Here is a 57,671-nt window from a genome sequence, read left to right as displayed (position 1 = left end):
CGCAGCCCGCTTCTCGCTCAGCTTCATGTTCCAGGCGGCTTTGCCCTGGCTGTCGGTATGGCCGCCGACTTCGACCACCATGCCGGGGCAGCGGCGGATGATGTCCGAGAGGCTCTCCAGAAAATCGCGGGAGTTGGCATCAAGTCGTGCGGTGGACGGGGCAAAGTTCACGCTGCGGCCTTGCGACAGGATTTCGAACCGGCCGGCGCAGGCCTCGCGGCTGAAATCGCCGCTGGCTTCCAGCGCGGTGGCGGCGCCCGCGGTGACTGTCCCCGCGGGGACAGACGTGCTGCCGGGCGAGGTGCGGTCAAACATCAGGTCCATGCTGACCAGGCCAACGGGTGTGATGGTGACGCCTGCTGCTTCCTCAAGTTTTTCCCGGCCGGGGTTGAGGTTGAATGCCTCCAGCTTGAGAATGACAGGCTGCACGGTGGCAACAGATACGCGGTCGTTGCCCAGTGCTGTTACCGCTACCGGAACAGTCAGGTCCGCTTTGACCCCGTGCAGCGAGAGGGTGACCGGAAGGTCAATCCGCTTGCGCTGCACGGCAGCAAGATCTGAGATCATGGCCGGGTCGATCCGGGCGGTAACCACGGCTTCGGGGTAGGTGAAGGTTTCAAAGAACAGAAACCGCATCCGCACGTTGCGAAGGTCAATGGAGGTATCCACGGAATCGAGCGCAATCTGGATTCTGGCGTCGCCCTGATCGGAAATACTGCCGGAAAATGCAGCAAAACGGCTGGATTCCGCAATGCTGCCCTTTTTGATCGATATAAAGCGGATGGCGGAGGATTCGGGATTGAGCTGCCAGCCGTGCTCAAACGGGCCGGCAGCCAGTGCCGGGCGGATGAGGAGGAATAAAACTGTTAAAATTGAAAGGGTTATACGGAACATGCGCGATCCATTTGGGTTGCCAGCGTGAAATCCCTGCCAGCTGGCAGGGACGAAAGAGATGTGCCCAGACTAAAAGCACACTTGCTGCCAGGCGCAAGGGCACGATAGTTTCGTAACCAAATACCCTTAACAATTGGGAAGCTGCCCCGCAGGACAGAAACCGGGGGCGAGAATTGGAGCAGGCGCGTGCGTGGTTTGATGATTTGGGTCCGGCTGATGGTGCTGGCTGTTGCGGCGGCCTGCTGGGGTGCCACAGTTCTGGCAGAAGAGCGGCTGGCGCTGGTGATCGGCAACTCGGCATACGGTTCGGTCTCGCCGCTGGACAATCCGGTGCGCGATGCCCGGCTGATTGCACAGACGCTGGAAGGGCTGGGATTTGATGTCACCCTGGCGGCGGATACCCGGCAAATTGAAATGAAGCGGGCCATCGGCCAGTTCGGGCGCAAGCTGCGCGGGGCAGGGGAAGACGCGACGGGCCTGTTCTACTATGCCGGCCACGGGGTGCAGAGCTTTGGCAGCAACTATCTGCTGCCAGTGGATGTAGCGCTGGCGGATGCGGCGGATCTGGACCTGATGGCGGTGGAGGCGCAGTCGGTCTTGCGGCAGATGGCCTCGGCCCGCAACCGCACCAATATCGTGATCCTGGATGCCTGCCGCAACAACCCGTTTGAGGCGGTGGCGGATCTGAATGAAAGCGGCCTGGCGGAAATGAAGGCGCCGACCGGCACCTTTCTGGCCTATGCCACCGCACCGGGCGATGTGGCGCTGGACGGGGCCGGGGAAAACAGCCCGTTCACCGAGGCGCTGGCGCGCGAGATCGTGGTGCCGGGCGCACCGGTGGAGCAGGTGTTCAAACAGGTACGCCGGGCAGTGCTGGAGCAAAGCGGCGGCGGCCAGACGCCTTGGGACACGTCCTCGCTGGTCAGTGATTTTGTCTTTGCCGAAGCCGCGCCGGAAGCGGTGATGAGCGCGGCAGAAGTGCAGGAAGCGCAGATATGGCGATCGGTAAAGGCGTCGCGGGACGCGATGCAGATCATGCTGTATCTGCGGGGCTACGGCGACGGGAAGCATGCGGATGAGGCACGGGGGCTGCTGTCCGAGCTGATGGCGGAAGAACTGCAGGGCAGTGCGCCAGTTGCCGCAGCTCCGGCGGCGGCTTCGGCTCCGGTTGTTGCGGATGCTGAAACGGCGATGTTCGAAGCCGCACAGGGCGATGGCAGCAAGGCAGCATTTGAGGCCTATCTGATGGCCTATCCCGAAGGCCAATTTGCCGAGATAGCAACGGTGGAACTGGCGGCGATGCGCGCCGGGGCAAGCCAGGATCCGGAGGCCGGCGGCGCGGCGGTTGCTGCGGTACCAAAGGCCGAACCTGCGCCGGTGCCGCTGCCCGAAGCTGGGCCGGTCACCTACGCCAGTCCGCTGCATTCGGAAATGCCGCAGATTGCCGGGCTGACCCTGGCCGAGGCAGTGACCCGTTCCCCCGCATTTCCGCCCATTGAGGGCCTGCCGGAGAGTTATTGGAAAGGTCAGGCCTGCAGTTCCTGCCACCAATGGACGCGCGAGCGGCTTTGCACCCAAGGGAATACTTATCTCAGCCTCAACATGCAGCGTTCGCTGGGCAAGCAGCATCCCTTTGGCGGGGCATTGAAGCAGGCGCTGAAGAGCTGGGCGGCGGGCGGCTGCCAGTAACGGACCGGAGAACCGCTGGAGCAGGGCAGGGGAGGGCTCCCGCCTGCTCCGGTGCATTTGAAAATGCACCTTTGCCGTTGGGCGTGGCGCTGTGCTACGCACAGCGCGGGGGTCTGCTGAGAGGTGCCTAAGGGCAGGTTTGCCTTTAAGGCACCATCTCCAATGGTGTTTCCCTTTTTCCGCCTCAAGGGTGAACCGCGCCTGGGGCGCGGCTGCTCGCGCAGCCTTTGACCCGGAAGAAGGGAAAGGGGCGGCACGCGGCTACGGGGCGTGGGTGGTGATCAAAAAATAGACCCATTCGCCCTTGAAATCCGCATGTTCAGCGCGGGCTGCTGCGACCTGGCTGCGAAGAAATTCCAGGTAGGGTTCCGCCGGTTCGCTAAGCGGGCGGGTCCCCTCATACAGCGGGTGGGAGGCGGCGAAGGCCACTGCGATTTCCTGGCCGTAGGGCGGGCCGACATTGATTTGCAGACCGGGATCTCCGGCCTCTTTGGCACCGACCCGCAGGGCGCTTTTGGGGGCGGTTTCTGCCAGCGGCACCAGCTCGTTCGGGGACAGGTGCAGCACTGCGCCGCCGGCGTCGAAATAATCCACATAGACATAGGCCGGGTAGTCCGGCGCGGTGAGGTCGAAGAACAATCGCTCGCCGCCGGAATAATCAAGCACCCGGGCATGGGCATCGGTGCCGACCAGCAGCGGATTGGTGATCTGGTCGGTGCTTTGCGGCAGCCCGACGTCTGAAATTCCCGCCAGCGCGCCGCATTGCGGGCGGGGCAGCAGACGCATCTGATCGGACACGGTGATATCGGCGCCCATCCGGGCCTGAAGCGCAGCCAGAACGGGCAAGCGCAGTCCGTCTTCGGGCAGGTGGCCGCGGACCTGGAGCGTGGCAGTTTCGGGCACAAAGGCGACTTGCAGCCGGGAGCAGGGCACGGCGGAGAGGATGCCGGCGACCCCGTCGCGCAGCGGATTGCCTTCAGCCACGGCATCGCCGGGCTGCATGAAGGATTGAAATGCCGCGAGGGAAGCCGGGTCGATGTCGCCGGTGCCGCCCTGAAAGGCCAGTGCCGCCTTGATGCGGGGCGCGTCGGGGATGACGGCGGGGGTTTGCAGAGGGTTGAGCGCGGCGTCGGCCAGTGCTGCGCTTTCGGGCTGTGCTTGGAGGCTGGGCTGGCTGGCAGGAGCGGCCTGCGGCAAGGCGGCCAGATCCGGCTGCATTGATGCGGCGGCGGTCAGCGCAGGGGCTGCAAGTGACAGTGGTGTTGCAGGGTCCTGTGCAGCAGCCAGCAGCACGGGCGCGGGCATACTGGATGCCGCGGCTTGTGATTCTACCTGCGCAGGAAGAGCCTTTCCGGCTGCGGGTTCAACAGTTTTTGCTTGCTGGCGGGCCGGGCGGGCGACAGCCAGGCTTGCCGCCTGAGCCGGGGCGCCGGCAAGTTTTTGCCCGGTGTTTGATGCGGGATTTGCTGCAGGCGAGGGGGCAGCAGCTGGTGGCAGGCTGGCAGCTGCCGGAGCCGCAGAGGCAAGACGGTTCGCAGGCAGGGCCTGAGGTCTGGCGCTTGATTGCGGGACCGCGCCTGCGTCCAGGCCCTGGCTTTGTGCTTCACTTTCAGCCGCTTGCTGACCTTCTGCCACCTGCGGCACGGCTTCGGAACGCGGGATGCGGTGGGCCTGCAGGTTAAGGCTGCTTTCCGGGCTGGGCTGTTGCGGCAGGGGCTGCGGCACCAGCGAGATCAGCAGCGCGCCGGCGCCTGCCGCGTGGACCAGGGCAGAGGCCGCAAGCCCCAGCGCCCATATGGCCGCAGCGCGGCTCATCCGTCCGTTTCCGGGGTGACCACCAGCACCACGTCCTTGAACCCCAGCGCCTCGCCCTCGGCCACCAGTGGCAGCACCCGGCGCAGCTCGGCCGAGCGATGGGCATTGATGCGCAGCCGCAGGTCCGGGTCGTCTGCCAGCAGGGCCGAGAGGGCAGGGGAGAGGGCGCCGCGGGCGATGGCATCGCCGTCCAGCGCCAGATCCCCGGTGGCGGAGATCGCTAGTGTGATACCGCCGGCGGGCATGTCGCGGCCGGTGACGGCGGTGGCGGGGCGCACATCAAACGGGGCGGTGGCATCCATCCGGCCGATCAGCATGAAGAACACCAGCAGGAAAAACACCACGTCGATAAGCGCGATGATGGTTTCAGAATGGGGGCTGCGGGCAGGCCGGTTGAGCTTCATTGCGCCGCCTCCAGCCGCAGCACGCGCAGGCGGGTGACGCCAGCCAGAGCAGCTGTGTCCATCACCGTGATCAGCGCCTGGGTCCGGGCGGCGCCGGAGGGGAGAATCACCACTTGGGTAAGGGGTTCCTTGGCGACGGCGGCGGAGAGGGTGGCCTGTAGAGTTTCGGCGTCCAGCGCGGTCCCGCGCAGCACTGGCACGCCATCGGCGCCGAGGCGGATCATCAGGGTGCCGGCCGGGGCCTGAGTGCTGGCGGCAGAGACTTGGGAGGGTTTCACCGCCGGGATCATGTCAAGGTTCAGATAGGTGGAGGTCACCATGAAGAACACCAGCAGGATCAGCATGACATCGATCATCGGCACCAGCGAAATCAGGGCGCGGGGGCGGGCAGGCCGGTTGATCATCATGGCAGCTTCCCCCGTGTCAGCGCAACCCGTCGATCAGCAGCAGGCGGCCGGCGGCGCTTTCGATGGCTTGCGCGGCGGTGTCGATGCGGGCGGCAAACAGCCCTGCGGCGACAGCGGCGGGGATGGCGACCAAGAGGCCCGCGGCGGTGGTCAGCAGCGCCTGCCAGATGCCGCCGGCCAGCACCGAGGCATTGGCGGCACCCTGCGCCAGTTCCAGCTCCTGAAAGGACTGGATCATGCCCAGGACGGTGCCCAGCAGCCCCAAAAGCGGCGAGACCATGGCGATGAGTTCCAGCAGGCGGATGAGGGAGTTCATCCGGCTCACTTCCTCATTGCCGCGGCGCTGCAGTTCATCTTGCAAAAGCGGGCCGCTCAGGCCTTCCTGCAGCGCTTGCATGGCATAGGCCATCACCCGGTCGGCGGGGGATTTTCCGGCGGCGATACTGTTCTGCGCCTGTTTGCGGTCGCCGTCCTTCCACAGGGTCAGGGCCTGTTCGCGGCCCGCCTGGCCGGAGCGTACTGGCCAAAGCTGGATCAGCTTCACCGCGATTACAGTCAATGACATCAGCGACATCAGCGCCAGCAGCGCAATCACCGGGCCGCCGGTGCCGAGGATTTCCCAGGTGCCGCTCATGGCTTATTTCACCAGTGGCGCGGCAGCGCGGGAGCCAAGTTCGAGGATCGGGAAACAGTCCATCTGGTCCTCGTTCTGGGGCTGGCAGGTGGTGATGTCATGCAGCAGGATTTCAGAGATGTTGCCGCAGTTGATTTCCGGAATCTCGAACAGTTTCAGGGTGGTGCGCTGGACGGGCAGGGGGGCGGCGTCGATTGACAGCAGCCGGTCGATCACGCCCTGGCCGTCGAGGATGGCCAAAGACATCTCGAAGCCTTCAAAGCTTTTGCCGGTCTGGTTGCGGAACAGGAAGAAGGCGCGGCAGCCGCCGCCGTCGATCTCCTCGGTCTTGTTCAACTCGACCCGCAAGGGGCCGGTTTCGGCAGCCGCCGCCAACGGCAGGGCAGCGAGTGCGAGGGCAGATAGCAGGCGTTTCAAAGGCATTACTGTCTCCGGGTTCCGGGTATCGTTGACCAGCCCGCGGCGCGCGGATTGGGGTGTTGGGTCAAACCAGCGCGGTCAGCGCCTTTTCGATCTTGTCCATGGCGTCGCGAGCGGAATCGAGGTCGCGGCGTTTCAGGTGGCGCGCTGCCACATGCAGGGCGCGGCCAAGGCGGTCGCGGACCTTGCCCGGCGCGCGGGCGACATTGGCCTGCAAGGATTGTGCGCGTTTGACCTGGGCGCCCAAGCTGCGCTGATCCATTTCGCGCTGGCCGCGTTTCATCGACTTGGCCTCATCCTCGCGGTCCTGGCCGATGCGGGCAACGGCGCGTTCGATCACCACCACCATCGTCTCGGCCTCCTGCAGGCGGCCGTCGTTGATCAGGCTGACGGACTTGGCGAGGGCGCGTTTGAGTTTCAGTTCCAGCGGGCCGGGGGCGAGGGAGATTCGGGGCTGGATGCGCTTCAGGCGGCGTTTCAGCGGCGCGATGGCGCTGGCGTCGATGCCGGAGGCGGAAATATCGGCGGCGTCTTCCTCTGTCACCTGGCCTTCCGGCGCTTCCGGTTTGAGGCTGTCCAGCAGGTTGCCGCCGTCGTCGTAGAACAGCACGTTGACCTTGGCCGGGTTGCGTTTGAGGAATTTCTTCAGCTCGGTGACCATCCGCTGCGGCGCGCTTTCGCAGATCACTTCCATCTCGCCGGAGCGCACCACATAGGTGCCCCAGGCCATCGGCGGGCCGCCGCCTTCCTTTTTCATCGGGGCCTTCAGGGCTTCCGGTTTCTTGCCTGGCTGGATCATCAGCAGCGGATCTTTGCCCTGGTCCAGGCAGAAGGCGAAACTCATCCGCTTCCTGGCTCCTTCGCGAACCATCGCTTTGACTTCCTTGCCGGAAATGCGCTCAATACTCATTATTCGTCCGCCGCAAAATGTTGTGAAACCATTTGACTTTAGGATGCCGATAAGGCTCTCTTGGGGTCAAGTTTTAGTTTGAGATTAGGGCAACCTTAACCACCGGACCTGAAAAAGGTGGGGGTTTGCTTGACGTTACGTCAATAAAGCCGCAAACCGGAAAAAAAAGCGGGGGCAAGCAAGACAATGGATCCAGCAGCATTACTGCAATCCAAAGGGGACGACGCGCCCAGCGGCGAGAACCTCGAATACGATCCAGCCTTCACGGAGATGGAGCTGGCGGCCCAGCCGGGGGAAGAATCGGTGGTGGGCAACGAGACGATCGAGGCCACGGATCCGGATTACCGCGAAGTTCAGAAGAAAGCGCTGGAAGTGCTGGAGCGCAGCCATGATCTGCGTGCTGCAGTGTTCCTGGGCGATGCGCTGCTGCATTCCGAAGGGCTGGCGGGCTTTGCCGATGCGACCGCCTATATCCGCGGCTGCCTGGCGGAGTTCTGGGAGAGCTGCCATCCGGAGCTGGATGAGGACGACGGCGACCCGACCATGCGGATCAATGCGATCCAGGATTTATGCGGCCAGCCGGACGGGATGGCGGGGCCATCGCCGCTCTACCGCTCCTTGCGCCGGGCGCCGTTGAGCGAAAGCCGCGGCTTTGGCCGGTTCTGCCTGCGCGACATTGAGATTGCCGAAGGGGTGGTGACCGCCCCCGAAAACATGGAGCATATTCCGGACACGGCTACTATTGGCGCGGCCTTTCAGGACAGCGACGAAGAAATCGTGTCTGCAAGGCTTGCGGCAATCGTGGCGGCGGAAGAGAATGTCCGGGCAATCTCAGCGGTGTTCGATGAGCAGACACCGGGGCAGGGCCCGGATCTGAGTGCGCTGATCAAGTTGCTGCAGCAGATCGCCAAACGCATTCGTGAGTATGCTAACATGAGTGCTGAGGAAGGCGCCGGCGATGACAGCGCTGCAGAGGATGCAGCGGCTGACGAGGGCGGCGCGGCCGCGCCGGCTGCTGGCGGCAGCGCTGCGGCGGCAGCGCCGGGGGTGATCAATTCGCCCATGGATGTGTCCAATGCGCTGGACCGTATCATTGCCTATTACCGGCGGCGGGAGCCGTCGAGCCCGCTGCCGATCCTGCTGGAGCGGGCGAAGAAACTGGTGGGGGCCGACTTCCTCACCATTATGAATGACATGGCCCCGCAGGGGGTGGAGAATGTCCACCTTATCGGCGGGATCGACGAAAATGACGACGACTGACGGACGCGGAATATGCAGCGGCGGAACGGGCCGCGGCAACCGTGAAAGCAAGACGAGTAAGGAGACCTAGATGGCCGGAAGTTCACAGAAATTCATCGCCCGCAACCGGGCACCAAGGGTCCAGATCGAATATGACGTCGAGCTGTATGGAGCCGAGAAGAAGGTGCAGCTGCCGTTTGTGATGGGCGTGATGAGCGACCTGGCGGGCAAATCCGAAGTGGAGCAGCCCGCAGTTGCGGACCGCAAGTTCCTCGAAATCGACGTGGACAACTTCGATGACCGGATGAAGTCGATGGCGCCGCGCGCCGCCTTCACGGTGCCCAACACGCTGACCGGCGAGGGCAACCTGGCGGTCGACATCACGTTTGAGAGCATGGACGATTTCAAGCCTGCCGCGATTGCCGCCAAGGTGGAGCCGCTGCGCGAGCTCTTGGAAGCGCGCACCCAGCTCAGCAACCTGATGACCTATATGGACGGCAAGACCGGCGCCGAGGATCTGATCTCGAAGATCATTCAGGACCCGAGCCTGCTGAAGACGCTGGCAGCGCAGCCGAAACCCGGCGGCGACGCCGAGAGCGAAGAATAAGAGAGGAGGACAGAGATGGCTGAAGAAGAACTCCAGGCGGAAGCCGCTGCTGGTGAAGCCGCCTTTGGCTCTGCCGAATTTGCAAGCCTGCTGCAAAAGGAATTCCGCCCCAAGTCGGACCAGGCCAAGACGGCCGTTGAAAGCGCGGTCAAAACCCTGGCCGAGCAGGCGCTGGCAAACACCGCGCTGGTGTCCGATGACGCGTTGCGCTCGATCGAGAGCATTGTGTCGGCAATTGACGCGAAGCTGACCGAGCAGGTCAATCTGATCCTGCACAACGCGGACTTCCAGCAGCTGGAAAGCGCCTGGCGCGGGCTGCACTATCTGGTCAACAACACCGAGACCGATGAACAGCTGAAAATCCGGGTGATGCCGATCACCAAAAAGGAAATGTCGAAGACCCTGAAGAAATTCAAGGGCACGGCATGGGACCAGTCGCCGCTGTTCAAGAAAATCTACACCGAGGAATTCAGCCAGCTGGGCGGCGAGCCTTACGGCTCCCTCGTGGCGGATTACCATTTCGACCACTCGCCGCCGGACATCGAACTGCTGGGTGAAATGTCCAAGATCGCCGCGGCCGCCCATGCGCCGCTGATCACCGGCGCCAAGCCGACTCTGTTCCAGATGGACAGCTGGTCGGAACTGTCGAACCCGCGCGATCTGACCAAGATTTTCCAGACCCCGGAATATGCCGCCTGGCGCTCCTTGCGCGACAGCGAGGATGCGAAATACGTCGGTCTGGCCATGCCGCGGTTCCTGGGCCGTCTGCCCTATGGCTCGAAAACCGATCCGGTGGACGAGTTTGCCTTTGAGGAAGACACCGCAGGCGCCACCAGCGAGAAATACGGCTGGGTCAACGCGGCCTATGGCATGGCGGTGAACATCACCCGCTCGTTCAAGATGTACGGCTGGTGCTCGCGGATCCGCGGCGTGGAAAGCGGCGGCACGCTGGAAAACCTGCCCTCGCATACTTTCCCGACCACCGATGGCGGCGTCGATCAGAAATGCCCGACCGAGATTGCCATTGACGACCGGCGCGAGGCGGAATTGGCGAAGAACGGTATGATGCCGCTTATTCACCGTAAAAACACCGATGTGGCCACCTTTATGGGCGCGCAATCACTGCACAAACCGGCGGAATATGACGACCCGGATGCCTCTGCCAACGCCAATCTGGGCGCGCGGCTGCCATATCTGTTCGCCACATGCCGGTTTGCGCACTATCTGAAGTGCATGGTGCGGGACAAAGTCGGCTCGTTCAAAAGCCGTCAGGACATGGAATCCTGGCTGCAGGACTGGATCAACAACTATGTTGATTTCAACGCGGATATCTCTTCGGAGAACGAGAAGGCGCGCAAACCTCTGGCCGCAGCCGAAGTGGTTGTGGAAGAGGTCGAGGGCAACCCGGGGTATTACACCTCAAAATTCTTCCTGCGCCCGCATTACCAGCTTGAGGGGCTTTCTGTCTCGCTGCGGCTGGTATCCAAACTGCCCTCGGAAAAGGGAGGCTGATTTTCCACTCCCCAGCCTCAAACGATCATAGCGCAGTAGAGATCTTAGTTATTGAAAGGATAGAAAAATGGCTGCTAATATGTTTGTGCAAATCTCGGATGTCGATGGTGACGCCACAGAAGAACAGCACAAGAAATGGATCGTCATCCAGTCCGCAAGCTGGAATGTCGAGCGTGCCGTTGAAATGACCGATCTGGGTTCGACCCAGCGGATGCATGCAAATTCGAACTTCGGCAAAATCGAACTGACCTCGCAGATGGGCAAAGCGTCCAACGGTCTGGCGCTGTCGGTGGCAAATGGCACCGTGCGCCCGGAAATCATCATGCATTGGTGCCGGTCGGGTGACAGCGCCAGCGCAGGCCTGCTGGTCTATTCGGTCTGGAAGCTGAAAGACGTGGTGATCGACAGCTACTCGATCTCGGGCAGCGAAGACGGCATCCCGGAAGAGACCTGGTCGCTGGCTTATGCCTCGATCGAGCATGAGTACAAATCGACCAACCAGAAAACCGGTAAACTGACCACTGAAGGCACCTTTAAGTGGAACGTTCAGACCGGCAAGGTCGAGTAAAACCAATGGCTGGCCCCGGGCGTATTTCATGCCCGGGGTCTGTTTTTCTGACGTATTTGCAGCATCCACCCCAGTTGCGGAGTAGACCCCATGACACCCGAAGAGCATCTGAAAGCTGGTGATCCCAGGGCGGCGCTGGAGGCGCTGCAGCAAAAAATCCGGGGTGATGCGAGCAACGCCAAGCTGCGGGTGTTCCTGTTTCAGCTGCTGTGCGTTCTGGGCGACTGGAACCGGGCGATTGCCCAGCTGAAGGCGGCGGCGGGGCTGGATGAAGGTGCCACGGTGATGGCGCAGGCCTACCGTGAGGCGATCATCTGCGAGGTCTACCGCGAGAAGGTTTTTGCCGGTGAAAAATCGCCGCTGATCCTGGGCGAGCCTGAGGAATGGCTGGCGCATCTGATCGAAGCCCAGAAACTGCTGGCAACCGGCAATCCCACAGAAGCGGCAGAGCTGCGCGCCAAGGCCTTTGATGCGGCCCCGGCCAGTTCCGGCGAAGTCAACGGCAAAAAGTTCGACTGGATTGCGGACGCCGACATGCGGCTGGGTCCGGTGCTGGAGGCGGTGATCAACGGCAAATACTACTGGCTGCCGTTTGCGCAGATCGTCTCATTCGAGGCCGAGGAGCCGAGCGATTTGCGCGATGCGGTCTGGACCGCCGGCACGCTGACCCTGGCGGGCGGCGGTTCGGTGGCAGCGATGATCCCGACGCGCTACCCCGGATCCGAGAAGGCGGACGGATTGTCGATGCTGGCGCGTGCCACAGTGTGGCAGGATGCCGGCGCGGAAACCTACACCGGTCTTGGCCAGCGGCTGCTGGCGATCGGCGATGAAGATATTGCCATCATGGATGTGCGCACACTCCGGATGGATGGGCATGACATAGAGAATGGCTGACAAAACTCTGGCCGAGCGCCTGCAGCCGTCGCTGCTGGACCGGCTGACCGACAATGCACCTGGCGATCAGAAGGAAACCCGCGAGAGCCGGGTTATCGATCTGTCGCGGCTGCGGGAAATCATCCAGCGCGATCTGTCCTGGCTGCTGAACACCCAGAATGTCGAAAGCCATTTTGATGCGCAGAAATATCCGTCGGTGTCGGCTTCGGTGCTGAACTACGGGCTGATCGAAGTGGCCGGCGAAGCCTCGACCAGTGAAAAGGCCGAAGCGATCCGCCAATCGATCAAACAGGCGATTGCAACCTATGAGCCGCGGATCATCGAAGGCTCGGTGGATGTGCGGCTGCAGGATGGGACCGATGCGACCGAGATGACCGTGGGGCTGGAAATCCGCGCCGACATGTGGGCGCAACCGATGCCGCTGGAGCTGTATTTGCGCAGCAAGGTCGATCTGACCACCGGCGAAGTGGAAATGGAAAGGGCCCTGTAAGATGGATACACGGCTGCTGACCCATTACGAGAACGAGCTGAACTACCTGCGCGACATGGGCGGAGAGTTTGCGGCTGCCTATCCCAAGATCGCGGCGCGGCTGGGGATGGAAGGGGTTGAGGTTCTGGACCCCTATGTGGAACGGCTGCTGGAGGGGGCGGCGTTTCTGACTGCCCGCGTCCAGCTGGAGCTGGAGCTGCAATACCCAAATTTCACCTCGAACCTTTTGGAAATCATCTATCCGCATTACCTGGCGCCGACGCCGTCGATGATGATTGCGTCGTTTGAGCCGGATGTGGCGAATTCAGCGGTCAAAAGCGGCTATGTGCTGAAGCGCGGATCGACCCTGCGGTCGCGGCTGACCGAGGGCGAGCAGACGCCTTGCGAGTTCCGCACCTCTGCCGATCTGACCATGTGGCCGATCCAGATCACCGAGGCGCAGTATATCGACGGGCGCGGCGAGCTGGTCGCGGCGGGCGTTGCCGCAGGATATGACGCCCGCGCGGGCATCCGGTTGCGGGTCAAGCGGATTGACGGCGATCCGATCAGCAAGCTGGGGTTGGATGATCTGTCGCTGTATCTGACCAGCGAGGCGGGTAACAGCTGGCCGCTGCTGGAACTGCTGTGCACCCAGGTGCAGGGAATTGTTGCGCGCTCCACCGACCGGCGGGCGGATTGGCAGCTGCCATTGCGCGGCGCCAAAGTGGTGCAAAAAGGCTTTGGCCCGGAGGAGGCGCTGCTGCCGCTGCCGCGCCGGGTCTATGACGGCTATCGGCTGCTGCAGGAGTATTTTGCAATGCCGGAGCGGTTCCGTTTTGTGGAACTGCAGGGGCTGCAGGAGGGGTTGAAGAAATCCGCCGGCGACGAAGTGGATCTGTATATCCTGCTGCGCGAGGGAATGCCGGAGATTGCCCCGATCGTGGTGCCTGATGTGTTCAAGCTGAACACGGTGCCGGCCGTGAACCTGTTTGAAAAACGCTGCGACCGGGTGCGGATTGCGCCGATCGATACCGAGCACCACGTGATCCCGAACCGGACTGCGGGCCTGGATTTTGAGATTTACGGGCTGAACAGCGTGGTCGGGATCAGCGGCGAGGGCGAGGACGACGTGATCTTCCGCCCGTTCTATTCGGCGAATGATTTCACCGCCGCGGGCGAAAGCCACCCGGCTTATTACACCGTCAAACGGCGGATGCGGCAGCGCTCGGAAAAGGAACGTCTGCGCGGGGTGCGCAGTTCCTACCTGGGGTCGGAAGTCTATCTGACGCTGGTGGACCGGTCGCAGGTGCCCTATTCCTCGGGGCTGGAGCAGCTGGCGGTCAACGCGCTATGCACCAACCGCGACCTGCCGATGCTGCTGGCCACCGGCAATGACGATGTGTTCCATCTGCCCGAAGGCGGGCCGGTGCGCAAAGTGACGCTGCCGGTGTCGCCAACCCGCCCGCATCCCACCCTGGCGCAGGGCGATACCGCCTGGCGGCTGATCTCGCACCTCAGCCTCAACTACGTATCGATTGCCGAGACCGGCAAGGGCCAGTCGGCGGAAGCGCTGCGCGAGCTGGTCGGGCTTTATGCGCCCTTGGGCGACCGGGTGACGGAAAAGCAGCTGGAGGGGATCCTATCGGTGGGCGCACGCCCCATTGTGCGGCGGATGAGCGACGAGATCCTGTCAACCGCTGTGCGCGGGCTGGAGATCACCCTGGGCTTTGACGAGAGTTATTTCGAGGGCAGCAACATCTATGTGCTGGGGGCCGTGCTGGAGCGGTTCATGCGCGGCTATGCCAGCATCAACTCATTCACGGAGACAGTCCTGAAGACTGAAAAACGCGGGGAAATTGCCAGATGGCGACCGGAAAAGGGCCTCGGCCGGACGATCTGAGCCTGTATGGCCGATTGGCCATGGCGCCTGAAAAGCACCATGTTTTTCAAGCCCTGCGGGTGTTGGAGGCGCATTTCAATGATGCCCCGCGCCTGGGCGAAAGCCGCCGCCCGCGCGAGGACAAGCTGCGTTTGGGGCAAGAGGCGGAACTGGCGTTCCCGCCCTCGACCATTGCGGATTTCAAACCGGCCGAGGGGGGCAAACCGGCGGTTCTGACCAACCGGTTTTTCGGTCTGTTCGGACCGCAGGGGCCGCTGCCGCTGCATCTGACCGAATACGCCCGCGACCGCAAAAGGAACCACCGCGACCCGACGATGGTGGCCTTTGCCGACATGCTGACGCACCGGCTGATGAGCCTGCTGTACCGGGCCTGGACCCAAGGGTCTCCGGCGGTCAGTTTTGACCGGGCCGATGATCCGATGGCGCGCAAGGTGTCGTCGCTGATCGGCTATAACGGATTTAAATTCGGCGACCGGGACGACATGCCGGATCTCGCCAAGCTGCATTTTGCCGGCCATCTGGCCAAGGGTGCAAAGAATGCCGAGGGGCTGGTGTCGATCCTGTCGGCGTTTTTTGAGGTGCCTGTGCAGCTGGAGGAATTTGTCGGCAGCTGGCTGGAACTGGAGCCGGACGACCGCTGGCAGCTGGGTTATGGCGGATTGGGGCACAGCACCAGCATCGGCAACAAGGTCTGGAGCCGCTCCGCCAAGTTCCGCATCCGGATCGGGCCGTTGAAACTGGACGATTACGAGCGGCTGCTGCCGGGCGGCGAGGCTTTGAAACGGCTGCGCGCGATTGTGCGCTCATATGCCGGGGATTTTCTGGATTGGGACGTGAACCTGATCCTGGCAGGCGACGAGGTGCCGCGCGCGTCTTTGGGCGGCACCACCCGGCTGGGGCATACCAGCTGGATCCGGTCGCGCCCCGACCCGGACGCGGACCAGCCGGACGTGAATGATTTATACCTGTACCCGGGATTTGGCGCCGGGGCTGACGAGCGAATAGAGGGAGGGATTTAAGATGACCGAGATCAGCCGCGTGGCGCTGTTTGGCAAGCTGAACAAGCTGGGATACCAGGCCGTGGAAAGCGCAACCGTGTTCTGCAAGATGCGGGGCAACCCCTATGTCGAACTGGTGCATTGGCTGCATCAGCTTTTGGCGCAGCAGGACAGCGACATTCACCGGATCATTCAGCATTATGATTTGGATGCCGGCAAGATTGCCACCGAACTGACCCGTGCTTTGGACATGCTGCCGCGCGGCGCGTCGACGATCTCGGATCTGTCGGACCATCTGATGGATGCGATGGAACGCGGCTGGGTCTGGGGATCTTTGCTGTATTCGGCAGGCCAGGTGCGCAGCGGTCATTTGCTGCTGGGCATGCTGAAGACACCGGCCCTGCGCAACATTCTGTCAAATATGTCGCCGGAGCTGGCCGGGATCGGCGCTGATGATCTGGCGGATAACTTCAACGATGCCACTGATGGTTCGCCCGAGGAACGGATGGGCGCGCAGGATGGATCGAATGTCACCGGCGGCGGTGCGGAACCGGGCGAGGCTTCCGGGTCGATGGCGCCGGGCGCAATGGGCAAGGGCGAGGCGTTGGAGCAATTCTGCACCGACCTGACCGAGCAGGCGCGCAACGGCGAGATTGACCCGATTGTCGGCCGGGATGAGGAAATCCGCCAGATCGTCGATATCCTGATGCGCCGCAGGCAGAACAACCCGATCCTGACCGGCGAGGCGGGGGTCGGCAAAACCGCGGTGGTCGAGGGATTTGCGTTGCGGATTGCCCGCGGTGACGTGCCGCCTGCGCTGCAGGATGTGCGGCTTTTGGTGCTGGATGTGGGTTTGTTGCAGGCTGGCGCCAGCATGAAGGGCGAGTTTGAAAACCGCCTGCGCCAGGTGATTGACGAGGTGCAGGCCAGCCCGGTGCCGATTGTGATGTTTGTCGATGAGACCCACACGCTGGTGGGCGCCGGCGGCGCGGCAGGCACCGGCGATGCGGCCAACCTTCTGAAACCGGCGCTGGCGCGCGGCACCCTGCGCACCATCGGCGCCACCACCTGGGCCGAGTACAAGAAATACATCGAAAAGGATCCGGCGCTGACCCGCCGCTTCCAGGTGGTGAAGGTGGATGAGCCGGGCATCCAGAAGGCAATCCTGATGATGCGCGGCATCGCCTCGATGCTGGAAAATCACCACCGGGTGCAGGTGCTGGACGAGGGGATCGAGGCTGCGGTCAGCCTTTCGGCGCGCTACATCCCGGCACGCCAGCTGCCCGATAAATCCGTCAGCCTTCTGGATACCGCCTGTGCCCGCGTGGCGGTCAGCCAACACGCGGTTCCGGCTGAAGTGGACGACAGCCAGCGCCGGATCGAGGCGCTGACCACCGAACTGGAGATCATCGGCCGGGATGAGACCGCAGGCTATGAGGTCGCAGACCGGCGCGCGGCGGCGGAGGCTGCCAAAGCGGCTGAGGAGGAACGGCTGGCCGGGCTGACCGAACGCTGGGACAAGGAAAAGGCGGTTGTCGAGGGCATTCTGGACCTGCGCGCCAAGCTCCGGGAGGGGGCCGCGCCCGTGGACACAGCCCCGGATACTGGGGAAGACGGCGCGGAGGGCGCTGCCGATAGCCCGCTGTCCGATGAAGACCGCGCAGAACTGATGCAGCAGCTGAAGGACAAGAACGCTGAGCTGGAGACGCTGCAGGGCGACAGCGCGCTGATCCTGCCGATTGTCGACCATCAGGCGGTGGCGAGCGTGGTGGGCGACTGGACCGGTATTCCAGTAGGCCGCATGGTCAAGGACGAGATCGAAACCATTCTGAACCTGGAAGAACATCTGGCGAAACGGGTGATCGGCCAGGATCACGCGATGAAGATGATCGCCAAACGGATCCAGACCAGCCGCGCCGGGCTGGACAATCCGAACAAGCCGATCGGGGTGTTCATGCTGGCTGGCACCTCGGGCGTGGGCAAGACCGAAACCGCGCTGGCGCTGGCCGAGGTGCTGTACGGCGGTGAACAGAACGTTATCACCATCAACATGTCGGAATATCAGGAAGCCCATACCGTCAGCAGCCTGAAAGGCGCGCCTCCGGGCTATGTCGGTTACGGCGAGGGCGGGGTGCTGACCGAAGCGGTGCGGCGCAAGCCCTATTCCGTGGTGCTGCTGGACGAGGTTGAAAAGGCGCACCCGGATGTGCATGAGATCTTTTTCCAGGTCTTTGATAAGGGTGTGATGGAGGACGGCGAGGGCCGTATCATCGATTTCAAGAACACGCTGATCCTGCTGACGTCGAATGTGGGCACCGAAACGATCATGGATCTGTGTTCGGACCCGGACTTGATGCCGGAGCCGGAGGGCATGGCAAAAGCACTGCGCGATCCGCTGGTCAAAGTGTTCCCGCCGGCGCTGCTGGGGCGTCTGGTGGCGATCCCCTATTATCCGCTCAGCCCGGAGATGATCGGCGAGATCACCAAGCTGCAGCTGGGCCGGATCCAGAAACGGGTGCAGGAGTCGCATGGGGTGCCGTTTGAGTATTCGGACGCCGTGGTGGAAGAGATCGTCAACCGCTGCCAGGAGCTGGACAGCGGCGGCCGGATGATCGACGCGATCGTCACCAACACCATGCTGCCGGATATCTCAAACGAATTTCTGCGCCGCCTGATGGAGGGCAAGGACGTCGAGAAAGTTGCTATCGGCGTCACCGACGGGGAATTTTCATACGCGTTTGACTGATCGCGTCCGAGAGTAATCAGTGGGAAGGAAATCCTATGGTTAAACATGTTGTTATGGACCTGAAAAACCTGGACATCAAAGTGTCCGGGCTGGAGATGGTGGAGCCGCCGAAACTATCGTTCAAGGTGGTGGTCGAACTGGATAAGAAAATGGAGAAGGGGGTCGAGAAGGACCCGCTTCTGCAGCAGGAATTCCATGCCGGTGCCGACGAGGTGCTGGAGCAGACCAAGGACACCATCGAGAAAAAGTGCAAGGTGTTTGACAAGCTGTTTGTCCAGATGGTGGCCAAGGGTGCCTCGGATAAGGACATGGAAAAACAGTTGAAAGGGCTGAATGACGCCATCAAAAATGACGTCAAAGTGGCCGAAAAGGGCGCCGAGCTGGCGGCGCAAAAGGCCTGGACCAGCCTGCAGAAGAAGAAAAAGGAATGGTCCAAGTTCAAGATCAAGATCGGCGTGTCCATTGCCGGCACCCTCGCCGGGCTGGCGGTGAGCATCGCCGCGATGGCGACCTCGCCGTTTTCCGGCGGCGCGGGCGCGGCCTTTGGCATCATCGGCCTGATCAAGTCCGGCGTCACGCTGGCCAAGGACATTGGCAAGCTGGCGATCAATATCGACCAGTCCAAGACCATCCTGGTGAAAAACCTGGCGGTGGTGGAAAAGGCGGCCTCAAACAAGGCGCTGAATGCAGCGAATGAGGTGTCGGCGGCCGTGTTCCAGGAGTTCCTTGGGATCTCGCAGCCGTCGGTCAAGACGGTGGAGGATTCGGCAGATACGCTGAAGGCGAAATACGCCCAGATGGTCGTCAAAATGCATGACCTGTCCAAGAACCTGAACAAGATTCTGAAACAGCAGGAAAAACTGAAGAAGGAATTCCTGGCCGAGGTCGGCAAGAAGCTGAAAAAGCATCCGATCAAGGACAAGAAGACCCAGCTGGTGATGATCAGCAAGGCGCTGGATACAGCCTTGGCGAAAAACTATGCCGAGGTTCAGAAAGCCATCGACAAAATCCAGATCATGTACGGCGATGCGCGCGGCTGGGCCAGCAATATCAAGGAGCTGATGAAGCGGGTGAAGGCACTGACGATCAAGGACCCCAAAGCGCTGAAGGTGTTCCGCGAGGGGTTGAAGTTCGCTGCCCTGGCGCTGTCGCCGATTGACGGCAACTCGATTGCTACCGGCGCCAAGGATCTGGCCCTGGGCGTGGGCGGTGCGGTCGGCGGCTATGCCTACGACAAAATCACCAGCAAGGCGCTGGACGGGACCGTGTTCGACGCGGCCTGACAAATGATGCAAGACCGCCGGGCGCAGAACGTGCCCGGCAAGAATTGAAAGACCGGGTGGAGAAACAAATTGGACAGCAGCGCGCAAACCGAAGGGACGCTCCGGGACCGGGCCCGGGAATTTGTTGAGCGCCAATGGGTAACCAATACCATTCTGGGCATCATCATCTTCAATGCGATCACTCTGGGACTTGGTACCTCTGCTGCGGTGCGGGCGCATGCGGGCGGTCTGCTGGATGTCATCGACACTGTTGTTCTGGGCATTTTTGTTCTGGAACTGGCGCTGAAGCTGTTTGCCCATGGCCTGCGCTTCTTTGCTTCGGCCTGGAATATCTTTGACTTGATTGTGGTCTCGTTCGGCTTGTTCCCGGACAGCCAGGGCCTGTCGGCGCTACGCGGACTGCGGGTGGTGCGGGCGCTGCGGCTGCTGTCGGTCATCCCGCAGATGCGGGCGGTGGTGCAGGCGCTGCTGGATGCCTTGCCGGGCATGGGCGCGGTGATCGTGATGATCTCTATCGTGTTTTATGTGTTCGGCGTGATGGCCACGATGATGTACGGGCAGGCCTTTGATGAATGGTTCGGCACCCTGGGCCGGTCACTGTATTCGCTGTTCCAGATCATGACGCTGGAAAGCTGGTCAATGGGTATCGTGCGGCCGGTGATGGAGGAGTTCCCCTTTGCCTGGTCCTTCTTTGTGCCGTTCATCGTGATCACTGCGTTTTCGGTACTGAACCTGTTCATCGGCCTTCTGGTCAATACCATGCAGACCGCGGTGGAGGCGGACGCCGAGGCCGAATTCGAGAAACTGCGCAATCTGGTGAAATCCGAGACCGATGTGGTGGACGCGCATGTGAGGGAGCTGCACGAGGAGATCAAGGCGTTGCGGTCGGAAATTGCGCAGTTGAAAGGGCAGGGAAATGGCTGACAGCTCGCAAAAGTTTATTGCCCGCAACCGGGCGCCGCGCGTCCAGATTGAATATGACGTGGAGCTGTATGGCGCCGAAAAGAAGGTGCAGCTGCCCTTTGTGATGGGCGTGATGAGCGACCTTGCGGGCAAGTCCACGGTTGAGCAGCCGGCAGTTGCGGACCGCAAATTCCTGGAAATCGATGTCGACAATTTTGACGAACGGATGAAATCTATGGCGCCGCGCGCCGCCTTTACCGTGCCCAACACGCTGACCGGTGAAGGCAACCTGGCGGTCGATCTGACGTTTGAAAGCATGGCGGATTTCTCGCCCGGCGCCATTGCCGCCAAGGTGGATGCGCTGCGCCCGCTGCTGGAGGCGCGCACCCAGTTGCAGAACCTGATGGCTTATATGGACGGCAAGACCGGCGCCGAAACGCTGATTGAGACGATCCTGAACGACCCGTCGCTGCTGGCGGCTGTGTCGGCGCCGGCGGGGGATGCCGGCAGCGCTGCGGCCTTGGACAGTCTGCGCAATCTGGAACTGCCTGAAGAAGAGGCAGATACCAGCGGCGATGTGCTGGCCGGGCTGGCGGCGGCGGCTCCGGAGGCAGCAGCGCCTGCGGATGCATCCGGCGGGATTCTTGACGCATTGCGCGACGCGGTGCCGGAAGATCAGGCGGCAGAGGATGCCTCGTCGGGGATTCTGGAAGGTTTGCGGGATACGGCCCCGCAGGATGCTGCACCCAAAGACACATCCGCTGACGTGCTGGCGGGTCTAAGCGCCGCCGCACCGGCAGACCCCGAACCGGGGGATGATGCGGCGGATGCTTTGGCGGCTTTGGCTGCAACCGGCGTGCCGGAACCCGAAGAAGAGGACGGCGCGGCATCTGTTCTGGAGGGGCTGGCGCAGGCGGACGTGCCTGAAAGGGAAGAAGCGGATACCTCTGGCGAAGTGCTGGCCGGGCTGGCGGCGCAGGAACCCGGGGACGCCGGCACGGAGGATGTGTCCGGGATGGTGCTGGACAGCCTGGCAGCCGCGGACGTGCCGGAAGCTGAAATGGAAGATCATTCCGGTGTCCTGGATGCGCTCGCGGACGTTGATGTGCCGGAGCAGGCAGACACGGCGGCTGATGATGCGCTGGAAAGCCTCGCTGCGGTTGAAACTGCAGAGCAGCCCGCGGAGGATCACACTGGCATTCTGGACGGGCTGGCAGATCAGGCGCCGGAGGATGAAGCGGAAGATGATACCGCGGGTGCCGCCTTGGAAAGTCTGGCGGCGGCAGATGTGCCGGACGCGGATGTCTCTGATGCCTCCGCAGCGGTTCTGGATGAGCTGGCCGGCTTACAGCCGGAAGAGGCAGACGCCGATGATCCGGCGGAGGCAGCTCTGGAAAGTCTGACCCAGGTAGAGATCGCAGAAGACCAGGGCGAAGATATAACCGGTGTTCTAAGTGGACTTCCAGATGTTGAGCCGGTTGCAGAGGATGACGGCAGCGAAGCCGCTGCGGCGCTGGACAGCCTGGCTGATGCCGCCGTCGAAGGCGGCATTGAAGACGGCGGCCCGGAGGATGGCCTGGACGATGTTCTGGAAGGTCTGCTGGAAGACGCTGCAGAGGAGGAAGACAGCGGCAACGCGGCGGAGGATGCCCTGGACAGTCTGGCCTCGGTTGAGACTTCAGAAGCGCCGGAAGACGAGACCGTTGACGTATTGGAAGGGTTGCTGGCGGGCGGCCCGGAGCAAGATGAGGATCCAGGTGAAGATCTGAACGCGGTGCTGGGCAGTCTTGAGACGCCTGAGGAAACGGACGGCCAGGACAGCGCCGCAGACGTGCTGGCCGGTCTGGCAGAGGATCATGCGGAGGACGCGCCCGAGGAGGAGGATGTCCTGGACGGTATCCTTGGCGGGCTGGAAGAACCAGAGGACGATGCCGGGGACAACGATCTGGGTGCTGCGCTGGACACGCTGGAGGCGCCTGCAGAAGATGACGCTGGGGATGGCGGTCTGGATGACTTGCTCGCGGACCTTGGCAGCGATGCGCCCGAGGAGGGCGCCGCGGAAGACATACTGGCGGACCTTGCCGAAGGCGAGGGCGGGCCAGACAGCGCAGATTTGGAAACGAACGCCTTGCTGGATGGCGGAAGTGATGCGGAAGAGCCTGCCGGCGATGACGGTCTGGACAGTCTTCTAGGAGACCTGACGGACGATGATGAGCCTGCATCCGAGGATGATGACCTTGATGCGCTATTGAGTGATACGGACGAAGAGCCGTCAATGGGCGCAGAGGATAGCGGCGATGATTTGGACAGCTTGCTGGGCGGTCTGGACGCGCCGGACGACAGCGCCGCAGAAGAGGGAGAAGACAGCAGCCTGGATGATCTGCTTGGCGGTTTGGACGATGATGGCGCCGCCGGTGATGAAGCGGCGGACGATGATGATCTGGACGCGCTGCTGGGCGGGCTTGATGAGGACAGCGCGGAGGAGGCGGAAGACGCCAGCCTCGATGATCTTCTAGGCGATCTCGGCAGCGAGGAAGAGGAGGGCGATCTGGACGGTCTGCTGGCCGGCCTCGGCGAGGAGGCCTCGGCGGAGGAGGCGGCAGAAGACGCGGGTGCCGAGGATGACCTGGATGCGCTGCTGGGCGGGCTGGGAGATGCGGATTCCGATCTGGACAGCCTGATGGGTGATGATGGCGATATGGATCTGGACGATCTGCTGGGGGATCTTGGCGGTGAGGAAGAGGATGCCGGGGACACGGGGGGCGACGATCTGGATGCGCTGCTGGGGGACCTGGACACCGACGATGACGACCCCGGGGCAGAGGCTGCGGCGGTTGAAGTACCCGATGATCCCGAGTTCGCTTATGGCACCATGAGCGCGGACCGCCCTGATCCGCAGAAGCTGCAGCGCAAGCGGTTCCGGCTGGCCATTCTGGGTGATTTCTCAGGCCGCGCGGCCAAGGGGCAGCTGGAGACCGGCGACGGTCTGGCAGCCCGCAAGGCGATCCTGCTGGACCCGGATACGGTCGAAGATGTGATCGAGAGCTTTGCGGCTGAACTGGTGCTGCCGATCGGCAAGGACGGCGCCGGGATTGCGGTCAAGCTGGAGGATCTGGATGGTCTGCACCCGGATGAGCTGTATGAAAACGTTGAACTGTTTTCCGAACTGGTGGGGCTGCGCAAACAGCTGCAAAGCGGCGCGACAGCGGATCATGCGGCGGGCACGCTGAAGGCCTGGGCGGAGAAACACGGCACCAAGGCGCGGGCGCCAAAGCGGACCTCGGCGGGTAATTCAGTGCCGGCCGACAAACGGCTGAGCGCCTTTCAGCAGCTGATCGGGGCAACCGGCATCACCCCGCGCCCGGCCTCGCCGGTGGAGGAGCTGCTGGCGCGGGTCGTCGGCCCGCATATCCGGGCGCTGCCGGACCCCGATGTGGCGGCAATGCAAAAGGCGGTGGATGAGTCGCTGTCGGATGCGATGCGGCTGGTGCTGCACCATCCGGAGTTCCAGTCGGTGGAGGCGCAGTGGCGCTCGCTTGATCTGATGGCGCGCTCGATCGAGGATGACGATACGCTGGATGTGATGCTGTATGACATCTCGGCCGAGGAATTGGCGGTGGATCTGGCGGCGGAAGAAGACCTGTCGAAAACCGGTTTTGTGCGGCTGTTGACCGAAGAGCCGCTGGACGAGGAGAACGGGCGCGGCGGTTATTCGGCGCTGATCGGCATGTATCAGTTTGAGGAAACCCCGCCGCATGCGGAACTCTTGGGCCGGATTGCGCGGGTGGCGGCGCATGTGGATGCACCGTTCTTTGCCGCGATTTCGCCGGAGTTCCTGAAGACCCCGAAGGCGGAGCGGCCCAAGCTGGTGGCCGATGCCTGGGATACGTTGCAGGGCATGGCGGAGGCCGGGCATCTGGGGCTTGTCAGCCCGCGGTTCCTGCTGCGGCGCCCATATGGTGAGAAGACTGAGCCTTGCTATGAATTTGATTTTGAGGAATTTACTGAAACCGAGGGTCTGAAGGGCATGCTGTGGGCCAACCCGGTGGTGCTGGTGGCGATCCTGCTGGGGCGGTCGTTCCGGCAGAACGGGCCGTCGCTTCAACTGGGTAAAATCATGACTTTGGGGGAGATGCCCTATCATTATGTGAACGATAAGTTCGGCGATCAGGTGGCGCTGCCTTGCACCGAGCGCAATATTGATCTGGACAAGATTACGCTGGCGCAGGAGCGCGGGTTCATGGCGGTGAGTGCGGTCAAGGGGCGGGACGAGGTGCGGCTGACCTCCTTCAATTCTCTGAAGGGCAGCGAGATCCTGGGCCCCTGGACCGGATTGCCGGCGCCGGAACCCTCGCCGCCGGATCCGCGCGGGCAGCCAAAGCCGGCCGAACCAGCGGACGGCGGCAATGATGAAGATGATTTGGATCTTGATCTGGATTTGGGCGGAGATGATGGGGATGATCTCGGCCTGGACGATCTGGACCTTGGAGACGACGGCGGGGATGACGATGGTCTCGGGGATCTGGACGACCTGTTGGCGTCGTTCGGGGACGACGACGATGATGATGACGGGGATGATGATGAAATGGATGCGGACCTCGCCGCGCTTTTGGATGATTTATGATGCGAATGTTTGAGAACACTGCCGGCGATTTCCGGCCCGGTTCCCGTCGCGGAAAGGAGGAGACATGGTTGTAAGCAAGGGCCATGAAAACGACCTCGCCTGGATGTCGGGGACATATTCCACCGACGGCCTGATGATGAGCCGTGCGATTGTGCGCGAGGGGCTGAGCAAGCTGACCGAGACCACAATTGAGTTTGCCGCGACCAAGAGCCAGCCCAAGCTTCAGGATCTGGTCGGCAAGCAGATGAATGTGCATGTGATGCGCCAGCAGACCGAGCATCAGTTCAACGGGCTGTGCATTTCGGTCGAGTATCTGGGCTTTCGCAACGGCTACGAGATGTATGTGGCGGAGGTGCGCCCCTGGTTCTGGCTGCTGACGCGGACCAGCGACTTGCGGGTGTTTCAGGAAAAGACGTCTGTCGATATCATCAAGCAGCTGTTCAGCGAGTACGGTTTCAGCGATTTCACCGACAAGCTGAGCGATTCTTACGAGGCGCGCGAATACTGCCTGCAATACCGCGAGAGCGATTATGCCTTCCTGTGCCGTCTGATGGAGGAAGAGGGGATATACTTCTACTTCGACAGTCCCATTGGCGATACCGCGATTGAAAAGCTGGTGCTGTGCGATGGTGTCAGCGGGCACGCGCCGATCAAGGGCGGCGCGGGTATTGAGTTCCACGCCCGCGATGACAGCGACCGGCGGCGCGAGGAGCATATCTCGGAATGGACCAAGGAAGAGATCCTGACCCGCGGCAAGGTCACGCTGAATGATTTCAATTTTGAAACGCCCTCGGCGGATCTGAAGGCGGCCACTGAAATACTTAAGGGCAGCCATTCCTACAAGAATTACGAAGTTTATGACTATCAGGGCCGGTATCCGTCCAAGACCCCATTGGGTGACAAACGCTCAAGGGTGCGGATGGAAGCGGAGGCGATCCGGCACATCCGCTGGCGCGGCGCCTCCAGTGTGGCGACCCTGGGCACCGGCAGCACCTTCACCATGGAAAAACATCCGGTGAAGGAGAACAACAAAGAATATCTCGTCATTGAGGCGGAGCATCATGTCAAGGTGGCCTGGGATTACGGCGAGCGGGAAAGCCAGAAAAAGAAAGAGATTGCGACCAAGGGGGCGATGCGGCGCGACCTGAAGGCGCGCAATATGGATGTGCCCGAGGAAATGGAGCATGACGTCTATGCATCGACTTTCAGCGCCATTTTGAAGGCCGATCAGTTCCGGGCGCCCTTGGTGACCCCCTGGCCGGAGGTGCAGGGACTGCAGACTGCAACCGTGGTCGGCCAGAGCGGCGAAGAGATCTGGACCGACAAGCATGGCCGGATCAAGATCCAGTTCCATTGGGACCGGGAAGGCAAGATGAGTGAGACCTCTTCTTGCTTTGTACGGGTAGTGACACCCTGGTCCGGCAAGAACTGGGGCATGGTGGCGATCCCGCGGATCGGCCAGGAGGTTGTGATCCAGTTCGAGGACGGCAATCCCGACCGGCCGATCTGCACCGGAATGCTTTACAATGCTGAAACCATGCCGCCCTATAGCTACCCCGATGATCAGACCCAGCTGGGGATCAAAACCAATTCCTCCAAGGGCGGCGGCGGCTATAACGAGCTGATGTTCGATGACAAGAAAGACAGCGAGCTGATGCGGGTGCAGGCGCAGAAGGATCACCAGATGCTGGTCAAGGACCGCTCGACGGTGACTGTTGGCATGGATGCGCCCGATCCGGAAGTGACCGGGGCGGATGAAAAGAGCTACCTGTTCACGGTTCAGCAGCACATGACGGAAACCGTGCATGAAGGCGACCGGACCGAGGTGGTGGAAACCGGCGACAAGTCCGAGACCATCCAGACCGGCAATATGACCCTGGATGTGGATACCGGCAACCTGACCGAAACCATTGCCAAGGGGGACCATTCGGAAACCGTGTCGCTGGGCAATCTGACGGTTGATGTGACCGCGGGCAAGATCGCCATGAGCGCAGGTCAGGAGATCAAGCTGACAGTGGGGGCATCTGAGGTAAAAATCGACAATTCCGGTGTTACGATCAAGGGGCCGATGATCAAGATCGAAGGCTCTGGAATGGTTGAGGCCAAGGCGCCGATGACCACCGTGAAAGGCGAGGCCATGCTGACCCTGAAGGGCGGCCTCACGATGATCAACTAGGTGGTGCAGATGTCGGCAAGATTTGAAAAGCTGGTGAAAATGCCCGCTGACCCGGTGGCCAAGCTGTTGTCACGGGCAAATGTTATATTGAAAACACCGCTGGAGGCGCCGCCCACGGCGCTGGCGGGAACTGTGCTGGAGGAGCTGGACCGCAAAGGCGCGCTGGTCGATCTGCTGCGGCTTTTGGCAGTGCTGCTGCCCCCGCGGGAGCGGGTCTGGTGGGCCTGTCTGGCGGCGCGCGATTACATCGGGCCGCGCTCGGACCAGGATCCGGCCTCGCTGACGGCGTCGGAGGCCTGGGTGTTTGAGCCATCCGAGGAAAACCGCGACAAGGCGCGTATCACCCTGGATCATGCCTATGTGGATGATGACACGGTGAATTGCGCGCTGGCGGTGCTCTATGCGGCCGGCACCCTGGGACCGGGAGAATTGAATCAATATCCCGCCCCCGCAGGCGCGTCCGAGGCGGCGGCCTTTGCCATGAATATGGTGGCCTTGGGTCAATTGTCTGATAAGTTTGAAGAACACGGCGGCGTTCTGATAGAGCGGGCGCTGGATATTGCGCGTGGCGGCAAGGGGCAGGTTGTCCAGGTGCCGGAAGCGGCAACGCAAAGCTGAGGGAGGATGTAAGTTATGGGAATGCCACAGGCCCGGATGACGGATCTGCATGCCTGCATGCTGCCCTCCACCCCGCCGCCGCCGGTGCTGCCGGTGCCGACGCCGATCCTGCCGCCCTGCGCGGTGACCGTGCTGGTGGGCGGTCTGCCTGCGGCGCGGGTCTCTGATATGTGTACCGCGGCGCCGCCGCACCCGATCGTCAAAGGGTCCGGCACGGTATTGATCAACAGCCTGCCTGCGGCGCGTATCATGGATACGGCAGCGTGCGGCGGCATGATCACCCTGGGGCAGGTCACCGTATTGGTGGGAGGATAAGCCCAGGCATGGGAGTGACGTTGAAATTCCAAAGCTCGGGCGCAATGCCCGGCGATGCGGCCCCTGTTCCGATGCGGGGGCCAAGCCTGACTGTGGGACGCGGCGCCAGCTGCGACCTGGTGCTGCCGGATCCGGACCAGCTGCTGTCGCGCAATCACTGCGTGATCGAGGATCACAATGGCAATGTGGTGGTGGTGGACCTTAGCTCCAACGGCACCTTTCTGAACTATTCCAAAATCCCGCTGGGCCGCACGCCGACGCCGCTTAACAATGGGGATGTGCTGTGCGTCGGCAACTATGAGCTGGTGGTGGAAATCCGCGATGATCTGGCGGATGTCGGCGGCATGATTGCTGCCCCCGCCGCGCAGGGGCCGGCCTCGCACGGCAATGCCGCCAATGCGCCGGATCCGCTGCAGCTGCTGGAAGACGCGGGACCGGGCGGTGATTTCCTGGATGATCTGCTGGGCGAGGGGCTGAAGGGGCCTGCTCAGCTGAACCCGGTGGATCCGATCGATGAGCTGCTGCCGCCCCTGGGCGAGGAAGAAGATCCGTTCTTTCAAAAAGCCAGCGATGGACGCGAAGGTGAGGGGGCCAGTCTGGCCAACCACAACCCGACCGCTTCGGACGGGTTTGCGGTGCCTGCAGCGCAGTCGAACATGATCCCGGACGATTGGGACGATGATTTCCTGTCCGGTATAGGCGAGCCGGAAACCCCGGTGCCTGCCCCCGATCCGCAACCTGCACCGCCGCCGCGGGAGGTTCCGCCCCCGGTGCCGGAAACCCCGCCCGCAGCACCGCCGCCGGAAGTGCCGTCCGCACCGCCGACCGAGATACCGCCGGTGCAGGATACGGCTGCGGGGGAAGAGAAGACCATCGCGCCAGCGGCCCCGCCGTCAGCGGAGGCGCAGGACGCGGTGGCCGCGTTCCTGAAGGGTGCCGGCGCCGAAGTCAGCCTTGATCCGGCGGAACACGCCAGCACCATGGCGCGCATGGGCCGGGTGATGCGGACACTGGTTACCGGCCTGCGCGAAATCCTGATGACGCGGACCTCGATCAAGTCTGAATTCCGGATTGAACAGACGATGATCTCGGCGGGTGGAAACAATCCGCTGAAATTCTCGATCACGCCTGAACAGGCGGTTGAGGCGATGGTGCGCCCGGCGACCAAGGGTTACTTGTCGCCTGAAACCGCCGCCGAAGAGGCGCTGCGCGATATCAAGGCGCATGAGGTGGCGATGGTCACCGGCATGGAGGCGGCGCTGAAAGGCGTCTTGAAACGGCTCGACCCCAAGGCACTGGAAAGCCAGATTGAAACCAAAGGCGGCCTTAAGGGTCTTTTGCGCGGTAAAAAGGCGCAATACTGGGACGTCTATGAACAGCTTTATGCGGAGATTTCCGATCAGGCTGAGAATGATTTTCACGACTTGTTCAGCCGCGAGTTCGCGCGTGCCTACAAGGATCAGCTGGACAGGCTGAAGGACTGATGCGCACCGCGCCGCTGGCGCGTGCCCGCAACTGAGAGGAGATCCCGGTGTCCTGGGACAGTAAAGTACTTTGGACGGAGGGGCTGTTTCTGCAGCCGCATCACTTCCAGCAGTCCGACCGCTATAACGAGGCGCTGGTTGCCGGGCTGGCGCGGCGGCTCGGCTCCTATGCCTGGGGTGTAAACGGGCTGGAAATCGACCATGAGGCGCTGAAGATCGGCCAGTTCGCGGTGAAGTCCTGCGAAGGGCTGACCCATGACGGCACGGTGTTCCGGGTGCCGATGGCGGATCCGCACCCGCCGGCGATGGAAGTGCCCTCGACGGTCAAGGATTGCATCGTCTATATCACCGTGCCCCAGCGCCGCCAGGGCGCCACCGAGGTAGACCTGAGCGGCGCCGAACGCTCCGCCAGCCGGTTGCGTCCGGACAAGCAGGAAGTGACCGATGTCACCTCGACCGAGCGCAAGCCGGTGGAGTTGGATGTGGGCAAGATGCGGCTGCAGTTTGCCCTGGAGGTGGACGATCTGGCCGATCTGCTGGCGATCCCCGTCGCGCGTATCATCGAGGTGCGCCCGGACAAGGAGATCGTGCTGGATCAGGCCTTTGTCCCGGCTTGCCTGGATGTGCGGGCGGCGCCTGCGCTCAGCGGTTTCCTGCGCGAGCTGGAGGGGCTGCTGGCGCACCGGATGGAGGCGCTGGCGGGCCGTCTGTCAGAGGCGGGCGGTGCCCGCGGGGTGGCGGATGTGTCGGACTTCATGCTGCTGGCGGTGGTCAACCGGATGCTGCCGCAGGTGCGCCATCTGCGTAACATTGAAAATCTGCATCCCGAACGCCTGTTCACCGCCTGTGCCGGGCTGGCCGGGGAGCTGTCGGTATTCATGTCGACCGAAAAACAGGCGCCGGAGTTTCCGCCCTATACCCATGACAATCTGGTCGAATGCTTTGCGCCGGTGATCCGGGTGCTGCGCCAATACCTCAGCTCGGTTCTGGAGCAGACGGCGATCCCGATCAAGCTGGAGGCGCGCAAATACGGTATCTCGGTGGGGGTCATCGCCGACCGCAAACTGCTGGGCAATGCTGGTTTTGTACTGGCAGTCAGCGCCGACATTCCGGCCGAGGACGTGCGCAAGCATTTTTCCGGCCAGGCTAAGATAGGACCCGTCGAGGAGATCCGCCAGCTGGTGAATTCGGCGCTGCCGGGGATCACCTTGCGGCCCTTGCCGGTGGCACCGCGGCAGATCCCCTATCACTCCGGCGTGGTCTATTTCGAGATGGACGCGGATAGCCCCTATTGGCGCAAGATGACCACTTCGGGCGGCATCGCAGTGCATGTGTCTGGGCAGTATCCGGGGCTCAAGATGGAGCTTTGGGCGATCCGTAATGCATAAGGGAAGATGCTGAGATGGCTGATTATGACGATCCCTTTGCCGAACCGGGGGATACCGACAAGACGGTGATCAAGCCGAACCCTGGCGGACGGCGGACGGCCACGCCGGTACAGCAGCCGGAGACACCGCAGGTCCAGCCCGGAGCGGAACAGCCGGCTGAGCCGGGGCTGGATGCCTATGGCGTGCCGCAGGCGGCTGCGCCGAAACAACAGGCTGCCGCGGGCGGGGCGAAGGCGCCGAAAATGGCGCTGACGGGCATGAACCAGCTGACGGCCTGTGCCTCGACCCTGTTTGCGCTGATCAGCCGGATCCGCAACCGGGCCCAGCACATGGACCCGGATGGCTTACGCAAGAATGTGGTGGCCGAGGTGCGCGCGTTCGAGAACCGCGCGTTGCAGGCAGGCATTGCCGCCCAGACGGTGAAAATTGCGCGCTATGCGCTGTGCGCGACGCTGGATGACGTGGTGCTGAACACGCCCTGGGGCGGGCAATCCGCCTGGGGGTTGCAGTCGATGGTGGCCACATTCCACCGCGAGGTGGTGGGCGGCGACCGGTTCTATGACCTGCTGGCACGGCTGGAGAAAGAGCCGGGCGGCAATATCGACATGCTCGAATTCCTGTACATGTGCCTGTCGCTGGGATTTGAGGGCCGTTTGCGGGTGGAGCAGGGCGGTTCCGAGAAACATCTGCAGATCCGCGGCGCATTGGCCCGGATCATCCGCAACCAGCGCGGACCCGTAGAGCGCGATCTGTCGCCGCATTGGGAAGGGCTGGTCAAACCGTTCAAGGCACTGTCGGTTTGGCGGCTGGTGTGGATCACCCTGGCAGCCACCTGCGCGCTGCTGGCGCTGCAGTTTCTGGGCCTTAGCTGGATGCTGTCGAACCAGACCGAGAATGTGGTCGGGCAGCTGACGATTGTCGATTCCGGCCCCAAGGCAGAGCTGGAACGGCGTGCGCCGCCACCGCCGCCGCCGCCGCCTGCACCAACAACCGAAGAACAGATCGCCAAGGTCTCGGGCTTCCTGGAACCGGAGATCAAGGAAGGCATCGTGCAGGTCTTCCAAAAGGGCAACACGCTGATTATCCGGCTGGCCGGTTCGGGCATGTTCGGCTCGGGCTCGGACCAGCTCAGCCAGAAATTCCGGTCCTCGGTAAACCGGGTGGCTGAATCGCTGAATGACGAAAAGGGCAAGATTATCGTGGCGGGCCATTCCGACAATATTCCTATCCGCTCCTCCCGCTTCCCATCCAATATGGCGCTGTCGCTGGCGCGGGCGAAATCGGTGATGGCAGGCATGGCCAAGGTGATGACCGACCCGGACCGGCTGTCGGCCGAGGGCCGCGCCGACAAGGAACCGATTGCAGACAACAGCACCCGCGCAGGGCGTGCCAAGAACCGCAGGATCGAAATCCTGCTGGTTCAGGAGGTTGAAGGATGATCCGCCGTTATATCTTTCCGCTGTTCCGGTCGATCTATACCATCCTGCTGATCCTGGCAGCGGTGCTGTCGGCCTGTGTTTGGTATTTCACCCCTTTCATCGGCAGCGAGGACTGGCGCCCGTTTGACAGTGTGACGTCGCGGCTGATCACCATCGGGGTGATCTTCCTTTTGTACTTCATCATCATCGGCATCATCTTCTGGCGGCGCCGCCGCAAGGACAAGGAGATGACCGAGGAGATCGCCGAAGCGGTGGATACCTCGGAAGACGATGTGCTGTCCGAGGAAATCGGCGAACTGCGCGGCAAGTTCAAGGACGCAATGAAGGAGCTGCGCAAGTCAAAGGGCGGCCGCCGGCATCTGAACGATTTGCCCTGGTACATCATGATCGGCCCGCCGGGCGCTGGCAAAACCACGGCGATTGTCAATTCCGGCCTGCAATTCCCGCTCGCTGAAAAGCTGGGCAAGGCTGCGATTGGCGGTGTCGGCGGCACCCGCAACTGCGACTGGTGGTTCACCAATGAGGCGGTGCTGATCGACACGGCGGGACGTTACACCACCCAGGAAAGCGACGCCGAGGCGGATAACGCCGCCTGGCTGGGTTTCCTGGGGCTGATGAAGAAGTACCGCAAGCGGCAGCCGATCAACGGTGCGATCATCGCGATCTCGCTGTCGGACCTGTCGTTGCAGGACGAGATCACCCAGAAAAGCCACGCTGCTGCCGTGCGCCGCCGTCTGGCGGAGCTGCGCGAGAAGCTGGGCGTGCGTTTTCCGGTCTATGTGTTGTTCACCAAGGCCGACCTGATTGCCGGCTTTCAGGAGTTTCACGACTCTTTGGGCAAAGAGGACCGCGAACAGGTCTGGGGTTTCACCCTGCCGCTGCCCAAGGGCAAAAAGGACGCCGCGCCGATTGCCGGGTTTGACGAGGAGTTCGGGCTGCTGCTGGGGCAGGTCAATGCGCAGCTCTTGGAAAAGATGCAGACCGAGACCGACCACCAGCGCCGCGCCCTGATTGCCGGCTTCCCGGCGCAGGTGGCTTCGATGCGCGGTGTTGCACGCGAGTTTCTGACCGAGGTGTTTCAGGACAACCGTTATGAACAGCGTCAGATGCTGCGCGGGGTCTATTTCACCTCCGGCACCCAGGAAGGCACGCCGATCGACCGGCTGATGCTGGGCATGGCGCAGACTTTTGGCATCGGGCGGCAGGCGATTGGCACCGGGCAGGGCACCGGGCGGTCTTTCTTCCTGACCCGGCTGTTTGAAAGTGTGATGTTCCCCGAGGCGGGGCTGGTGTCGGCGGATGACAAGGTCGAACGCCGCTACCGCTGGACCCGCCGGATTGCGATCACTGCGACAGTGCTGGTGGCCGTTGCTATGGGTGCGCTTTGGGTGCGGTCCTATCTGAGGAACACCGATCTGATTGCCGAGGCTGAGGGTCAGGTTGCCGCCTATCAGGCAGCAGCGGCGCAGTTGCCGCCCAGCCCGGTCGGCGATACCGATCTGGTGCCGGTGGCCGCTGCGCTCAACAATCTGCGCGACATGCCGGGCAATCCGGTGCTGTCTGATCCGGAACCCGATGGCGCCATGACCTATGGCCTGTATCAGGGCGAGGTGATCGGCACCCAAGCCGCACAGACCTACCGCGCGGCGCTGAACCAGCGGTTGCTGCCGCGGCTGCTGGTGCGGCTGGAGCAGCAGATCGAGGGAAATATCAACAATCCCGACACGCTGTATGAAGCACTGAAAATCTATCTGATGCTGGGCCTGCAGGGGCCGATGAACCAGGACCTGATCAAGGAGTGGATGCGGCTGGATTGGGAGCGGATCGCCTATCCCGGCATCGCCCGCAACCAGCTGCGTGCCGACCTGATGGATCATCTGACCGCGCTTTTGTCGCAGCCGATGGAGGAGATTGCCCTTAATGGCCCGCTGATTGCCCAGGCGCAGAACATCCTGTCGGAAATGCCGCTGGCGCAGCGGGTTTACAACGGCATTTTGAATTCGAAGAAGGCCACGGCGCTGGCGAAGTGGCGGATCACGGATGTTGGCGGACCGTCGGTCATGCGGGTGCTGGTGCGCAGTTCCGGCAAACCCTTGAACGAGGGGATCGAAGGCGTCTTCACCTATGACGGCTTCCACAACGTATTCCTGCCGGAGGCGGTCAGTGTCGCCGAGAGGGTCCACCGCGAAGCCTGGGTGCTGGGCGAGCAAAGTGATGCCGCCCAGAACGAGGCAGTGCTGCTGAAGCTCAGCCGGGACGTTTTGGACCTGTACTACAACGACTATATCAGCCGCTATGACCAGATCCTGGGGGATATCGACATTATCCCGCTGGAGTCGCTGTCCCACGCTGTTGAGGTCACGAATGTTCTGTCGGGGCCAACCTCGCCCATCGTCAACATCCTGACCGACGTCAGTGCCGAGACCCGGTTGAACGAGGATAAATCAATTCTGGACGCGGGCACTCTTGCTGCGGGTGCCCAGAACGTGGCCGCGATTGAGGCGCGCTCCAATCTGTCGATCCAGGGCCAGATCCTGCTGGAGGCGCTGGTCGGCTCTGCTGAAAATGCGCCCGGACAGGCCGCCAAGCCGCCGGGCGCCTATGTGCAGGAACGGTTTGAATGGCTGTACAATCTGGTGAACCGGCCCGAAGGCCAGCCCTCGCAGCTGGATGATCTGATGGGCCAGCTGCAGCAGGTCTATCAGGAGCTGAACAAGATGTCCTTCTCGGGCGTGGCCACAGGCGGGCAAAGCGGCCAGGCATTGCTGCAGTTCCAGCAGACCGCCAGCCGGATGGGCGGGCCGCTGCCCCGCTGGGCAACGCAGATTTCCGCGGGGTCTTCGGGGATCACCTCAGAGGGCACCCGTGCGTCGATCAATGCGCGCTGGCAATCGGCGGTGCTGCCGTTCTGCGAGCAGGCGCTGGGGAACCGCTATCCGTTCAACCGCTCGGCCCGCGCTGATGTGGCAATGGCGGATTTTGCCAAACTGTTTGCACCCGGCGGGATGATTGATGGCTTCTTTAACGATCAGCTGTTGAAATACGTCGATACCCGCAGCCGTCCCTGGACCTGGAAGCGGGTGAATGACGTGGATCTGGGCATCAGCCCGGCGGTGCTGCAGCAGATGCAATATGCCGCCGAGATCAAGGAGGCGTTTTTTGCCGGCGGTGCTCAGCCTGCGGTGCAGTTTCAGATCACCGTCAACGCGCTGGACCCCAAGGCGAAGGAGGTTGTGCTGGAGATCGATGGTTCCAAAGTGGCCTATAACCACCGGTCCGGTGCGCCGACGCCTGTGGCTGTGACTTGGCCGGGGTCGGTGGGGCTGGCGCGGATCACCCTTTTGCCCAAGAAACGCGACGCCGAGAACGTGATGTCGCGCGATGGGCCTTGGGCCTGGTTCCGGCTGCTGGATGCGGCAGAGGTGCGGCGCACCAATGTCTCGGACCGGCGGCGGGTGAATTTCCGCGTTGGCGGGCGTCTAGCACTGTTCGAACTGCAATCCGGATCTGTCATCAACCCGTTTGCCTTGCCGGCAATGGCAAAATTCAGCTGCCCGAAGTCGATGTAATGGCGGGGTTCGGTGCATTCGGTAAGATGCCTTCAGCCGGGGATTTTTTCCGGCTGAATACACCGGGCGGATTTGTGCGGGTTTGGGATGCCTGGCTGCAGCAGGTTATGCTGGACGGGCGCGAGATTTATGGCCCGGGTTTTGATGCCCACTACATGACCGCTCCGATCTGGCGGTTTACCCTGCCTGCCGGACTGGCCGGAGCGCAAAGGGTGATCGGGGTGCTGATGCCGTCGGTTGACCGGGTAGGCAGGCGGTTTCCGCTGACGCTGATGGCGGCGCTGCCAGGGAATGGTCCGGCCGCCGTGCCCTGCTTTGGCGAGGATGCGCTGTTTGAACGGCTGGAAGATGTGGCGCTGGATGCATTGGAGGATACGATGACCAAGGACAGCCTGGCGGAAGCGCTTGCGGGTATTCCAATGCCGGACATACGATCGGCGGATCCGCTGCCGGCCGCAGGCCCGGGTCTTGTTTTGGCCGGTGCCCAGGGGCCGGAAGTACTGCCAAGTGCCTTGGCGGGTGCCGCACTGGAAGGGAGGCTGACCGGCTGCAGCCTGTGGACGGCGATGCTGGATGGCGTGCCGCGGAGGCTGGCCTGTGCGGATCTGCCGCAAGGCGGCACCGCACTGGGGCTTTTTGACCTCGGGGCACCGGTTTGGGCGGATGCGGAGGGGCTGTGATGAACCAATTGCGCAAATACCGTTACACCGCGCAAACCCATGTGGGGCTTAAGCGCAAGGTCAACGAGGATGCCGTTCTGGCGCTGCCGGAGCATGATATCTGGCTCGTGGCAGACGGAATGGGGGGGCACGACGCAGGGGATTATGCCAGCCGGCTGATAGCCGATGCTGCGGCCATGATCCCGCTGGGTCTGGATCCTGCGGCGCGGATGCATGCGCTGCGCGAGGCGATACAGAACGCGCACAAGGCAATCCGGACCGAGGCGGAAGCCCGTGGCGGCGGCACAATCGGATCGACAGTTGCGGCGCTGGTGATGGCCAATCAGCATTTTGCCGGGCTATGGGCCGGCGACAGCCGGATCTACCGGCTGCGGGACGGGCATATCGAAATGCTGACCGAGGATCACTCGGCTGTGGCAGAATTTGTGCTGGCTGGAAAAATGACATGGGACGAGGCGGAGCAGCATCCGCAATCCAACGCGATCACCCGTGCTGTTGGTGTTGGGGAAGAGCTGGAGATCGACAAAATCCGCGGTGATACGGAACCTGGCGACCGCTTCCTGATCTGCTCGGACGGGCTGACAAAATATGCCACCTTCCAGATCCTGCAGGATGCGCTGTCCGGCACACCGCTGGAGACCGTCGGCGATCAGCTGATCCAGATCGCACTGAACGGGGGCGGTGCGGACAATATTACCGCAGTGGTGATTGACGTCCTGTGACTCCGCCGTTTCCTGACGAAGGAAACGGAACAAACCACGTGTGTTTTCCGAGCTGGAATTGCCAAAAATCTCCGGCCCGCTGATCAGGGTTTTGCAGTCACCAGAATACGGCTGTCCAGCGAGCGGATGCGGCTGGAATCCGCCTCGTAGCTGGCCTGCAAGGCTTCGGCAAACCCTACTGCGCTTTCGGACGTCGGGCGCATGCCGTCAAACAGCGGTTCTGCGGAGTGCAGGACCACCACTTTGCTTTTCCCAAGGGTGCTGTCGTCAACCTTGAAGGCAATGCCGCCGTTGGTGGCGGATTCTTCCAGGCTATAGGCAACCCGCACGGGAACTGTGCCCGCGGCACCGTCCCGCAGGCTGGCAACAGCATTGTCCTCGCGCGAGATATTGGGCAGCAAATGGAATACATTGCCTGAAACATCCAGGATCGACACGGTCAGGTAACCTTCGGTCACATCATCCGGCAGCACGATATCGATGACCGGGTTTTCGCCGACAAAGAATCGGCCTGATGGATTGGGCTCAACGCTTGATCCGCCAACGGCGAACTTCACTTCGGCGCCGCCGGACGGGGCTTTGGGCAGATGCTGTTCGACAACACATAGCGCGTCGTTCAGCACCTCAACATCCAGCACCACCTGGCGTTCATGCGCCAGCGCGCGCAGCGCATCGAACAGTTCCAGCCGGGTGGCGGTGCTGGCGACGCGGCCGCTGATCAGCACCGGGTCGCTGGGCGCGTAACCGTCGTAATGGCCATTGCCGTCCCGCAGCAGCGGTCCGCAATCGGCAAAAGCCTCCATCACTGCCTTGACCTCGGCCACCGGCAGCATCGGCAGCTCGAACCGGATCTCGGCCTTGCCTTCCAGGGCGCCGGGCAGGCCGTTGCGGAACAGCTCGTTCAGCATTTCGGCCACGTTGGTGTCGTCGGTGGAGCCGGTGAGCCGCGCCTTGTTGTTGCTGACCACCAGGCGCCATTCGCGCAAACCCTCAAGCGGTTCAACCGTGTTGAGCACATCGGCGCCCCAGGTGTCGGATATCGCGCCGGAGGCCAGAGTCAGATCGGCATCCTGGGACAGCGCCAAAAGGGCGTCCCGTGCTGCTTCGCTTGGCACGTTGCCAACGATTTGGACCGGACCATCGGGGGCTTTTTCGGCGATGAAAGAATAGGGGCGGGCGACTGGATAGGAGGGCTGGAAAACACTGTCGAGCATGCCGCTGAAATAGGCGCCAGCCCCGCCGCCGCCGAGCAGAAGCAAAACCGCCAAAGCCGCCCAAAGACCGCCGCGGCCGCCCTTTGTCTCCTCTGCCTTACCTTGAACCGGCTTGGCCGAGGATCGTGGCGGCGGGGCGGGTTTGCTGGTCTGCGGCACGATAATGGTGGCGTCTTCAGCCGGGCCATCCAGGATATCCCCCAGGCTGCCGCCATCGGGATCATCCAGAAAGGCCAGAACTTCACCTGCATTCTGGAACCGCGCGTTCGGATCCGGGGCGCACATCCGCTCGATCAGGGTTTTGAAAGGTTCAGGCAAGCCTTCTGTGTCGAGTGGTTTTTGCTTGTTTTCAACTACTTCCATCGGATTGGCGCCGAGTTTCGGCGCCGCGCCGCGGAAGTTGGCCAACAGCAGCGCACCCAGCGAATAGATGTCCGAGCGGGCGTCGGTGTTTCCGCTCATCTGCTCCGGTGCGGCATAGGAGTATTTGCCGGCAAACTCATTTCCGACAATGGTTTGGGCGCCCGGATTGGTGTCCTTGGCGATGCCGAAATCGATGATCACCGCCTCGGCCGGGTCACCGCCGCGCAGGATGATGTTGTCCGGGCTAAGATCGCGGTGGACGATGTTCCGGATATGCGCCGCCTGCAGGCCCTGGGCCACGCGGCGGCAAATCACCAGCAGGTCCTCAGCCTCCATCGGTCCCTGCTTCAGGCGCTTGTCGAGACCGGGGCCTTCGACATAATCCATCAGAAGATAGATATGGCCGTCCGGGGTGCGGTGATTTTCCGAATAGCGCACCACCGCAGCATGGCGGATTTCGCGGATATTCTCCTCGCGCGCCATCAGAACGGTAAAGTCCTCATTGGCGGCAAGTTCCTGTTTCAGCACCTTCAGGGCGACCAGGTTGCCGGAGATTTCCGAGCGTGCCTTATAGACATGAGACGTGCCGCCGCGACCCAGCAGGCCTTCAATCCTGTAGGTATTGTTCAGCAGGTCACCCGGCTGGAACAAGTCGCCAGGGCGCGATTCAAGCATGGAAGTCTCCCTGGCCCTTCATCCGGCGCGGGTCGGGGCCGTGATCAGCCCAGAGCCTGGAATTCAACACGGCGGTTTTCATCGGCGCGCGTATTGTTTTCGTTGTAAGGCGCGGTCTCACCCATGCCGATTGCTTTGAGCATTTCTTCGCCCACACCGCAGGAGCTGATCAGGTGACGTCGGACTTCCTGCGCCCGCAGCAGCGACAGCCGTTCATTATAGGCGGCGGATCCCGAGCTGTCAGTATGGCCGATGATCTGGAACACTGTGCCATCAAGCGCCTTCATCGAGGCGCACATATTGGCCAGTTTCGGGGCCTGATCGGCACGCAGCGCAGCGCTGTCGAAGTCAAAGGAGATCTGAACATTGATCTGAGTTTGCCGGTCGACCGGATTGTACTCCTCGGCCGCCGCGGCCACGGTTGCGGTTTCTTCCGCAGGATCTTCGGCGGCAGCCGTGCTGCTTGGCACGATAACCAGGCCGCGCGTCTTCTGCTTCTTGAAGGCTTCGGTGATTTCCTCGACTGACAATTCGCCGCCATTCGACTGCGCCTGAGCCAGCGGGGCAAAAATCAGGCCCGCACCCAGAACACTTGCAAAAATTCCTTTAAGGCGGATCATGCCCGGCGCCCTCCCCTGCCAATTCAACATGGCTGCAGTCTATACCAGCACCTGCGGCCTGCCAATGGCACGCAGAGTGAAGCGCGGGAAAAAAACACGGTGTTTCCGGCAAGTTGTAATCAGGGGGTTTACTGCCGCGCGGCGACGGATTGAAATGGGCGCAATTGATCCGGGAGGGAAAATGCGGGTTTTGCCAGCAGTGATAATCGCCATTGGCCTTGTGCTGGCTCCGGCGGTTTGGTTCGGGCTCAGCTGGCTGCTGAGTGAAGAAGACTTCCAAGGGGCGGGCGGTGTTGATTCGACCGCGCGGATCGAGATTGAGATGCTGCGCCAGCAGGTCGAGGATCTGCAATCGCGGATGACCGATCTGCAAAGCGAGGTTGCCAGCCTGCCGGCCGGAGGGGCAGGCGGGGGAACCCCTTTTACCGATGACGCGGCAGGCGAGGCCGCAATCTGGAACCAGACAGGCGGCGCCGATCTGGATTACGCACAGGTGGTGCTGATTGCCGACCGTTTGAATGTGAACCGCGGGCTGCGGGTCACAGGCGGCAAGTATCTGACGGAAAAACTGGGCCGTCCGCGGGAGGATTTGAACGATACCTGCCAACCGATGACCAATGCGAACCTCAAGGAAAAGCTGGTGACCGAACAGGTCGGGCCGATCCGGGTCAGCATGCTGCGCCCGGCGATCGAAAGCCTGAAGGTGGTGTTTGAAAACATCCGCCAGGCGGATCCGGATCTCTATGCCCGCATCAATACGGCCGGCGCGCTGTGTGTGCGCCGGATCCGCGGCACCGCAAATTCACTGTCAACCCACAGCTATGGCCTGGCCGTTGATCTGAACATTGATGGCAAGCTGGATAATTTCACCGACGGTAAGACCCAGCTGGGCCTGACCATCATGGCGGATTTCTTTTATGATCAGGGCTGGGTCTGGGGCGCCGGATTCCGGCGCGAAGACAGCATGCACTTCGAGATCAGCCGCCGCCAGCTGGATGCGTGGATCGCGGATGGTCAGCTGTGATGCTGTTTCGCAAATCCGCCCGTCAGCCTTCCAACCCGTAAGCCTGCCGGATTCCCCGTTGGGTTCCAGGCCCGAAATTGCCATCAATGGCACCGGCATAAAAGTTGTTTTCCTTCAGTTTCAACTGAAGAGAGCGCCGGGTTTGCGGAGTGAACATATTGGGCCGCTCGCTCAGCAGGTTGAGCACATCTGAACTGCCGCTGCGCAGAGCTGCATAAAGATAATGCGCTGAATCTTCCGGACCTTTCGACGGGATCAGACCGTCATCTATCAAGGCAGCGAAATTAAACTGGGCCTGCGGGTGGCGCAGATCCGCAGCGCGTTCAAAAAAGGTCAGGGCTTTTTTCGGATTGGCAGGCAATCCCAGCCCGCCTTGGTAATGCAAGAATCCAAGGTCGTTGATCGCATCCGCAAAATCCTGCGCTGCAGCAGCCTGGTACAATTCCAACGCCTTGGCCGGGTCCGTTGCGACACCTGTGCCGCGTTCATAAAGCTTGGCCAGTTCGAACTGCGCTTCGGGAGAGCCGGCATCGGAGGCACGCTGCAGGAAGCCGACCGCCGCGGCGGGATCAAAACGGCCCTCGTTGGGGTTGAGCCGGATATAGGCCAGGCCCAGCATCGAACGGGTGTCGCCAAGATCCGCCAGCGCCAGCAGCTGCTCTTCCTGGTCGGGTTTCAGCGCCGCCCAGGCCTCGGAGGCATCTGCAACCGTGACCGGAGCATCATTTTTGCCCGGGCCGGCAAGATAGAACGGCACGCCGGTCAGTGAGCCATAAGTATGCGGTTCCTGCAGATTAGCAGTGTTTTCCATCACCCGGTCGCGCACTTGGCGGAACATCAGGCTGATCTCCAGCCCCGGCTGCACCATTTTTTCTATCAGCGCAGTGGCATAGGGCGAATTGCTGCCGGAGCCGTCCAACGCCACCTGGCCGTCCTTGGCGGCAAAGGCCACCAGGGTGCCCCGGTCCGGATCGGCTGCTGCCATGCCGCCGCCGCCGCGGGTTGCGGCATTCGTTTCGGCAGCTTCACTGCTGCTTTGTTCCAGCGCAATGGAATCGCCCAGCGGGTTGTCGCGGCAGCTGTCGAGGATCACGATCCGCATCTTGCGGGCCCGGTCCACTGCCCCCAGCAGTTGTTTCAGAGACAAGGACTGGCGCTGCACATCGCGGTTGCTGGCCACTTGGGCATCAGCCGGGATCAGAAAATTCTCGCCCTGCACTTCGATCCCGTGGCCGGCGAAATAGACCAGAGCCAGATCTGCCACTTCGGAACGGAAAGTGAAATCCTCCAGCAGCTGCACCATATCCGACGTGCCGGGATCCAATGCGAGGCTGACGTCAAAACCGATCCCTTCCAGCGTGTCCGCCATTGCCACGGCATCGTTGCGGGTGTTCTCCAGCGGCGGCAGGTACTGATAGTCCGCCACGCCGATTACCAGAGCAATGCGGTCGCTTGCGGCCTGCGCACCCGTTGCAACAAGCAAGCAGGCTGTGAAAATCAGAGGCTTGATGAGAAGTGACATGCGAATACCCGGGCTGGCAGTTTCAGCTATGTCCCAATGTAGTCCGCTGCGGCAGCAAAGAAAAAGGAAATTCGCCGCCGCTGAAGGTGAAAAAACGGCCCCGCCCGGGTCGGGCGGAGCTGCTTGATTTCAGGTGCTTGCCATGCTGCCTGCGGCGCGCAGCCGCTCGCGCAGCTTTTCCAGGGTGACCCCGGCAGCTGCGGCCGGCAGATCGGCAGGCCCGGATTCATCAACTTGCGCCTGCACGCGCTTGTAGAAACCGGAGAGCCCGGACAGAGTCTGGATCACCAGATCGAAGTCCTGCAACGAGCGCAGCTCCTGGCTGGTCGGGGCGGTGCCGCGTTCCAGCACGTCCAGGACAACGTCTTCCAACGCTTGCATCTGGCTGCGCAACTGCTCCATCTCCCAGGCCGACGCGGCGCATAATTCGCCTAGGGCTTTGTCGGGGCGTTCCATGATTATAGCCGCCCGACAACCTGTTCGATGGCCTGTTTCATCGTGGCCACCGTGAACGGCTTGCGGACTATGTTGTTCAGGCCCAGCTGTTTGCCCATCTGGATCATCTCCGGGGTTGGTTTGCCGGTTACCAGAATGAATCCAACCCGCTGGGTTACCTGATGGCCGCGCACGGCCTGCAACAGCCCCAGCCCGTCCATGCCCGGCATGTTGTAGTCCGACAGCACCAGATGAACTGGTGTTTGGGTCAGTTTCTGAAAGGCGGATTGGCCGGCGTTCTCGACCATATAGTTCTTGATGCCGATCTCATCCAGGCTTTGTGTGATGATCCCCCGGCTTGTCGACATGTCGTCAACGACCATAACGCGGAGAGAGTCTTTCAAGCTCATTTTTTCTTTCCTTCTGCTCTGCTTGCAGCCGCGGTCAGGTTTTCCTGCCTGCGGATGAGTTGACATAAGTGGTGATCCCGGCCGTCTTCAGTTGCTGCGCCGCCGGGCCTGACATGCGCTCGGAATGACCGATGAAGAGGTAACCGCCCGGGTTCAGGGCTTGTTGAAAAGCGCTCCAGACCTTCTGCTGGGTCGGGTTGTCGAAATAGATCGCAACGTTCCGGCAGAAAATCGCATCGAACCTGCCGCGGAACGGGAAAGGTTCGATCAGGTTCAGCACCCCGAAAGTGATCAGCTTGCGCAGGCTTTCGGGAAAGCGTCCGTCGGGATCGCGTTTGGGCACCAGTTTGCTGTATTTTGTGTCAATCTGGGCCAGCTCGTCCTCGGGGTACTTCGCCGTCTGGGCATGCTGCACCACCACCGGATCGATATCCGTGCCCAGGATTTTGAAATCCAGCTGCGCTGCTTCGGGACAGATATCCAACACTGTCATGGCAATCGAATAGGGCTCCTGCCCGTTCGAGCAGCCCGCCGACCACAGCCGCACCCGGCCGCCGCGGCGCGCCTGTTCGATCAGCGGCGGCAACACGTCGTTGCGCAGCGTTTCGAAATGGTGCGGCTCCCGGAAGAAATGGGTCACATTGGTGGTCAGCAGCGACAGCAGCCCGCTGCGTTCCTGGTCGGCATTCGGGCCGTCCAGGCTGGCAAGGTAGTCCTTGAACTTGGTGATGTTGCGCTGGCGCAGCTTGCGGGCCAGGCGTGAAGACACCAGGGGCTTTTTGCTGGCCGCCATGGCCAGGCCGAAGTTTTTATGCGCGAACTGCGCAATGGCTTCGAATTCCTGGTCCGACAGCGAAAAGCTCTCTGTGTTGGGGGAGATGGAACCTGCTGCGCTCACGGCATCACCTGCTCCGGAGCCGAGATCACCGCATCGAGATTGATGATGCGCACCATGGTGTCATCATGCGAGATGATGCCCTGGATGTACTCCATCGTATTGCGGCTATCGACCGGCGGGGTGTCCTGGATGTCGTCCGGATTGATCGAAATGATCTCGGAGACCGACTCGGCCAGAAGGCCAACCGGCTTGCCATGCACCGAAACGACGATAACGACATTGCGCTCGCTGGCTTCGGTTTGCTGCAGGCCGAAACGGGCGGACAGATCGTAGATCGGGATCACCGCACCGCGCAGGTTCATCACCCCCAGCACGTCGGCCGGAGCATGCGGCAGGATCGTCACCGGTGACCACCGTCTGATCTCGCGAATTTGGGTGATCTTCAGGCAGAAGGCCTGCCCGGCCACGGTGAAGCTCACAAACTCGCTGTGTTCAGCGTGTTTCACTTCCTGATCGGTATGCTTCGCTTCAGCTTGCATTGCTCATTCTCCGCTCGGTGTCAAAGGCGGCCGCTGTGGGCGAGGCCGCAATGATGCTTTCAGGGTCCAGGATCATGGCGATCTTGCCGTCTCCAAGGATGGTTGCTGCGGCAACGCCGGCGATTTCCCCGCAGACGCCGTCCAGGCTTTTGATCACCACCTGGCGCTGGTCGTGGATGTCATCCACTGCCAAGGCGCAGCGCTGGCCGGTTTCGGTTTCCACCAGCAGATAGACGCCGGCCTGCCGGTCGCTTTCGCGGTACAGCCCCAGGCTGCCGGCTACGTCGCAGATGGGCACGAAATTGCCGCGGATCGACAGCAGAGTGCCGTCGGCGCCGAGGCTGTTGATCATGTCATCGCTGCCGCGCATGGTCTCAACGATAGAAGTAATCGGCACCACCATGGTCTGGTCAGCGACCGACACCACCATGCCGTCCATCACCGCCAAGGTCAGCGGCAGGATGATAGTGAACGTTGACCCCTTGCCGGGCGTGGAGGAGATGTTGATGCGGCCGCCCAGGCCGGTCACCGCATTCTTCACCACATCCATACCGACACCGCGGCCAGAGAGGTTTGACACCTCCTTGGCGGTGGAGAAACCAGGCGCGAACAGGAGATTGTCGATCTCGCCGTCAGTGAGCTCGGCATTTTCCGGGATCAGGCCCTTCTCAATGGCGATCTGTTTGACCCGCGGGCGGTTCACACCGGCCCCGTCATCCTTGATTTCAATGCAAACACTTCCAGAACGATGGGAAGCCGACAATCGGATTTCACCAACCTTGGATTTCCCGGCGGCTTCCCGGTCCTCGGGTTTTTCGACCCCGTGGTCCACCGCATTGCGCAGAATATGCGTCAGCGGGTCGGACAGCCGTTCGATCACCGTCTTATCGACCTCGGTGTTTTCGCCCTCATTCACGAGTTTACAGGTTTTACCTGTCGCAGCCGAAGCTTCCCGGACGATCCGGGCCATGCGCTGGAACAGCGGTTTCACCGGCTGAGCACGGATTGCCATGACACCTTCCTGGATGTCGCGCGCGAGGTTTTTGAAACCTTCGAGCTCTGTTTCAACGTCCCTTGTATCAGAGACATCGAGGTTGGCGATTTGCTGCGCCAGCATCGAATGGTTGATGATAAGCTCCCCGACAGCGTTGATCAGCCGGTCCACCCGCTCGAGTTCGACGCGGAGCGTGGGCTTGGGACCGCCGCGCTGCTCCTGCTTGCCGCTCTCGGCTTTCGGGGCCGATGCCTTTTCTTCGGCAGGTGCCGGCTTGGCTTCGGGTTCAGGTGCGGGGACCGGCGGTTCAAAAGGGACTGCGGGTGCCCCCCCTTCTGCTGTGTCCGCTGCGGGCGGAGCATCAGGTGCGCTGAACATAGCGTCCAGGGCAGCCAGTGCATTGGCTTCCGCTTCCGCGTCGCCTTCGCCATCGATCGACAATTCGCAGAGACCTTCGACAAATTCGAAGACTGCCTCGACAATCGACCGGGAGTCCTTGGTCACCAAAGTGATGTCCCAGGCCAGGTAGCTTTCGCTCATATCCATCGTGTCAAAGCCGGGCAGCTCGTTTTCGTCAAGCTTCACGGTCAGATCGCCCATGTCCTTAAGCGCCTGGAACAGGAAGAACGGCTCATTGCCGGTACCGTACATTTCCTTCAGCGGCTGGAACCGGATCCGGTAGGTTTCCTCCTGCGGCTCTGCCGGTGCTTCCGGCACAATGCCAAGATCGGCCACCGGCGCCGGAGCGCCAAGCCCCATCGGCTCGAAGGTGAGGTCTTCCTCTTCTTCGGGGATGTATTCATCCAGCGCTGCCAGCAGCGTATCATTGTGCGCTTCGTCTATCTCGCCACCGTCCCGGGCGGCTTCGACCAGCGCCGACAGTTGATCACTGGAGCGCAGCAGCAGCTGGATCAGCTTCCCGTCCAGCTCCATCCGGCCGGCGCGCACCTCGTCAAACACGGTTTCAAACCGGTGGGCAAAGGCCACCAGGTCATCCAAGCCAAAGGCCCCGGCACCGCCTTTGATCGAGTGCACGGCGCGGAAGATTGCATTGACTGTCTCAGGGTCGTGATCGCCTCCTTCGATGGCGGTCAGCCCCTCATCCGTTGCTTCAAGGAGCTCTTCGCACTCCTCAAAGAAGGTATCCTGAATCGAACCCGACATCTTAGGCCGCAGCTCCTGTCACACGCTTGAGAGCGAAGATCAAAGAGGCATCGTCAAACGGCTTGGTGATCCAGCCGGTGGCGCCGGCGCCGCGGGCGCGGGATTTCAGTTCAGGCGCGCTTTCGGTGGTCAGCACCAGAATCGGCACCTTGGAATTTATTCCGGTACCGCGCAGCTCTTCAATCACGCCGAAACCGTCGAGGTTAGGCATGTTGATGTCGGTGATCACAACGTCCGGATCCACATCCGGGTACATGTCTACACCTTCACGGCCATCGACCGCGCAGTGGTATTCAAATCCGGCCTCTTCCAGGGTCGCGGCCAGAAGATTCCGGATAGTGCGGGAATCGTCGATTGCCAGAACTTTGGTTTTCATGCTGTTTCCTCGTCTTCAAAACGGTTGGGCTCCAGCCCCAGAAGCGTCAGGGACTTGCGGCAGGGTTCGGTTATATTGGTGACTGAGAAGCCCACCCCCTCGGACCGCCACTGCTGCTCTGCACCAAGCAGGAGCTGCAGACAGCGCGAGGGCATCAAGGCAACGCCGCGGCAGTCAACCTCGACTGCTTTGGAGCGTGCCCCTTGAAGAAAGGCGATCAGCGGATCCAGCTCCGCGAATGCGTTGGGCAGATCCAAAATGTGTTTTTGCGTTTCCGTAGTCATTGTCGGCGATTCGCACCCCCGTTGTCGGCGATCAGTTCGAGTTCGATGATGCAATTGATATGCGGCGGGCCTTAACATTTGATTGCCGGCTCGCCCGCGTGGAGGGGGATTCATAAGGAGTTCGCGTGCAATTCGGCCGCGGAAATCCCCTCAATTTTTATTCGTGCTGTCGGGGATGGGGAATCACCTGCCGGCCGCAATCATTGAAGGGTGCCATTTGCGCGCAGCCTGCGCGTGTATCTTTACCCGGCCTTTACAGAGTGACGCTTTTGTGCAGCAGAAATCAGCATCTTTTTGCGTTGCCGCAACAAGGATCCGCCCCTCCGTAAGCCGCAAATTAACATATGCGACGCATCCTGAGAAACATCATCTTTTGCGGGAGCCTAGACCGCAATGCTCTTAGGAGGACGGAATGAAAGCGCTAAAATCGCTCAAACTGGCACATAAATTGCCGCTGTTTATTGTTGGGTTCGGTGTGCTCGTGACGGCGATTCTCGTCACGATCAGCACGATCAGTTTCCAGAACAGTGCAGAAAAAAATGCCGAAGACCAATTCCGCTCCATGGTGGCGGACCGGAAGTATTCGGTACAGACACTGCTGGATGGGATCCATGCGGATGTGCAGACCCTGGCGGCCGTGCCGTCGACTGCAACCGCGATCGAATGGCTGACGATGACTTGGAACGATCTGGACGGAAATCCGGGGCAGGTTCTGCGTCAGGCCTATATTGACGACAACCCGAATCCGCTTGGTCAGAAGCATCTTCTGGCGCGTGCAAAGGGTGACTCGCCTTATCACATGCATCACGAAAGCTTTCACCCGGCGTATAAGACTTTGATCGAAAGCAAGGGCTACTATGATGCCTTTCTGATCAATCTGGCCGGCGACATCGTTTATTCGGTGTTCAAGGAAAGTGATTTCGGAACCAACATGATGACCGGCCCGTATAAAGACTCCGGCCTGGCAAAAGTATACAGCTCTGCCCTGGAAGGCAGCCGCGGCGAAGTGTTCTTTGCCGATTTGGAGCCCTATGCGCCTTCTGCCGGCGCAGCCGCGGCCTTTGCTGCGGCGCCAGTTGTGAACGACGCCAATTTGACGGTCGGCGTCCTTGCGGTGCAGATTCCGGTGGATTTGCTGGGGGCCATTGTCAACAATGAGCAAGGCTTGGGGCAGACCACCCAGATCTACCTGGCAGGCTCTGACATGAAAGCGCGGACCAGATCACGGTTTGAAGGCGGGTTTGAAGTGCTTTCTCAATTGCCTTCGACCGAGCAGGTGACAACAGCCTTTGATGGTGAATCCCATGTGAAGAAGGGTGTTCCCGGCCTGAACGGGCATCCGGTGCTCGCCTATTCCGAGCCGCTGCCGCTGGAGTTCGCAGATTGGGCTATCATAGCCGAACAGGACTGGGCCGAACTGATGGCCCCGGCGGTCAGAAAACGCAACATGCTGCTTCTCGCCTCGGTGATTTGCGCGGCTGGCATGTCTTTCTTCGGCTGGTTGTTCGCCCGTTCCATCACCCGGCCGATTGACCGGATCTGCAGCAATATGGAAGCCGTATCGTCCGGCAGTCTCGATACAGATATCGAAGCTGCAAACCGCAGCGATGAAATCGGCAAGATCGGCAAAACCCTTGTGTCAATGCAGGACGACCTGAAACTGGCCCGCGCCGCAGAAGAGGAACGCGCAGAAATGCAGCGGCAGCAGCAAGATGTTGTCGAAAGCCTGAGCGCCGGGCTGATGCAATTGGCCGAAGGCGACTTTTCCCAGCCGATCAAGAACGCGTTTCCGCAGGAATACGAGCAGCTGCGCGAGAACTACAACAGCACTGTAAGCAACCTCAGCTCTACCGTCCGGCAGGTGATTGAAGCCTCGGGAAGCATCCGGAATGGCGCGGCTGAGATCAGCCAGGCGTCGGACGACCTGTCGCACCGCACCGAAAGCCAGGCCGCCACGCTGGAACAGACTGCTGCGGCTTTGGATGAGCTGACTGCGTCTGTTAAATCCGCCGCCGAAGGCGCCCGCAGCGTTGAAAGCACCATGGCCGAGGCCCGGACCGAAGCGGAGAACAACCGGGAAGTTGTGCAAAGCGCCGTGTCAGCGATGACCGAGATCGAGCAGTCCTCGAACCACATCTCGCAAATCATCTCGGTGATTGACGACATCGCCTTCCAAACCAACCTGCTGGCGCTGAACGCCGGGGTTGAGGCGGCGCGGGCCGGCGAGGCAGGCAAGGGCTTTGCCGTGGTCGCCAGCGAGGTACGGGCGCTGGCGCAGCGGTCCTCGGACGCAGCGATGGAGATCAAGACGCTGATCGGCGACAGTTCCAAACAGGTGGATCGCGGCGTTGATCTGGTCGGCAAAGCCGGCGAGGCGCTGCAAAGCATCGTCGAGCAGGTCACCCATATCTCGCAGCTGGTCTCCGGCATTGCCGAAGGCGCGGCCGAACAATCGACCGGTCTGCATGAGATTAACACCGGCGTCACTCAGCTGGATCAGGTGACACAGCAGAATGCGGCGATGGTGGAAGAAGCCACAGCGGCCGGGCACATGCTGAATACGGATGCCGGCAAGCTGTCCGAACTGGTCGCCCATTTCCGGGTGGCCGGCGGCAGCGCAGCACCCGCTCCGGCCCGTGCCGCCGCTCCGGCGGCCAAGCCTGCGCCCTCGGCACATGGCGAGGCAGATTGGGAGATTGAGGCCAGCCCGGTGCCAGCCGCCGCGGCCGCCAGCGGCAATGCCGCGCGCGATCTCTGGCAGGACTTTTAAACACACACCGAAGGCGCCGCGGTTTTGGCTGCGGCGCCTTCACACATGTCAACCTGTGCCTGCAATTCTGAGGGCATTGCAAATTGACTGGGGATCCCATTGTCTTCGCGAAACTTATTGATCATTACCACTGACCGCAGCTTTGCCCGGAATTTGCAAAGCTATATGGAATCTGCCTATCCCGGCATGAAGGTTCTTTTGGCTAACAATCTGATGATGGCCTACAATCAAGCAGAGGCTGCACAACCGGTTTTTGCTTTTGTGGAAGACGGTTTTTCCAAACTGCCTGAATTCGAAATGATGATGGCGCTGTTTTCCGCCATGGATACCCGATGGGTGGCCGTCATGGACACTCAAGGCGCGACGCCGGCCAGAAAATCCTCGCCGCTGCTGGATGTCGGAGCGGGCATCTTCGAACTGACGAAAGCGGATCATCCCAGCCAGTTTGCCCAGTATTTCGACATGATGATCAATGCGCCGCGGCGCAGCGCCCGTGCGGCTCCGGGGGCTTCAGCTGCCCGGCACTCTGCCCCAGCAGCTGCCAGCAAGAAGCTGATCCTGATCGGGTCTTCTACCGGCGGTGTCGAAGCTTTGCGCAGCATTCTGGTCGGCTTCCCCTTTGACTGCCCGCCGACGCTGATCGTGCAGCATACCGGCAAGAATTTCGGATCCGGCCTGGTGTCGCTTCTTGACCGGCTGTGCCCGGCGCGGGTGCGTGCTGCCGAAGACGGAACAACGCTGGAACCGGGCTATGTCTATGTTGCTGCAGGCCAGCGCCGCCACATGGGTTTAAGCAGCCGTAAGCCGCTGCGCCTGCGGATGAAGGAAGGGCCTGATATTTCCGGACATACTCCGTCTGTTGACGCTCTGTTCACCTCTGCCGTGCCATATGGGAAGGAGGTTGTGGCCACCATCCTGACCGGCATGGGCCAGGATGGCGCCAGGGGGCTTTTGGAATTGCGCAAGGCCGGCGCGAAAACATTTGCCCAGGACGAAAAGTCTTCGGTTGTCTACGGGATGCCCAGGGTCGCCTGGGAAATCGGCGCCGCACAGCAGCAGGTGCCGCTGCCGCAGATGGCCAGCACATTGCTACAGGCGAGCAAAGCCTGAACGCACCACAGGAAGGAACCAAAACATTGACCACTGTTTTCGCCAACTCAAAGTCTGTAACGGTTCTGCAGGGGGAGTACCGGGTGGCCACAGATCCGAAGATCGTGTTTTCAACGGTGCTCGGCTCATGTATCGCGGCCTGCATTTACGATCCGGAAAACGGAGTGGGCGGAATGAATCATTTTCTGCTCGCCAACGCCCGCCAGGGCGGCGCAGCCAATGCCCGTTACGGCATCCATGCGATGGAACTTCTGATCAACGGCGTTCTGAAGAAGGGGGCAATCCGTTCCAATCTGAAAGTCAAAGTGTTCGGCGGCGCCAAGATGTCCGCAAATCTGTCGGACATCGGCGCGGCCAATGCCGATTTTGTGCAGCGGTTCCTGCGGGATGAAGGCATCCCTTGCATCTCTTCCAGTGTTGGCGGCACCTCGGCACGCCGGGTGCGGTTCCATGCGTGCTCTGGCGCAGCCCAGCAGACCCATGTGAAGGACGACCGCAAGCTCGGCGAATTGGAGCAGCGCGCCGCCGCACGGCCGGTTCCGGCCCCGGCTCCGGCTGGCGGAAGTGCAGGTGCGGTCGACCTTTTCTGACTTAGACTGCCGTCAAGGAACAGCTTGGGCATCCGAAATTTTCGTTTGCCCGTGCCTGCCTGCAGAGGTAGGTCCTAGGAGTGATGACAACAATCCAAGCTTCAGTTTTGGCATTCCTGGTTCGGCCCGAAGCCTGGCGGGGCCTTTTGATGCCTGTCGCTTTGCTTTTGGGCTTGGCATCCATGGCGCAGGCACAGGTCACGGTCTTTGCCGCAGCCAGCACCAAAACAGCACTGGATGAGGCCGCAGCAGCCTACATGGCTGAAACCGGCCGGTCCGCCGCTTTGTCTTACGCGGGCTCCCCGGCTTTGGCACGGCAGATCCAGCTTGGCGCCCCGGCGGATGTCTACATCTCAGCCAATCCCGGATGGATGGATGTGGTGCAGCAAGACGGGCTGATTGTTCCTGCCTCACGATTGGATCTGCTGACAAACCGGCTGGTTCTTATCGCTCATGGAGCAGATGCCGCGCCGATGGATCTGGAAACCGCCGATCTCGGTGCGCGGCTGGGAGAAGGCCGGCTTGCCATGGCGCTGGTCGATGCGGTTCCGGCCGGGATTTACGGCAAAGCCGCGCTGACCGCGTTGGGGCAATGGCCCTCTGTTGTGTCCAAAACTGCCCAGGCTGCCAATGTGCGCGCGGCGCTGGCGCTGGTCGCCTCCGGCGAGGCGCCGATGGGCGTGGTCTATGCCACCGATGCCGGGGCAAGCGCGGACGTCACGGTGATCGCGTCCTTCCCGGAGGACAGCCATCCGCGGGTGATCTACCCCGCTGCCGCTGTTTCCGGCGGCAATGCTGCTGAGGCCCGCGCCTTTCTGGAGTTTCTTAGCAGCCCGGAGGCCCGCACCATATTCCTGAATCACGGGTTCGGAGTGCCGGGGCAGTGAATGCTGAGACCGCATGGCTGGGACCCGAGGAGTGGCAGGCGGTACTGCTGTCGCTGCGTGTCTCAATCTGGGCAACCCTGGCGTCGCTGCCGCTGGCGGTCTTTGTGGCATACGCGCTGGCGCGCTGGCAGTTTCCCGGCAAGCAAATCGTGAACAGCCTGGTGCACCTGCCGCTGATCCTGCCACCGGTGGTGACCGGCTATCTGCTTTTGATGGTGTTTGGCACCAAAGGGCCAATCGGCGGCGCGTTGCAGCAGATTGGCATCGTCTTTGCTTTCCGCTGGACCGGAGCAGCGCTGGCCGCGGGTATTATGGCCTTTCCGCTTATGGTGCGGGCGATCCGCCTGTCGGTTGAGGCGGTGGATCCCAAGCTGGAACAGGCAGCCGCCACGCTGGGTGCCTCGCGGGCGCTGTGTTTTGCCACTGTCACCCTGCCGATGATCCTGCCTGGTCTGATTGCCGGAACAGTACTGGGGTTTGCCAAGGCAATGGGAGAGTTCGGGGCGACAATCACCTTTGTTTCAAGCATTCCGGGACAGACGCAGACTCTGCCATCGGCGATCTACACCTTTCTGCAGGTGCCAGGCGGTGAGACCGCAGCATTGCGGCTGACGCTGGTGTCGATTGTTATCGCATTGACTGCGCTGCTGCTGTCAGAACTGCTGGCGCGCAGGGTTGCCGACCGGGCAGGGGGGCGCTGATGCTGACTGTCTCGCTACGGCATGAGCTGCCGGAGTTCGGGCTGGATGTGCAATTCGAGGCGCCACCAGGTGTCACTGTGCTGTTCGGCCGCTCCGGAACCGGCAAGACAACCGTGATCCAGGCGGTAGCCGGCCTGTTGCGCCCGGATCAGGGGCGGGTGGCACTGGACAGGGAGGTGCTGTTTGATACCACACTGCGGCACTGGCTGCCGCCGTACAAGCGCCGCATGGGCTATGTGTTTCAGGAGGGCCGGCTGTTCCCGCATCTGACGGTGCGGCAGAACCTGGCGTTCGGGCAATGGTTCGCGCCGCGGCGTGCCAAGCGGGAGAGCCTGGACCGGGTTGTGGAGCTGCTGGGCATCGGCCCCCTGTTGCAGCGCCGTCCCGGGCTGCTGTCAGGCGGCGAGAAGCAGCGGGTTGCAATTGGCCGGGCGCTGCTGGCGGCGCCGCGGATGATCCTGGCGGATGAGCCGCTGTCAGCTTTGGATGAGGCACGCAAGGCGGAAATCCTGCCTTATTTTGAGCGGTTGCGCGACGAGATCGGCATTCCGATGCTTTATGTCAGCCACTCTGCGGCGGAAGTGGCTCGGCTGGCTACCACGGTTGTGGTGCTGCAGGACGGCAAGGTGCAGCGGCAAGGAACGGCGGCGGAGGTGCTGGGCGACTCTGGCGTCATGCCCGCAGGGGTTCGGGCCGCCGGGGCGTTGCTGGAGGCACGTGTTACCAGTCATCACAACGACGGGCTGACAGAGCTCGACGCGGGCGGTGTACCGCTGTTCCTGCCGCAGATCGCAAAAGCTGTGGGCAGCGTGGTGCGGGTCAGGATCTCGGCGCATGAGGTGATCCTGTCACGCCTGCCTCCCGAAGGTCTCTCGGCGCTCAACATTCTGCCCGGCTCGATTGAGCATGTCCGCACTGGCGGCGGTCCGGGGGCCATGGTCTCGCTGCAAACGCCCGCCGGGCGGGTGCTGGCCCGGGTCACCCGGCGTTCTGCCCAGGCCTTGGGGCTGGAGGCGGGAGTGGAGTGTTTTGCTGTGGTCAAGACCGTCTCCATCGCGCCGGAGGATATCGGCGGGGGCGGATAGGGCAGTCTGCGTCTTCAAAAATACCAAAACAATCCTTCAAGCATTCTTGATACGGAAATAAGTTCGGTTGCGTGGCGCTGGCAGTTATCAATGTGGCAGCAGTTCAGCAGGAAAGGCAGCCCATGACCAAACGATCCTATTACGCACCGGAAGGCGGGCTGCCGCCGCAGACCCAGCTGCTGACCGACCGCGCGATGTTCACCGACGCCTATGCGGTGATCCCCAAAGGCACGATGAGCGACATCGTGACAAGTCTGCTGCCGTTCTGGGACAAGGCCCGGTTCTGGGTCCTGTCACGGCCATTGTCCGGATTTGCCGAAACATTCTCGCAGTATATCGCCGAGGTTCAGCCAGGCGGCGGCAGCGACCGGCCGGAAACAGAGTCCGGTGTGGAAGCGGTTCTGTTTGTCGTGCAGGGGGCGATGACCTTGACCATTGACGGCGCTGCACATGAAATGGAGGAAGGTGGCTATGCCTTCCTGCCGCCGCAGGCTGATTGGAGCTTGCGCAACAATGGCGATGCGCCGGTCCGGTTCCACTGGATCCGCAAGGCTTATCAGCCGGTTGCGGGACTCGACGCGCCGGAAGCCTTTGTCACCAGCGACAAACACGTCGATCCGACCCCGATGCCAGAGACCGAGGGGAAATGGGCGACAACGCGCTTTGTAGACCCGAACGACCTGCGCCACGACATGCATGTGACCATCGTCACCTTTGAACCCGGCGCGGTGATCCCCTTTGCCGAGACCCATGTGATGGAACACGGGCTGTATGTGCTGGAGGGCAAAGCGGTCTACCGGCTGAACCAGGATTGGGTCGAGGTCGAGGCCGGCGACTACATGTGGCTGCGCGCCTTTTGCCCGCAGGCCTGCTATGCGGGTGGCCCGGGCAAATTCCGCTATCTGCTCTATAAAGACGTGAACCGGCACATGCCGCTGGCGCCGCTGCGCTGAGCGGCGGGGGGAGCGCCCGGCCCTGATATGTGCCCGGGCGCTGCCCGGCTGTTCAGCCGGGCGGGGTTTCCACAGTTGCAGGCGCGCCCAATCCATATGAGAGTTTTTCTGCGGCGTCCTTTACCAGGGCGCCGATGCCGTTGATACCGCCGTCCGGCATCCGCGCGGTTGGGCCGGAGATGGAGATCCCCGCCAGCACTTCACCCTGCATTCCAAATACTGGCGCCGCAACGCAGCGCATTCCCGGCGCCTTTTCCTCATCATCAAAAGACCAGCCTCGGGTGCGGATTTTCGTGAGGTCAGCGCGCAGGACATCCGCTGAGGTGAGCGTTTTCGCCGTGAACCTCTCCAGCGTCCGGCCGCGCAGAAAGCGGACCAGACGGTCCTCTCCGAAACAGCTGAGCAGCGCCTTGCCGATGCCGGAAGCGTGCATTGGGGAGGTCGTTCCCGGCGGGAAGAAAGCACGGATCGATTCATGCGTTTCCACCTGGCTCACAAACATCACATCGCCATTGCGTTCGATCCCGAGGTTAGAGGTCTCGCCAGTGGCCTCCATCAGCTCCCGCATCACCGGCCGTGCCCGTTCGATCACGCTGGAGCGGCGCAGGAAGGCGGAGCCGAGCCGGAACGCCATCGCACCGATGTGCCAGGTTTGCGACTGCGGCTCCATCTCGACAATCTGGCGCGCCTCCAGGGTTGCCAGCACCCGGTACATGGTGGCCGCCGACTGATCCAGCGCGGAAGAGAGTTCTGTCAGTGTCATGCCGTTGGCGCCGGCCAACGCGTCCAACACATCCAGCGCCCGGTCCAGCGACTGGATCGTGGCTGGCTGGCTGGCGGAATCAAAGCTTTTGGGGCGGCCTTTGCGGCGTGGTGGCTGAGGCATTTTCAGGTCTTCTTGGGCAATTCAAACAGCAGCTTATGGATAAAACTGAAAATCAGTTCTGTACAGTGAAAAAATGCAACAAGTTGTTTTATATCAGATAAACCACTTCATGCATACTTTTGAAATCGTTTTTCAAAAAAATATCTGCAAGCGCAGCTCTCTCTTACAGTGAAGGAAATCGCCACAGGAGGGCACAAAATGAGCTTTCAAAATCCGGTTTTCATCCCCGGTCCGACCAATATGCCCGAAGTGCTGCGCAAAGCAGTGGACATGCCGACGCTGGACCACCGCTCGCCGTTGTTCGGGCAGATCCTGCATCCGGCGCTGGCCGGGGTGAAAAAGGTTCTGAAAAGCGAAACCGCCGAGATCTTTGTGTTTCCGTCGACCGGCACCGGCGGCTGGGAAACCGCGATCACCAACACCTTGAACGCAGGCGACAAGATTCTGGCCGCGCGCAACGGCATGTTCAGCCACCGCTGGATCGACATGTGCCAGCGCCATGGCTTGGACGTTCAAGTGGTTGAGACCCCCTGGGGGGAGGGCCTGCCTGCGGACCGCTACGAGGAAATCCTGACCGCCGACACATCGCACCAGATCAAGGCAGTTCTGGCGACCCACAACGAGACCGCAACCGGCGTCAAATCCGACATCGCCGCTGTCCGCCGCGCGCTGGACGCCGCAGGTCACCCGGCGCTGCTGTTTGTCGATGGCGTGTCCTCCATCGCCTCGATGGACTTCCGGATGGATGAATGGGGCGTCGATATCGCCGTCACCGGTTCGCAAAAGGGTTTCATGCTGCCGCCGGGCCTGGCCATCGTCGGCTTCTCGCCCAAGGCGATGAATGCGGCGGAGACCGCGACCCTGCCGCGGACCTTCTTTGACATCAAGGACATGGCCAACGGCTATGCCAACAACGCCTATCCC

General features: G+C 61.8%; 49 protein-coding genes and 1 pseudogene (2 of these 50 running past the window's edge). 32 read left to right on the top strand and 18 right to left on the bottom strand.

What is annotated here, in order from left to right:
* Window positions 1-894 carry the 5' portion of an OmpA family protein gene (locus L1069_RS03535; RefSeq protein WP_237454804.1) on the bottom strand. Its footprint begins 147 nt before the window's first position, so the window shows 894 of its 1,041 coding nt (coding positions 1-894); its start codon is at window positions 892-894; the stop codon falls past the left edge of the window.
* Window positions 895-1,080: 186 nt separating this feature from the next.
* On the opposite strand from L1069_RS03535, the gene L1069_RS03530 reads away from it, so the two are divergent.
* Window positions 1,081-2,583, top strand: coding sequence for a caspase family protein (locus L1069_RS03530; RefSeq protein WP_343328037.1), 1,503 nt, complete (start codon window positions 1,081-1,083; stop codon window positions 2,581-2,583).
* Window positions 2,584-2,844: 261 nt separating this feature from the next.
* On the opposite strand, the gene L1069_RS03525 is transcribed toward L1069_RS03530, so the two are convergent.
* The 6 genes from L1069_RS03525 to L1069_RS03500 form a co-directional block, all read right to left on the bottom strand.
* A complete protein-coding gene (locus L1069_RS03525) occupies window positions 2,845-4,398 on the bottom strand; it encodes a DUF4384 domain-containing protein (RefSeq protein ID WP_237454803.1) in 1,554 nt (517 codons plus the stop codon).
* Window positions 4,395-4,802 (bottom strand): biopolymer transporter ExbD, encoded by a 408-nt coding sequence (locus tag L1069_RS03520; RefSeq protein ID WP_237454802.1) that lies wholly within the window; start codon window positions 4,800-4,802, stop codon window positions 4,395-4,397. Before L1069_RS03520 ends, L1069_RS03525 begins: the two co-directional genes overlap by 4 nt.
* Window positions 4,799-5,209, bottom strand: a complete 411-nt coding sequence (locus tag L1069_RS03515) for a biopolymer transporter ExbD (RefSeq protein WP_237454801.1) — start codon at window positions 5,207-5,209, stop codon at window positions 4,799-4,801. The genes L1069_RS03520 and L1069_RS03515 overlap by 4 nt, the downstream gene beginning before the upstream one ends.
* 16 nt (window positions 5,210-5,225) lie before the next feature.
* Window positions 5,226-5,843 (bottom strand): MotA/TolQ/ExbB proton channel family protein, encoded by a 618-nt coding sequence (locus tag L1069_RS03510; protein ID WP_237454800.1) that lies wholly within the window; start codon window positions 5,841-5,843, stop codon window positions 5,226-5,228.
* 3 nt (window positions 5,844-5,846) lie between these two features.
* A complete protein-coding gene (locus L1069_RS03505) occupies window positions 5,847-6,266 on the bottom strand; it encodes a hypothetical protein (protein WP_129373171.1) in 420 nt (139 codons plus the stop codon).
* A 61-nt stretch (window positions 6,267-6,327) separates the two neighbouring features.
* Window positions 6,328-7,173, bottom strand: coding sequence for a hypothetical protein (locus L1069_RS03500; protein WP_129373172.1), 846 nt, complete (start codon window positions 7,171-7,173; stop codon window positions 6,328-6,330).
* 186 nt (window positions 7,174-7,359) lie between these two features.
* On the opposite strand from L1069_RS03500, the gene tssA reads away from it, so the two are divergent.
* From tssA to L1069_RS03390, 22 genes and pseudogenes are all read left to right on the top strand, one after another.
* A complete protein-coding gene (tssA, locus tag L1069_RS03495; RefSeq protein WP_134831699.1) occupies window positions 7,360-8,433 on the top strand; it encodes a type VI secretion system protein TssA in 1,074 nt (357 codons plus the stop codon).
* 70 nt (window positions 8,434-8,503) lie between these two features.
* On the top strand, window positions 8,504-9,019 hold the full coding sequence (gene tssB / locus L1069_RS03490; protein WP_129373174.1) for a type VI secretion system contractile sheath small subunit: 516 nt from the start codon (window positions 8,504-8,506) through the stop codon (window positions 9,017-9,019).
* A gap of 15 nt (window positions 9,020-9,034) precedes the next feature.
* Entirely contained in the window at window positions 9,035-10,531 is a 1,497-nt protein-coding gene (gene tssC, locus L1069_RS03485; protein ID WP_129373175.1) for a type VI secretion system contractile sheath large subunit, read from the top strand.
* A gap of 67 nt (window positions 10,532-10,598) precedes the next feature.
* Complete coding sequence (locus tag L1069_RS03480; protein WP_129373176.1) at window positions 10,599-11,099, top strand: type VI secretion system tube protein Hcp; 501 nt, start codon at window positions 10,599-10,601, stop codon at window positions 11,097-11,099.
* 90 nt (window positions 11,100-11,189) lie between these two features.
* Window positions 11,190-11,993 carry a type VI secretion system accessory protein TagJ gene (locus L1069_RS03475; protein WP_129373177.1) on the top strand — a complete coding sequence of 268 codons (804 nt, stop codon included), beginning with the start codon at window positions 11,190-11,192 and terminating at the stop codon, window positions 11,991-11,993.
* Entirely contained in the window at window positions 11,986-12,483 is a 498-nt protein-coding gene (gene tssE / locus L1069_RS03470) for a type VI secretion system baseplate subunit TssE (protein WP_129373178.1), read from the top strand. The genes L1069_RS03475 and tssE overlap by 8 nt, the downstream gene beginning before the upstream one ends.
* A 1-nt stretch (window position 12,484) precedes the next feature.
* A complete protein-coding gene (tssF, locus tag L1069_RS03465) occupies window positions 12,485-14,362 on the top strand; it encodes a type VI secretion system baseplate subunit TssF (RefSeq protein WP_129373179.1) in 1,878 nt (625 codons plus the stop codon).
* Complete coding sequence (tssG, locus tag L1069_RS03460) at window positions 14,326-15,381, top strand: type VI secretion system baseplate subunit TssG (RefSeq protein ID WP_237454799.1); 1,056 nt, start codon at window positions 14,326-14,328, stop codon at window positions 15,379-15,381. Before tssF ends, tssG begins: the two co-directional genes overlap by 37 nt.
* A gap of 1 nt (window position 15,382) precedes the next feature.
* Window positions 15,383-18,106, top strand: coding sequence for a type VI secretion system ATPase TssH (tssH, locus tag L1069_RS03455; protein ID WP_129373181.1), 2,724 nt, complete (start codon window positions 15,383-15,385; stop codon window positions 18,104-18,106).
* 35 nt (window positions 18,107-18,141) lie between these two features.
* Window positions 18,142-19,389 (top strand): hypothetical protein, encoded by a 1,248-nt coding sequence (locus tag L1069_RS03450; RefSeq protein ID WP_237454798.1) that lies wholly within the window; start codon window positions 18,142-18,144, stop codon window positions 19,387-19,389.
* A gap of 69 nt (window positions 19,390-19,458) precedes the next feature.
* On the top strand, window positions 19,459-20,313 hold the full coding sequence (locus L1069_RS03445; RefSeq protein WP_237454797.1) for an ion transporter: 855 nt from the start codon (window positions 19,459-19,461) through the stop codon (window positions 20,311-20,313).
* A pseudogene (tssB, locus tag L1069_RS03440) lies at window positions 20,306-20,797 on the top strand (type VI secretion system contractile sheath small subunit); the annotation flags it as partial. The gene L1069_RS03445 and the pseudogene tssB (L1069_RS03440), both read left to right, overlap by 8 nt.
* Window positions 20,798-21,307: 510 nt before the next feature.
* Window positions 21,308-24,916 (top strand): type VI secretion system contractile sheath large subunit, encoded by a 3,609-nt coding sequence (locus tag L1069_RS24240; RefSeq protein WP_343328038.1) that lies wholly within the window; start codon window positions 21,308-21,310, stop codon window positions 24,914-24,916.
* A 64-nt stretch (window positions 24,917-24,980) separates the two neighbouring features.
* Window positions 24,981-27,092: a type VI secretion system tip protein TssI/VgrG gene (gene tssI, locus L1069_RS03430; protein WP_237454796.1), complete on the top strand. Its 2,112-nt coding sequence runs from the start codon at window positions 24,981-24,983 to the stop codon at window positions 27,090-27,092.
* 9 nt (window positions 27,093-27,101) lie between these two features.
* On the top strand, window positions 27,102-27,710 hold the full coding sequence (locus tag L1069_RS03425; protein WP_129373184.1) for a hypothetical protein: 609 nt from the start codon (window positions 27,102-27,104) through the stop codon (window positions 27,708-27,710).
* A gap of 15 nt (window positions 27,711-27,725) precedes the next feature.
* Window positions 27,726-28,025 carry a PAAR domain-containing protein gene (locus L1069_RS03420; RefSeq protein WP_129373185.1) on the top strand — a complete coding sequence of 100 codons (300 nt, stop codon included), beginning with the start codon at window positions 27,726-27,728 and terminating at the stop codon, window positions 28,023-28,025.
* Window positions 28,026-28,033: 8 nt separating this feature from the next.
* Window positions 28,034-29,509: a type VI secretion system-associated FHA domain protein TagH gene (tagH, locus tag L1069_RS03415; protein WP_129373186.1), complete on the top strand. Its 1,476-nt coding sequence runs from the start codon at window positions 28,034-28,036 to the stop codon at window positions 29,507-29,509.
* A gap of 47 nt (window positions 29,510-29,556) precedes the next feature.
* Window positions 29,557-30,897, top strand: coding sequence for a type VI secretion system baseplate subunit TssK (gene tssK, locus L1069_RS03410; protein WP_237454795.1), 1,341 nt, complete (start codon window positions 29,557-29,559; stop codon window positions 30,895-30,897).
* 14 nt (window positions 30,898-30,911) lie between these two features.
* Complete coding sequence (tssL, locus tag L1069_RS03405) at window positions 30,912-32,336, top strand: type VI secretion system protein TssL, long form (RefSeq protein ID WP_237454794.1); 1,425 nt, start codon at window positions 30,912-30,914, stop codon at window positions 32,334-32,336.
* Window positions 32,333-35,905 carry a type VI secretion system membrane subunit TssM gene (tssM, locus tag L1069_RS03400; RefSeq protein WP_237454793.1) on the top strand — a complete coding sequence of 1,191 codons (3,573 nt, stop codon included), beginning with the start codon at window positions 32,333-32,335 and terminating at the stop codon, window positions 35,903-35,905. Before tssL ends, tssM begins: the two co-directional genes overlap by 4 nt.
* Window positions 35,905-36,585 (top strand): type VI secretion system-associated protein TagF, encoded by a 681-nt coding sequence (gene tagF, locus L1069_RS03395; RefSeq protein ID WP_237454792.1) that lies wholly within the window; start codon window positions 35,905-35,907, stop codon window positions 36,583-36,585. Before tssM ends, tagF begins: the two co-directional genes overlap by 1 nt.
* Window positions 36,585-37,307, top strand: coding sequence for a protein phosphatase 2C domain-containing protein (locus tag L1069_RS03390; protein ID WP_237454791.1), 723 nt, complete (start codon window positions 36,585-36,587; stop codon window positions 37,305-37,307). The genes tagF and L1069_RS03390 overlap by 1 nt, the downstream gene beginning before the upstream one ends.
* An 83-nt stretch (window positions 37,308-37,390) precedes the next feature.
* Here the strand turns inward: L1069_RS03390 and L1069_RS03385 are convergent, their stop codons facing one another.
* On the bottom strand, window positions 37,391-39,559 hold the full coding sequence (locus L1069_RS03385) for a serine/threonine protein kinase (RefSeq protein ID WP_237454790.1): 2,169 nt from the start codon (window positions 39,557-39,559) through the stop codon (window positions 37,391-37,393).
* A gap of 44 nt (window positions 39,560-39,603) precedes the next feature.
* Window positions 39,604-40,179 (bottom strand): OmpA family protein, encoded by a 576-nt coding sequence (locus L1069_RS03380; protein ID WP_129373193.1) that lies wholly within the window; start codon window positions 40,177-40,179, stop codon window positions 39,604-39,606.
* 181 nt (window positions 40,180-40,360) lie between these two features.
* Here L1069_RS03380 and L1069_RS03375 point away from each other — a divergent pair, with 181 nt between their 5' ends.
* Complete coding sequence (locus tag L1069_RS03375) at window positions 40,361-41,203, top strand: M15 family metallopeptidase (protein ID WP_134831743.1); 843 nt, start codon at window positions 40,361-40,363, stop codon at window positions 41,201-41,203.
* Between the two features lie 22 nt (window positions 41,204-41,225).
* On the opposite strand, the gene L1069_RS03370 is transcribed toward L1069_RS03375, so the two are convergent.
* The 8 genes from L1069_RS03370 to L1069_RS03335 all read right to left on the bottom strand — a co-directional run bounded on the left by L1069_RS03370 (window position 41,226) and on the right by L1069_RS03335 (window position 47,765).
* The gene (locus L1069_RS03370) at window positions 41,226-42,725 is read right to left on the bottom strand and encodes a caspase family protein (protein ID WP_237454789.1); all 1,500 of its coding nucleotides are present in this window, start codon (window positions 42,723-42,725) and stop codon (window positions 41,226-41,228) included.
* A 129-nt stretch (window positions 42,726-42,854) separates the two neighbouring features.
* Window positions 42,855-43,181: a hypothetical protein gene (locus L1069_RS03365; protein ID WP_129373196.1), complete on the bottom strand. Its 327-nt coding sequence runs from the start codon at window positions 43,179-43,181 to the stop codon at window positions 42,855-42,857.
* A gap of 2 nt (window positions 43,182-43,183) precedes the next feature.
* Window positions 43,184-43,570 carry a response regulator gene (locus tag L1069_RS03360; RefSeq protein WP_027260150.1) on the bottom strand — a complete coding sequence of 129 codons (387 nt, stop codon included), beginning with the start codon at window positions 43,568-43,570 and terminating at the stop codon, window positions 43,184-43,186.
* Window positions 43,571-43,604: 34 nt separating this feature from the next.
* Window positions 43,605-44,468 carry a CheR family methyltransferase gene (locus L1069_RS03355; RefSeq protein ID WP_237454788.1) on the bottom strand — a complete coding sequence of 288 codons (864 nt, stop codon included), beginning with the start codon at window positions 44,466-44,468 and terminating at the stop codon, window positions 43,605-43,607.
* The gene (locus tag L1069_RS03350) at window positions 44,465-44,947 is read right to left on the bottom strand and encodes a chemotaxis protein CheW (protein WP_129373198.1); all 483 of its coding nucleotides are present in this window, start codon (window positions 44,945-44,947) and stop codon (window positions 44,465-44,467) included. Before L1069_RS03350 ends, L1069_RS03355 begins: the two co-directional genes overlap by 4 nt.
* On the bottom strand, window positions 44,937-47,105 hold the full coding sequence (locus L1069_RS03345) for a chemotaxis protein CheA (protein WP_211037754.1): 2,169 nt from the start codon (window positions 47,103-47,105) through the stop codon (window positions 44,937-44,939). The genes L1069_RS03350 and L1069_RS03345 overlap by 11 nt, the downstream gene beginning before the upstream one ends.
* A 1-nt stretch (window position 47,106) precedes the next feature.
* Complete coding sequence (locus L1069_RS03340) at window positions 47,107-47,481, bottom strand: response regulator (protein WP_027260146.1); 375 nt, start codon at window positions 47,479-47,481, stop codon at window positions 47,107-47,109.
* A complete protein-coding gene (locus L1069_RS03335; protein WP_027260145.1) occupies window positions 47,478-47,765 on the bottom strand; it encodes an STAS domain-containing protein in 288 nt (95 codons plus the stop codon). Before L1069_RS03335 ends, L1069_RS03340 begins: the two co-directional genes overlap by 4 nt.
* A 412-nt stretch (window positions 47,766-48,177) precedes the next feature.
* On the opposite strand from L1069_RS03335, the gene L1069_RS03330 reads away from it, so the two are divergent.
* From L1069_RS03330 to L1069_RS03300, 7 genes are all read left to right on the top strand, one after another.
* Window positions 48,178-50,535 (top strand): methyl-accepting chemotaxis protein, encoded by a 2,358-nt coding sequence (locus tag L1069_RS03330; RefSeq protein WP_237454787.1) that lies wholly within the window; start codon window positions 48,178-48,180, stop codon window positions 50,533-50,535.
* A 165-nt stretch (window positions 50,536-50,700) separates the two neighbouring features.
* Window positions 50,701-51,645, top strand: a complete 945-nt coding sequence (locus tag L1069_RS03325; protein WP_237454786.1) for a CheB methylesterase domain-containing protein — start codon at window positions 50,701-50,703, stop codon at window positions 51,643-51,645.
* 26 nt (window positions 51,646-51,671) lie between these two features.
* Window positions 51,672-52,235, top strand: a complete 564-nt coding sequence (locus tag L1069_RS03320; RefSeq protein WP_027260142.1) for a chemotaxis protein CheD — start codon at window positions 51,672-51,674, stop codon at window positions 52,233-52,235.
* Window positions 52,236-52,384: 149 nt separating this feature from the next.
* Entirely contained in the window at window positions 52,385-53,122 is a 738-nt protein-coding gene (gene modA, locus L1069_RS03315; protein ID WP_237454785.1) for a molybdate ABC transporter substrate-binding protein, read from the top strand.
* Window positions 53,119-53,823, top strand: a complete 705-nt coding sequence (modB, locus tag L1069_RS03310) for a molybdate ABC transporter permease subunit (RefSeq protein ID WP_237454784.1) — start codon at window positions 53,119-53,121, stop codon at window positions 53,821-53,823. Before modA ends, modB begins: the two co-directional genes overlap by 4 nt.
* Window positions 53,823-54,908, top strand: a complete 1,086-nt coding sequence (gene modC / locus L1069_RS03305) for a molybdenum ABC transporter ATP-binding protein (RefSeq protein ID WP_237454783.1) — start codon at window positions 53,823-53,825, stop codon at window positions 54,906-54,908. The genes modB and modC overlap by 1 nt, the downstream gene beginning before the upstream one ends.
* A gap of 122 nt (window positions 54,909-55,030) precedes the next feature.
* A complete protein-coding gene (locus L1069_RS03300; RefSeq protein ID WP_237454782.1) occupies window positions 55,031-55,861 on the top strand; it encodes a bifunctional allantoicase/(S)-ureidoglycine aminohydrolase in 831 nt (276 codons plus the stop codon).
* Between the two features lie 52 nt (window positions 55,862-55,913).
* On the opposite strand, the gene bhcR is transcribed toward L1069_RS03300, so the two are convergent.
* A complete protein-coding gene (gene bhcR / locus L1069_RS03295; protein WP_237454781.1) occupies window positions 55,914-56,747 on the bottom strand; it encodes an HTH-type transcriptional regulator BhcR in 834 nt (277 codons plus the stop codon).
* A gap of 198 nt (window positions 56,748-56,945) precedes the next feature.
* Between bhcR and bhcA the strand changes: the two genes are divergently transcribed.
* A protein-coding gene (gene bhcA, locus L1069_RS03290) for an L-aspartate--glyoxylate aminotransferase BhcA (protein ID WP_237454780.1) crosses the window boundary here: on the top strand, window positions 56,946-57,671 show its 5' portion. Its footprint extends 465 nt past the window's final position; the window shows 726 of its 1,191 coding nt (coding positions 1-726); it begins with the start codon at window positions 56,946-56,948; the stop codon falls past the right edge of the window.

Origin of the sequence: Leisingera sp. MMG026, from assembly GCF_021654205.1 — a bacterium.
In the GTDB taxonomy this organism is placed as follows: Bacteria; Pseudomonadota; Alphaproteobacteria; order Rhodobacterales; family Rhodobacteraceae; genus Leisingera.
Note: the sequence above shows the minus strand (reverse complement) of the source record. Positions and strands in the feature narration are given on the sequence as shown.

Excerpts from the sequence above, each read along its gene's own strand:
- tssB (WP_129373174.1), top strand. The coding sequence starts at position 8,504 with ATGGCCGGAAGTTCACAGAAATTCATCGCCCGCAACCGGGCACCAAGG.
- L1069_RS03525 (WP_237454803.1), bottom strand. The coding sequence starts at position 4,398 with ATGAGCCGCGCTGCGGCCATATGGGCGCTGGGGCTTGCGGCCTCTGCC.
- tssE (WP_129373178.1), top strand. The coding sequence starts at position 11,986 with ATGGCTGACAAAACTCTGGCCGAGCGCCTGCAGCCGTCGCTGCTGGAC.
- L1069_RS03505 (WP_129373171.1), bottom strand. The coding sequence starts at position 6,266 with ATGCCTTTGAAACGCCTGCTATCTGCCCTCGCACTCGCTGCCCTGCCG.
- L1069_RS03390 (WP_237454791.1), top strand. The coding sequence starts at position 36,585 with ATGAACCAATTGCGCAAATACCGTTACACCGCGCAAACCCATGTGGGG.
- L1069_RS03480 (WP_129373176.1), top strand. The coding sequence starts at position 10,599 with ATGGCTGCTAATATGTTTGTGCAAATCTCGGATGTCGATGGTGACGCC.
- tssL (WP_237454794.1), top strand. The coding sequence starts at position 30,912 with ATGGCTGATTATGACGATCCCTTTGCCGAACCGGGGGATACCGACAAG.
- L1069_RS03345 (WP_211037754.1), bottom strand. The coding sequence starts at position 47,105 with ATGTCGGGTTCGATTCAGGATACCTTCTTTGAGGAGTGCGAAGAGCTC.
- L1069_RS03500 (WP_129373172.1), bottom strand. The coding sequence starts at position 7,173 with ATGAGTATTGAGCGCATTTCCGGCAAGGAAGTCAAAGCGATGGTTCGC.
- L1069_RS03450 (WP_237454798.1), top strand. The coding sequence starts at position 18,142 with ATGGTTAAACATGTTGTTATGGACCTGAAAAACCTGGACATCAAAGTG.
- tagH (WP_129373186.1), top strand. The coding sequence starts at position 28,034 with ATGGGAGTGACGTTGAAATTCCAAAGCTCGGGCGCAATGCCCGGCGAT.
- tagF (WP_237454792.1), top strand. The coding sequence starts at position 35,905 with ATGGCGGGGTTCGGTGCATTCGGTAAGATGCCTTCAGCCGGGGATTTT.
- L1069_RS03340 (WP_027260146.1), bottom strand. The coding sequence starts at position 47,481 with ATGAAAACCAAAGTTCTGGCAATCGACGATTCCCGCACTATCCGGAAT.
- L1069_RS03375 (WP_134831743.1), top strand. The coding sequence starts at position 40,361 with ATGCGGGTTTTGCCAGCAGTGATAATCGCCATTGGCCTTGTGCTGGCT.
- L1069_RS03300 (WP_237454782.1), top strand. The coding sequence starts at position 55,031 with ATGACCAAACGATCCTATTACGCACCGGAAGGCGGGCTGCCGCCGCAG.
- L1069_RS03520 (WP_237454802.1), bottom strand. The coding sequence starts at position 4,802 with ATGAAGCTCAACCGGCCTGCCCGCAGCCCCCATTCTGAAACCATCATC.
- L1069_RS03515 (WP_237454801.1), bottom strand. The coding sequence starts at position 5,209 with ATGATGATCAACCGGCCTGCCCGCCCCCGCGCCCTGATTTCGCTGGTG.
- L1069_RS24240 (WP_343328038.1), top strand. The coding sequence starts at position 21,308 with ATGGTGCTGGACAGCCTGGCAGCCGCGGACGTGCCGGAAGCTGAAATG.
- L1069_RS03365 (WP_129373196.1), bottom strand. The coding sequence starts at position 43,181 with ATGGAACGCCCCGACAAAGCCCTAGGCGAATTATGCGCCGCGTCGGCC.
- L1069_RS03370 (WP_237454789.1), bottom strand. The coding sequence starts at position 42,725 with ATGTCACTTCTCATCAAGCCTCTGATTTTCACAGCCTGCTTGCTTGTT.
- modA (WP_237454785.1), top strand. The coding sequence starts at position 52,385 with ATGCCTGTCGCTTTGCTTTTGGGCTTGGCATCCATGGCGCAGGCACAG.
- L1069_RS03325 (WP_237454786.1), top strand. The coding sequence starts at position 50,701 with ATGGAATCTGCCTATCCCGGCATGAAGGTTCTTTTGGCTAACAATCTG.
- bhcR (WP_237454781.1), bottom strand. The coding sequence starts at position 56,747 with ATGCCTCAGCCACCACGCCGCAAAGGCCGCCCCAAAAGCTTTGATTCC.
- L1069_RS03380 (WP_129373193.1), bottom strand. The coding sequence starts at position 40,179 with ATGATCCGCCTTAAAGGAATTTTTGCAAGTGTTCTGGGTGCGGGCCTG.
- modC (WP_237454783.1), top strand. The coding sequence starts at position 53,823 with ATGCTGACTGTCTCGCTACGGCATGAGCTGCCGGAGTTCGGGCTGGAT.
- L1069_RS03425 (WP_129373184.1), top strand. The coding sequence starts at position 27,102 with ATGTCGGCAAGATTTGAAAAGCTGGTGAAAATGCCCGCTGACCCGGTG.
- tssA (WP_134831699.1), top strand. The coding sequence starts at position 7,360 with ATGGATCCAGCAGCATTACTGCAATCCAAAGGGGACGACGCGCCCAGC.
- tssH (WP_129373181.1), top strand. The coding sequence starts at position 15,383 with ATGACCGAGATCAGCCGCGTGGCGCTGTTTGGCAAGCTGAACAAGCTG.
- L1069_RS03330 (WP_237454787.1), top strand. The coding sequence starts at position 48,178 with ATGAAAGCGCTAAAATCGCTCAAACTGGCACATAAATTGCCGCTGTTT.
- L1069_RS03350 (WP_129373198.1), bottom strand. The coding sequence starts at position 44,947 with ATGCAAGCTGAAGCGAAGCATACCGATCAGGAAGTGAAACACGCTGAA.
- L1069_RS03475 (WP_129373177.1), top strand. The coding sequence starts at position 11,190 with ATGACACCCGAAGAGCATCTGAAAGCTGGTGATCCCAGGGCGGCGCTG.
- tssG (WP_237454799.1), top strand. The coding sequence starts at position 14,326 with ATGGCGACCGGAAAAGGGCCTCGGCCGGACGATCTGAGCCTGTATGGC.
- L1069_RS03510 (WP_237454800.1), bottom strand. The coding sequence starts at position 5,843 with ATGAGCGGCACCTGGGAAATCCTCGGCACCGGCGGCCCGGTGATTGCG.
- tssF (WP_129373179.1), top strand. The coding sequence starts at position 12,485 with ATGGATACACGGCTGCTGACCCATTACGAGAACGAGCTGAACTACCTG.
- L1069_RS03335 (WP_027260145.1), bottom strand. The coding sequence starts at position 47,765 with ATGACTACGGAAACGCAAAAACACATTTTGGATCTGCCCAACGCATTC.
- L1069_RS03385 (WP_237454790.1), bottom strand. The coding sequence starts at position 39,559 with ATGCTTGAATCGCGCCCTGGCGACTTGTTCCAGCCGGGTGACCTGCTG.
- tssI (WP_237454796.1), top strand. The coding sequence starts at position 24,981 with ATGGTTGTAAGCAAGGGCCATGAAAACGACCTCGCCTGGATGTCGGGG.
- L1069_RS03360 (WP_027260150.1), bottom strand. The coding sequence starts at position 43,570 with ATGAGCTTGAAAGACTCTCTCCGCGTTATGGTCGTTGACGACATGTCG.
- tssC (WP_129373175.1), top strand. The coding sequence starts at position 9,035 with ATGGCTGAAGAAGAACTCCAGGCGGAAGCCGCTGCTGGTGAAGCCGCC.
- tssM (WP_237454793.1), top strand. The coding sequence starts at position 32,333 with ATGATCCGCCGTTATATCTTTCCGCTGTTCCGGTCGATCTATACCATC.
- L1069_RS03420 (WP_129373185.1), top strand. The coding sequence starts at position 27,726 with ATGGGAATGCCACAGGCCCGGATGACGGATCTGCATGCCTGCATGCTG.